Genomic DNA, 56,490 nt, shown 5'->3' on the forward strand with positions numbered 1-56,490 from the left:
CAAAACCTCACCTGCACACCACGCGGCAACCGCGCCCGAACCACCATCACAACCTCCGATCACAACCGGTGTTGCAACGACCCCATGAACCCAAGGGTCCTTCAGGGACCGCAACGCGTCTCCCCGCTCACGCCGTCTGAGTCCTTTGTGGACCGCGTTCGAGGGCGACGGCCGGACGGGACCGTTTTGTCGGTGCCCCGTGCCATGCTCGTCGGCAAGGGAAAACCAAAGGGGGAAGCCATGACTGTGCCGGGTGAGCGCGTGCCGGGTGAGACTGTGCCGGGTGAGATCGCCCTGCGCGAGATCGCCGATGCCGATCTCGATGCGTTCTTCGAGTTCCAGCGCGATCCCGAGGCGGTCCGGATGGCGGCGTTCACGGCGTCCGACCCGTCCGACCGCGCCGCGTTCGACGCGCACTGGGCGCGGATCCGCGCCGATCCCACCACGACGAACCGGACGATCACGGTCGGCGGCGCCGTCGCGGGGAACGTGGCGTGCTTCGAAATGGACGGGGAGACCGAGGTGTGCTTCTGGATCGACCGCGCGCTCTGGGGCCGCGGCGTCGCGTCGGCGGCGCTGGCGCAGTTCCTCCGCGAAGTGTCGGCGCGGCCGCTGCGCGCACGGGTCGCCGACGGCAACACCGGGTCGGCCGCCGTGCTGCGCCGGTGCGGGTTCGTCGCCGTCGGCAGGGACAGCGGGTTCGCGAACGGGCGAGGGGAGGTCGTCGGGGAGGAGGTGTTCGCGCTCCGGGGCTGAGCCCCGGGTCAGGGGAGCGGTCTGCGGCCGGCGAAGCCGATGTCGGCGCGGTGGTACCAGGTCAGGTCGTCGTCGCCTTCGAGCCAGCACAGCTGAACCGGCACGCCGTCGAGTTCGGCGGGGAAGTCGATGAGCAGCGGGGCGAAGCCCTTCAGCTCGGCACCGGTCTGCTGGACGGCGGTCATCAGGTCGTCGAGCCGGGCCTGCGCGGCCTTCAGCTCCGGCAGCCCGCCCAGCGGGCTCGGGTCGCCGTCCGGCGTCAGCGAGACGGCCAGCTCCGCCGCGTCCGCGCGCACCCGCACCAGTTCGTCGAGCGTTTCGCGCAGGTTCGCGAGTTCGGCGCGGGCTTCGGCCACCGTGAACAGTCCCATGCGCCCGAGGGTGCCAGACGCGGGCCGCCGGGCGTGACCGGTGATCTGCCGCACATCGGGCGGGTGCCAGACTTGACGCCGACCACCACCTGCCCCATCGCAGCTCGTCCAGCAGTACGCTTGTACCGCATACCACGAGAGTGCAGAGAGACGCGAAGATCCGCGAGAGGAGCACCGCTGCTCATGGCCAAGATCAAGGTCCAGGGCACCGTCGTCGAGCTCGACGGCGATGAGATGACCCGCATCATCTGGCAGTTCATCAAGGACAAGCTGGTCCACCCCTACCTCGACATCGACCTGGACTACTACGACCTGGGTATCGAGGAGCGGGACCGCACCGACGACCAGGTGACCATCGACTCCGCGAACGCCATCAAGAAGCACGGCGTCGGCGTCAAGTGCGCGACGATCACGCCCGACGAGGCGCGCGTCGAGGAGTTCGGCCTGAAGAAGATGTGGGTCTCGCCGAACGGCACGATCCGCAACATCCTCGGCGGTGTCATCTTCCGCGAGCCCATCGTGATCTCGAACATCCCGCGGCTGGTGCCCGGCTGGACCAAGCCGATCATCATCGGCAGGCACGCGCACGGCGACCAGTACAAGGCCACCAACTTCAAGGTCCCCGGCCCCGGCACGCTGACCATCAGCTACACGCCGGAGGACGGCTCCGAGCCGATGGAGCTCCAGGTCGCGAAGTTCCCCGAGGGCGGCGGCGTCGCCATGGGCATGTACAACTACCGCAAGTCCATCGAGGACTTCGCCCGCGCGTCCCTGCAGTACGGCCTCGACCGCGGCTTCCCGGTGTACATGTCCACCAAGAACACGATCCTCAAGGCCTACGACGGCATGTTCAAGGACGTGTTCCAGGAGATCTTCGACGCCGAGTTCAAGTCGGACTTCGAAGCCAAGGGCCTGACCTACGAGCACCGGCTGATCGACGACATGGTCGCCTCGGCGCTGAAGTGGGAGGGCGGCTACGTCTGGGCGTGCAAGAACTACGACGGTGACGTCCAGTCCGACACCGTGGCGCAGGGCTTCGGCTCGCTCGGCCTGATGACCTCGGTGCTGCGCACGCCGGACGGCAGGACCGTGGAGGCCGAGGCCGCGCACGGCACGGTCACCCGGCACTACCGCCAGCACCAGCAGGGCAAGCCGACCTCGACGAACCCGATCGCGTCGATCTTCGCCTGGACCCGTGGCCTCGAGCACCGCGGCAAGCTGGACTCCACGCCCGAGGTCGTCGACTTCGCGCACAAGCTGGAGCGGGTCGTCATCGAGACCGTCGAGAGCGGCAAGATGACCAAGGACCTCGCGCTGCTCATCAGCAAGGAGCAGCCGTACCAGACCACCGAGGACTTCCTCGCGACGCTGGACGAGAACCTGGCCAAGAAGATCACCCAGGGCTGATCCAGTCACGCTGAGCCCCCGCGAGCGCGTTCTCGCGGGGGCTTTCGTGTGTCACCAGACGTGCACACCGCTCTCTTCGCGGTGGAACACGCCGGTCCGCCCGTCGCGAGGGTCGCTTGGCCCGCGATGTGTGCGCCGCCCTGCTCCGCGCTCGGCGACAGCGCGTTCACCCGGATCCCCTCGTCGCGGAGCGTGTTGGCGTAGCTGAGGGTGAGCGAAGTACCGGATGCCCCGCCGGGGCCCGTCCGCGCGGCGCGGCCGGGGATTTCGCTTCTGCTCGACCGCTGCCCGCCGACTTCTCGGCCCTTCCCGTCGGGAAGCGCACCATCGCGGTGCGGTTCTTCACCGACCCCGCCGCCCGCGACCGCCACGGCACCGGCGGCCGGGCGCGTTTTGCCCGCGAAACGGTGCCGGCCTCCGCGCCGCGGCGGCACGCCACCCGCGCGATCGGGGCGGGCGGCGCCTGGTCGGCCGCCCTGCGAAGCGTTGCACGACCCGGATTCCGGCCAGTGGATCGTCTTCTCCACCGCGGTGCCCGGCACGTCGTCCCACGAGGCGTTGAAGCCGCTCAAGGTCGTCGGCACGCGGAACCTCACGACGGCGGACTGATTCCTTCCGGCCTCGTTTCCCCGAACGCGAGACATCGGCTGACGGTGTCTGCTTCACTGCTCACCGTGCGAACGAGGGACGCGGGTGGCCGGGAGTGGGAGCTTTCCCGCCGGCTCTCCCCATGGCGGCGGGTCATCCAGCCGATCAACCTGGCCTTCGGCCGGTACCGGCGGTACCAGGTCGTCCCGATCGGCGGTGCCGAGGAAACGCCCCGCGAGCGCGCGCGGCGGGAACGCGCCATCCGCGCCTCGGAACGCCGGGAAATTCGCGAAGGCATGATGGACCGCGGTGGCTGGTGGCTGCTGGCGTGGCCCGCGCTCGCGCTCTGGCAGCTCATCGCCGGGTTCTGCTCGACCGTCGCCGATCGCGCGAGCCAGTGGTTCCGCGTGGTCAGCGCCGTGGTGCTGCTGCCGTTCGCGCTCGTCGAACTGATCGCGCAGCTGCTCGCGGGTGGCGTGCTGCTGCTCGCGCGCGCCATCGGCATGGCGCGGTCCAGGGTCGACGTGCTGGCGCATCCGCAGCACTTCGAGGCCGTGCATTCGCTGACCGTGCTCAGCGTCGCCGGATTCGGCGCCGCGGGCAAGCTCGTCGAAGCGCTCCGGCAGCACCTGGCCAGGACCAATCAGCCGTTCGAGCCCGCGAAGGACCAGTACCTCGCGGGAATGCTGGCGCATTTCGGCGCCACCGTGGAGCAGCACGTCGGGATGTCGATCCCGGACTCCGGCGCCGGATGGGACGCGGCCCGCGCCGTCGACGACATGATGGACCGCAGCCGCCGCTGGTGATGCGCCAATTATGGCTCTGAGTGACCACCCGGTGACGATGTTGGCGCCTCCGGGTGGCGGGACTTCCCGCCCCGGGCCGGAAAGCCCTACCCTGGTCAGGAGCTGGCCAAGAAGCGGCCTGCCGAACGAGGAGCGCGCGTGATACTGGGCATTCCGAAACGGATGCTGCTCATCGTCGCAGTGCTGGTCGGCATCGGGTTGGTCTACGTCGTGGGGTCGGGCAAGCAGTTTTCGTCCGGCGCGTCTTCCGGTTGCCGCGTGACGGTGACGGCCGACGTCCTGAACGTTCGCGGCGCACCGGTGCCGACGGCGGAGCTGGTCGGGAAGTACAACCAGAACGCCGAAATCGATGCGCAGCCGGAAGTGCAGAACGGGTTCCGCAAGCTCGCCGACAACAAGTGGGCGTCGTCGGAGTTCCTGAAGCCGGTCGACGAGGCGAAGTGCACGGTCCAGCCGCCCGCACCGCCCTCGCCCGCGGGCTAAGGCAGCTCGACGACCATGCCCTCGGTGGCGGCGAGCACCTCGCCGCCGAACCGCTCCCGTGCCTGCGCGACGGACGCGGACCGGTCGGCACCCGGCCAGAAGTGGGTGAGCAGCAGCCGCCGCGCACCGGCCTGTGCCGCGTACGTCCCGGCCTCACCCGCCGTCATCAGGTAGCGCGGTCCGGTGGCGGGCCCGCCACCGGAAAGGGTGGCCTCGGCGATGAACAGGTCCGCGTCCCTGCCCAGTTCGGCGAGCGCGGCGCTCGGGCCGGTGTCGCCGGTGTAGGCCACGGTCAGGCCCGGCGCGGTGAGCCGGACGCCGTGGTTCGGCACGTGGTGCGGGAGTGCGAGCGCGGTCAGCTCCAGCGGGCCGACGCGCCCGCCCTCGGCGAGATCGTGGAACTCGAACACGGTTTCGGGGTCCGGACGCGGTTCGAGCGCGCGCAGGACCCGCAGTACACCCGGCGTGCCGTACAGCGGAAGCCTCGGCCGCCCGGCGTGCAGGTACTCGCGCACCCTGCCGAGCGCGCTCACGTCGACGCAGTGGTCCGGGTGTTCGTGGGTCACGATCACCGCGTCCACGTCGCCGTCGTCCACCGTTTCGAACAGCCTCGGCGCCGTGGCGTAGCCGAGGTCGAGCACGATCCGGAAGCCCGGTGGGTCAGCAGGTAGCCGCTGCACGCGCGGCCGGGTTCCGGCCAGGCGCCGCAGCTACCGAGCACGGTCAGGGTGGTGGTCACCGCGCCCAGCCTTCCGTAACGGGACCGCGGCCGTCGCGACTACCGGGAATGAAGCTGGTCAGGACCAAGGTGACGACACCGCGCCCGGTCGACGAGGTGTACGGCTTCCTCGTCGACTTCGAAAACCAGGTGCGATGGCGCTTCGACGTGCTCACCAGCGAGCTGATCGCGGGGGAGCTGGGCGAGGTCGGCGCGCGGTACCGGCAGCGCGTGAAGCCCGGCCGCCGGATCCAGCTCAGCGAGGTCGTGCTCGCCGAGGCGCGGCCGTCGTCGGAGGTCGCCTTCCGCACGCTGGACTCCGGCCCGGTGACGGTGTCCGGCGCGTGGCACATCCGCGACGGCTCGGGGCGCACCGAGGTCGTGTGCGAGGTCGCGATCGCCACGCGGGGCCCGCTCCGGCTGGTCGAGCCGCTGCTGGGCCCGTCGCTGCGCAAGATCGCGGCACGGTACGAAAAGGCGCTGGCCGAGCGGCTGAACGGGCACTGACCGCGCTGGTTGTCGGTGCCCGCGGGTACCCTCCGGCGCGTGCTGACCCTTTCCACCGTCAACGTCAACGGCCTGCGCGCCGCCGCCAAGAAGGGCTTCGTCGAGTGGCTCGGTGCCACCGATTCCGCCGTCGTCGCCCTGCAGGAGGTGCGTGCCCAGCCGGGCGAGCTGACCGCGGCGGTCCGCGAGCCGGACGGCTGGCACACCTCGCACGCCCCGTCGGAGGTCAAGGGCCGCAACGGGGTTTCGGTGTACACCAGGGCCGAGCCCGAAGCGGTCCGCGTCGGGTACGGCGAGCCCGAGTTCGACGGGAGCGGCCGCTACCTCGAGGTGCAGCTTCCCGGCCTGGTGGTGGCGAGCCTCTACCTGCCCAGCGGTGACGTCGGGACCGAACGGCAGGAGCAGAAGGAGCGCTTCATGGCGTCCTTCCTGCCCTACCTCACCGAACTCCGCGCGAAGGCCGCCGCGTCGGGTCGCGAAGTGGTGGTGATGGGCGACTGGAACATCGCGCGCGCCGAGATCGACATCAAGGCGTGGAAGACGAACCAGAAGAACTCCGGCTTCCTCCCCGAAGAGCGGGAGTGGCTCGGCCGCGTCTTCGACGAAGCCGGTTATGTCGACGTGCAGCGCAAGCTCGACCCCGAAGGCCCCGGCCCGTACACGTGGTGGTCGTACCGAGGGAAGGCGTTCGACAACGACGCCGGCTGGCGGATCGACTGCGTGCTGGCGACACCCGGCCTCGCCGGGAAGTGCACCTCGGTCGTGGTCGAACGAGCCGAAACCTACGCGCAGCGGTGGTCCGACCACGCCCCGGTCACCGCCACCTTCGACTGGGACTTTCCAGCCTGACATCGCGCTCGGCCAAGGGAACAGCTCGTCGGCACAGCCGATATTGGTCAGATCGCGGCGTGCTGCCCTGAAGGAGCCTTTGGGGAGGCGGGTGTCGTGGGCGCGGCCGTCGTGGGCTTTCCGCGTCGCGGGGTGCGTGCGCTGAAGGGGGCCTTGGGGGAATGTGATGCGGTGAAGGGGCCCTTCGGGGCATGAGCTTCGTGGTGCCGTGCGTCGTGAGGGGCGAGATTGTGGCGTCAGATTCCCTGAAGGCGTCCTTCGGGGAATCTGCTGGGAGGTTCGAGGGTCGCATTCTTCTCGTTTCCGCGTGCTGCCCCGAGATGTATTCAGGGCCCGAAAGGCTGCGAGCAGGTGTGAACGTGCAGGTCACTGAAGGGCCCGTGCGGATGCTGCTCCCGTCCTCGCGGTGCTCACGGCAGAAGGGACAGGGCAGCATGCGCAAATTCATCCGCCGCCGCCACCACCGCCGCCACAGGCGCCATCATCGCTGAAGGGGGCCTTGGGGGAATGTGACGCCGTGAAGGCGTCCTTCGGGGCATGAGCTTCGTGGTGCCGTGCGTCGTGAGGGGCGAGATTGTGGCGTCAGATTCCCTGAAGGCGTCCTTCGGGGAATCTGCTGGGAGGTTCGAGGGTCGCATTCTTCTCGTTTCCGCGTGCTGCCCCGAGATGTATTCAGGGCCCGAAAGGCTGCGAGCAGGTGTGAACGTGCAGGTCACTGAAGGGCCCGTGCGGATGCTGCTCTCGTCCTCACGGTGCTCACGGCAGAAGGGGGCAGGGCAGCATGCGCAAATTCATCCGCCGCCACCACCACCACCACCGCCGCCACAGGCGCCATCATCGCTGAAGGGGTCCTTGGGGGAATGTGATGCCGTGAAGGGGCCCTTCGGGGCATGAGCTTCGTGGTGTCGTGCGTCGTGAGGGGCGAGATTGTGGCGTCAGATTCCCTGAAGGCGTCCTTCGGGGATCACGCGAAGGGAACCGAGATCACGGCGAAGGGAACCGATTCCCCGCGAGGCGAGCTGTTCGCGGACGGAGGGTGCGAGCTGGGCCTGGAAACCGACGCCCGCCAGGCTCACGTCGTCAGCGTCCAGCAAGGCCGCGACGGTCAGTTCGGGGTTTTGCGGCCGACGAGGTGGAAGATGCGGCTGAGCTGCCGGTAGGGATCTCGCCTGCCGGCTTCGAGTTCGACCGCGGCGGCCGCGGCGAGCTGCTTCGAGTCGTCGGGGTCCAGGTCGGCCCCGCTGAGGTCGAGCCAGTCGACGAACAGCCAAACCCCGTACCAGTTCAGGGTTTCCACGCCCCGGCTCCGCACGAGTTCGCTGAGTTCCGGCACCGTGGTGGCGTGCGTCGGCAGTCCCAGCACCCCGATTTCGCTCCTGGCGTCGAACGCCGTCAGCGCGTCCTCCCACCGCTGTTCCAGTGCCGGGCGCACCGCCGCCGCGGCGGCGTTTCCCGCCATGATCGAGACCACGCCACCGGGGGCGGCACACCGGCAGAGCTGGTCGACCACCGGCTCCGGCCGTTCGAGGTACCCGAGCACGCCATGGCACAGCACCGCGTCGAAACGCCGTCCATCCACTGCCTCCTCGGCGTTCTCACCGGCGGCTCGCTTCAGCGTCACCCGCCGCTGGACGTCGGCGGGCAGGCGATCGAGTCGCTGCCGCGCCTTGTCCAGCATTCCTTGCGACGGATCGAGCAAGGTCACCTCGTAACCAGCTTGGGCGAGCGGAAACGATTGATGGCCCGCGCCGCCGCCGACGTCGAGCACGGAAACCGGCGGCGCCGGCAGGTGTTCGAGAAGCTGCTGGTGCATCACGTACGTGCGCACGCGCCCCTTCACGGCGGCGTACGCCCCATCGGCGAAGTGGTCGGCCAGCCCGGCCCAGATGTCGTCGCTCACCGCACCACCCTATAAGTTAATGGTTAGTAACTGATAACTTCGTGTCATGGCTGCGCGGATGAGCGGATCGGAACGGCGAGCCCAGGTGCTGGGGATCGCCGCGGGCGAGTTCGCGGCGCACGGGCTGCACGGTGCGTCGATCGAGGCGATCGCGCGCGAGGCGGGCATCACGCAGGCGTACGTGTTCCGGATGTTCGGGACCAAGAAGGCGCTCTTCCTGGAACTGGTCGGCACGGCCTTCGACCGGTTCAGCGACGGGATGTCGGATGCCGCCGAGGGCGTCCGGGACCTCGACGCGCTGGCGCGGATGGGGGCGCGGTACTACGAGCTGCTCGCGGATCGCACCACGCTTTTGCTGCAGCTGCAAGGCTTTGCCGCCTGCGGGGACCGCGAGGTCCGCGCGCTCGTGCGGACGCGGCTCGCCCGCATGTGGGACACGGTCGCCGATACGACGGGTCTGGACCCGGTGACGGTGAAATCGTTCCTCGCCTTCGGGATGCTGCTGAACAACGTCGCCGCCCTCGACGCCGACGAATCGGACGAGCCGTGGGCGAAGGGAGTGCGCACGCGCATCCACGCGGGCCTGTTCGAACACATCACCGCCGAAACCAACCGGTGACGGTCGGCGCGCCGAAGCGGCAACGATTCGGCTGAGATGGGCATCGATCGGCGCGAAAGCGGCTTCGGGCTGCGTACTCTTGGTCGGCTGAGGAAACGGCGGTTCCGTCCCGCTCGGCAGGCACGATGGTGCGCTGCGGTCCGAGGACACGATCCGAGGACGTGACATGTCCGAAGTTGCCGGCTGTCCGATCGTGCTCGATCCCCTGGTGCGCGACCTCGACGGGGAGACCCGCAGGTTGCGCGAGACCGGCGCGCTGGTGCGCGTCGACCTGCTCGGTGTGCCCGCCTGGTCGGTCACCCGGCACGCCGACGCCCGGCGGCTGCTCACCGATCGGCGGCTGGTGAAGGACCTCGGCCGGTGGAAGCTGTGGCGTGGCGGGGAAGTCACCCGCGAATGGCCGCTGATCGGCATGGTCGATCCCGGCCGTTCGATGTTCACAGTGGACGGTGCCGAACATCGGCGGCTGCGGGCGAAGACCGCGCAGGCGGTCACCCCGCGGCGGCTGGAGAACCTGCGCCCCGCGATCGAACACGCGACCCGGCGGTTGCTGGACGACGTGGGCGAGCGAGGGGCGCGCGGACCGGTCGATCTCAAGCCCGTCTTCGCGCGGCCGCTGCCGATGACGGTGATCAGCGTGCTGATGGGGGTGGATCCGGCACTGCACCCCCGGCTGCACGTCCTCTACCGGGCGTTCTTCTCGATGGTCACCCCGCAGGACGAGCGGCTGGCCGTCATCGGCGAACTCGACCGCATCTTCACCGACATGGTCAGGGCGCGGACCGTGCGGCCTGCCGACGATCTGACCAGCGCCCTGATCCTCGCCGGGGAGGGCGGGGAACCGCTCACGGAGGCGGAGGTCGTCGGCAACCTGCAGGCGATGGTCGGGGCGGGGCACGAAACGACGGTCGGGCTGATCCTCAACGCCGTGCGCGCGCTGCTCACCCATCCGGACCAGCTCCGCGCCGTGCTCGCGGGCGCGGCGGGCTGGGAGGCGGTCATCGAGGAAACCCTGCGCTGGGACACCCCGGTCAGCCATCTCCTGATGCGGTTCGCCACCGAGGACATCGAGGTGGCAGGCGGGGTCATTCGCGAAGGCGAAGGCGTGGTGATCTCCTACCGCGCGATCGGCAGGGACCGCGAACACCACGGTCCGGACGCCGACGAATTCGACCTCACCCGTGACCCGGCGGCAAGGCACCTGACCTTCGGCCACGGCCCGCACATCTGCCCCGGTGCCGCGTTGTCCAGGCTGGAGGCGGGAATCGCGCTCCCGGCCCTCTTCGCGCGCTTCCCGCACCTGCGGCTCGCCGTGCCCGCCGAAGAGATCCGGAACGAGCCCGTGCTCACCCAGAACGACATCCGGTCGCTCCCCGTCCACGTGCACGGGTGACCACGATCTTCATCCCCGTGCCGGAGTCCCGGCGGCCGTCCGGGCGAGGTGCGCGTCGATCGCGGCGAAGGTGGCTTCGGGGCGTTCGATGTGCGGCAGGTGGCCCGCTTCGGGGATGACCTGGAACCGGCCGTCGCCGAAGGCGCTCGCGTAGGCCTTGCCATAGGCGGGGGTGACGATGCGGTCGCTTTCGCCCCAGAGCAGGAGGGCGGGCACGCCGACCTGGCGAAGGCGGCGCAGCAGCGTGGCGTCGTGCATGTACGGGTCGCCGGCCAGTATCCGCATCGTGGCGGCGTTGGCCTCCTGCGCGGCCCGTTGTGCGGCCGGGATCTTCGCGGGGTCCCGGTAGTAGCGGGCCGAGTCGTGCCAGGCGTATTCGGCGAGGCCGCGGGCGTCGAGGGCGAAGAAGTCCCGGATCGGTTCGGCTTTGACGCGCACGCCGACGGCGTCGATCAGCACGAGGTCGGTGATGACGCCCGTCGTGTCGCGCGCGGCCATCTCCGCGGCCGTCCAGCCGCCGAGCGACGAGCCCACGACCAGTACGTCCCGCAGCCCGAGTTCGCGCAGGTGGTGGAGGTAGGCCACGGCGAGGTCGTCGACGCCGGTCAGCCAGGCAGGGCGATCGGTGCCGTTCCAGCCGGGGTGGGTGGGCGTGCTGACGTGGTGGGTGCGTGCGAGGTGGCCGGCGAGCCCGGCGACCGTCGCGGGGCCGCCACCGCCGTGCAGCACCAGCGCCGGGCGGCCGGAGCCCGCCTCGGACATGGTGAGGGAAAGGTCGGGGTGCAGGGAGATTCGGTGGTCCGCGAGCATGCGGCCACCATAACTAAACATGTTTATATAAGCTAGTTTAGTTTTGCCCTACACTGCTGCCATGCCCCACGAGCTGCAGCCTCTCGGAAAAGCGGTCAAGCGCGCGCAGTACCGGCAGCACCGGGCGCTCGACAGCGGGCTCGCCACGGTCGGCACCACGTTGGCGCAGTGGGACGCCCTGCGGGCGATCGGCGCTTCGCCCGGTGCGTCGGCTCGCGCGTTGTCCGCGGCCACCTTCCAGAGCGAGCAGGCGTTCGGCACGCTCGCCGGCCGGTTGGTGGCGCTGGACCTGATCGAGCGCCGGCCCGGTGCCGGACGGCGGATCGAGCACCACCTGACCGCTTCCGGTGAACGGGTCCTCGCGGCAGGGCACCGGGTCGCCGACGAAGTGCTGGCCGCCTGCTTCGCCCCCCTGTCCGCGGCCGACCGCGCGACCCTGCTGGATCTGTTGCACCGCATGGCGGGGAGCGCGGACACTTGACCTCCAGCAATGTGGAGGTAGCAGGCTGGCCGCATGACCACGCCACGTCCGTCCTTAGTGGACGAAGGAACCGATGAGGACCGCGCCGCGATCGCCAAGATCATCGAGGACACCGAAATCGCTTACAACACCAACGATCCCGATCTGATGACCGAGCACTTCGCGCTGGACGCCACGGTGGTGAACGCGGTCGGCGGGCGCGCTTCGGGCTGGGCGGCGCTGTACGACGCGAACAAGCGCGGTCTCGCCGGGTTCCTCCACGACGAGTACGTGCGGTACCAGGTGACCGGGATCGACTTCCTCGGCCAGGACACCGCGCTCGCCTACAAGGCCGCCCGCGCCACGAAACCGGACGGCGACCTGATCGACGCCGACCCCGCGATGGTCGCGCTCTACGTCATGGTCAAACGGGACGGCCGGTGGTGGGTCGCGGCGAGGCAGAACACCCTCGTCCCCGCCTAGCGCCTCGTCGTCCCATCGGGGCGAGCGGCCGAGGTGAGGCCCCGCGCATGCCCTGAAGGACGCTCCGATAGGGGCAAGGCCAGCTCCGCTCCGGAGTGCACGCCCCGAAGGCGTCCTTGAGGGAATCTGACGCCGCGAAGGCGCCCTTCAGGGCATGCACGCCGCTGTGTCGCGAGGGCCGAGAACGCGGCGTCAGATTCCCCGAAAGTCACCTTCGGGGCCCCGGCGGCTCCACGCCCCCAGCCGCCCCATCGCAGATGCCCTTCGGGGCGCCCAGCCCGCGCTGGGCGGTCGCCGCGGCCGTGGCTGAACACGCGGCGAACGTCACGAAACGCCTGCCCGCCTTGACCGGTGACGAGCGGGTGGCCGAGGACGGCGGCCGCTTGACTCGTTCGGCTGACCCGCTGCGGAGCGCGCCCGGTCGCTCACGGGCCGTTGACCTCTGGTGATGCCGGGGGTCCGACCCCGGCGTTTTCGGTACTGGAACAGCCGCTAGCCTCGTGCCCCGTGTTGATCACACCTGGCTCGCCCCGCCGGGCGGGGTTGACACGCTCGGTAGCTTTTGGATCATCAACACGCCTTGGCATCCTCCTTTCGGGTGCAGATTTGGTGCGGGAGGCACTCCGGTGCGCAACCGAGTACGGCCGTTAGCGCGGACGAAGCGCGGTGTCGTCGTGCTGTTCACGACGGGAGCCGCCGTCGTGAGCGGCGCGGGTGCCGCGTCGGCGGACACGCTCGCCCAGGGCGAGCCGGACGTCCTGTCGTTCGGGATCCTGGGGCCGGTCGGCCTCGTGGCCGTGGTGATCGGGGTGCTCGGCATGACCGCGGGCGTCATCCGCCAGCGGAAGAAGGTGGCGGCCGAAGCCGCCAAGGCCGCCGAGGTCCTGGAGCCGGTCACCGGCAGCGCGCCGCCGAAGAAGGCCGCGTCGACCGAACACGTGCTCGTCGAGGCGAAGGCCAAGACCTGCATCGCGGGTGATCTCCGCGCCGATCTTCCCGCCGACTTCCGGCCGGGTGTGCGCGCCGAGGACGACGCGACCCGCCCGGTGCTGAGCCCGATCGCGAAGCGGCGCGTGCGATCCGCCGTTTATTCCCGATCCGGCGAGTAATCCCTCACAGCGAAAGCCCTTACCGGCGCGGTGACGACGTCCGTAGGCTCGGGTGATGGCTGAAAGCGTGTCGATCACCCCGCCCGAGCCGAAGCCTTCCCCGTCCGCGATGCGCAGGGCTCTGCGCCGCGCCGCGGACGGTGTCGCGCTCGACGTCACGGAATCCGCGGTCCTGCTGCATGCTCGCGGCGAAGATCTCGACCAGCTGCTCGCCGCGGCGAGCAGGGTGCGGGACGCCCATCTCGCCGATCAGGGGCGCAGCGGGGTGGTCAGCTATTCGAGCAGCGTGTTCATCCCGCTGACCAGGCTGTGCCGCGACCGGTGCCACTACTGCACCTTCGTGACCGTGCCGGGCAAGCTGCACTCGATGTACCTCGAACGCGACGAGGTGCTGGAGATCGCGCGCGCCGGCGCGGCGGCGGGCTGCAAGGAGGCCCTGTTCACCCTCGGCGACCGGCCGGAGGACCGGTGGCCGCAGGCCCGCGAGTGGCTCGACGCCCGCGGCTACGACTCCACTGTGGACTACGTTCGCTCGTGCGCGATCGCGGTGCTGGAGGAGACCGGCCTGCTGCCGCACCTCAACCCCGGCGTGCTGAGCTGGGAGGAACTGCACCGGCTCCGCCCGGTCGCGGCGAGCATGGGCATGATGCTGGAGACCACCGCGGAGCGGCTCTGGTCGGAGAAGGGCGGCCCGCACTACGGCAGCCCCGACAAGGAGCCCGCGGTGCGGCTGCGCGTGCTCGACGACGCCGGCCGCGTCGGCGTCCCGTTCACCACCGGGATCCTCGTCGGGATCGGGGAAAACCGGACCGAACGGGCGGAATCGCTGCACGCGATCCGCACGCGCGCGCGGCAGTACCGCAACATCCAGGAGATCATCGTCCAGAACTTCCGGGCCAAGCCGGACACCGCGATGCGGCAGGCCCCGGACGCGGACATCGAGGACCTCGCCGCGACCGTCGCCGTCGGCAGGCTCCTGATGCCGCCGGGGGTGAGCGTGCAGGCGCCGCCGAACCTCGTCGGCGAAGAGTTCGCGCTGCTGCTGCGCGCCGGGATCGACGACTGGGGCGGCGTCTCGCCGGTGACCCCGGACCACGTGAACCCCGAGCGCCCGTGGCCCGCCGTCGACGCGCTCGCCGAGTGGACCCGGCAGGCGGGTTACGAGCTGCGCGAGCGGCTCGCGGTGTACCCGAAGTACGTTGCCGCGTCGGAAAAGTGGCTCGATGTCCGGCTGCACCCGCACGTCAACGGGCTCGCGACGCCCGACGGCATGGCGGATCAGGACGCGCCGATCGTCGGCAGGCAGTGGCAGGAGCCCGACGGCGGGCTGGAGACCGTCGGCCGCGCGGACCTGAACTCCTCGATCGACACCGACGGCCGCACCTCGGACCGCCGCGGCGACTTCGACAGCGTCTACGGCGACTGGGACATCCTGAAGACGCAGGTGTCCGGCAGTACCGCGCCGGAACGCCTCGACGCGGACGTGCGCGCGGGGCTGGCGCTGGCCGCCGACTACCCCGGCGCGCTGCTCGAACCGATCCACACCGACGCGGCGATGGCGCTGCTGACCGCGGACGGCGAAGCGCTCGAAACGATGGCGCGCCTTGCCGACGAACTGCGCGCGGACGTGGTCGGCGACGACATCACCTACGTCGTCAACCGCAACATCAACTTCTCGAACGTCTGCTACGTCGGGTGCCGGTTCTGCGCCTTCGCCCAGCGCGAGCGGGACGCCGACGCGTTCCGGCTCTCGGTGGACGAGGTCGCCGCGCGCGCCGTCGAAGCGTCGCGGGCGGGCGCGACCGAGGTGTGCATGCAGGGCGGCATCGACCCGAAGCTGCCGGTCAGCTACTACGCCGACATCGTGCGCGCGATCAAGGCCGCGGTACCGGACATGCACGTCCACGCGTTCTCGCCGATGGAGATCGTGTCGGCGGCGTCGAAGGCGGGCGTCAGCGTCGAGGAGTGGCTCACCGAGCTGCGCGACGCCGGGCTCGGCTCGATTCCGGGCACCGCGGCGGAAATCCTCGACGACGACGTGCGCTGGGTGCTGACGAAGGGCAAGCTGCCCGCGCAGACCTGGATCGACGTGGTGTCCACCGCGCACCGGCTCGGCATCCCGTCGTCGAGCACGATGATGTACGGGCACGTCGACCACCCGGAGCACTGGCTCGGCCACCTGCGGGTGCTGGCCAGGATCGCCGACGACACCCGGGGTTTCACCGAGTTCGTCGGCCTGCCGTTCGTGCACCACAACGCGCCGATCTACCTGGCGGGCGTGGCGCGGCCGGGCCCGACCATGCGGGACAACCGCGCGATCCACGCGTTCGCGCGGCTCGCGCTCAACGGCCGCATCGACAACGTGCAGTGCTCGTGGGTGAAGCTCGGTGACGAGGGCACCGCGCAGGTGCTTCGCGGTGGCGCCAACGACATCGGCGGCACGCTGATGGAGGAGACCATCTCGCGGATGGCGGGTTCGGAGCACGGCTCGTCGCGGACCACCGCCGAGCTGGACCACCTCGCCGCGCTCGCGGGCAGGCCGTCTCGCCAGCGCACGACCACCTACGCGCACCAGCGCCTCGCGGTGCTGAGCTGACTTCGAGGGCACCGGGGCGGCTACTCGCCCGCCCCGGTGCCCTGGGAGAATCGCGCCCGTGGCCGAAGAACAAGAGAAGACCGCCACGCGGCTTCGCGTGCTGTCCGGGATCCAGCCCACCGCCGACTCGTTCCACCTCGGCAACTACCTCGGCGCGCTGCGCCAGTGGGTGCGCCTGCAGGACACGCACGAGCCGTTCTACTGCGTCGTCGACCTGCACGCGATCACCGTCGAGCAGGACCCGAAGGTGCTGCGCGAGCGCACCCGCCGCTCGGCGGCCCAGCTCCTCGCGCTCGGCGTCGACCCCGAGCGCAGCGCGCTGTTCGTGCAGAGCCACGTGCCAGAGCACGCGCAGCTGAGCTGGGTGCTGGAGTGCCTCACCGGGTTCGGCGAGGCGAGCCGGATGACGCAGTTCAAGGACAAGGCCAGCAAGCAGGGCACCGACCGCGCCAGCGTCGGGCTGTTCACCTACCCGGTGCTGCAGGCCGCGGACATCCTGCTGTACCAGGCGCACGCGGTCCCGGTCGGTGAGGACCAGCGCCAGCACCTCGAACTTTCGCGCAATCTCGCGCAGCGGTTCAACAACCGGTTCGGCAGGACCTTCGTGGTTCCGGAGCCGCATATCGTCAAGGACACGGCGAAGATCTTCGACCTGCAGGACCCGGCGTCGAAGATGAGCAAGTCGGCGTCCACCGTGAACGGGCTGGTCGAACTGCTCGAAGACCCCAAGCGCTCGGCGAAGAAGGTGCGCTCCGCGGTCACCGACACCGGCCGGGACATCATCTTCGATCCCGAGCACAAGGCGGGCGTGTCGAACCTGCTGACCATCTACTCCGCGCTCACCGGGCGGAGCGTCGACGACCTGGTCACGGCCTACGACGGCAAGGGCTACGGCGACCTGAAGAAGGACGTCGCCGAGGTGCTCGTCGAGTTCGTGACACCGTTCCAGTCCCGCGTCCAGTCCTATCTGGACGATCCGGCCGAGCTGGACAAGGTGCTCGCGCGCGGCGCCGAGCAGGCCCGCGCGGTCGCGTCGAAGACGCTGGCGGCGGCGTACGACAAGGTGGGCTTCCTGCCGCCGCTGCGGTGAATGGGCTGTCCAGGTTTGCCCGGATTCCCTGAAGGGGCCTTCAGGGACCAGGCAAGGGAGCTCGCACCCTGAGCCACCCGCGACGGCGACGCCACCGACGACGTTTAGCCCGCGAACTGCACCCCGCCGCCCCAGTCCCACTCGCCCGCCTATTCCGAACCACGAGAGCCGCGTCCCCGGCAGCGCAAGTTTCGACGCCCGATAAAAACACACCGCTCGCGTTGCGACGGGTACGGACCGTGGTTAACGTCCAGTCGTGGCGAACGACGAGAAAGAGAAGCTGCTTCCGCGCCTGCGCCGGAAGTACCCGTGGCTCGATCACGTGATCAGGGCCAACGAAGCCTTCACCGAGCGCTACGGCAACCACTACGCCGCCGCGATCACCTACTTCAGCGTGCTGTCGGTGATCCCGGTGCTGATGGTCGGGTTCGCCGTGGTCGGCTTCGTCGTCGCCGGTGACCAGTCGGTGATCGCCCAGATCACCGACGGCATCAAGAAATCGGTGCCGCAGGGCCTCAACGACATCGTCAGCCAGGTCGTGACGGCCGCGCTGAACTCGCGTGGCGGCGTCGGCGTGTTCGGGCTGCTGATCGCGCTGTACTCCGGCATCGGCTGGATGAGCAACCTCCGTGACGCGCTGACCGCGCAGTGGGGCCAGGAAAAGCAGCAGCTCCCGCTCGTTTCGACCACGCTGAAGGACCTCGTCGCACTGGTCGGGCTCGGCCTGGCGATGATCGTGTCGTTCGGCCTGACCGCGGTCGGCGGCGGCGTCGGGAAGTTCCTGCTCGACGCGGTCGGGCTCGCCGACCAGGGCTGGGCGGTGTTCCTGCTGCGCGTGGCCACGATCGTCCTCGGCCTGCTCGCGAACACGCTGGTGTTCCTCTGGGTGCTTTCCCGGCTGCCGCGCGAACGCGTGCAGACGCGCAGCGCGGTGAAGGGCGCGATCCTCGCCGCCGTCGGGTTCGTCATCCTGCAGCAGGTGGCCACGACCTACCTCGCGAGCGTCACGAAGTCGCCGAGCTTCGCGGTGTTCGGGCCGGTGCTGGGGCTGTTGGTGTTCGCGAACCTGGTGGCCCGCTTCGTGCTGTTCGTCACCGCGTGGACGGCGACGGCGAAGGAAAACCAGGTGCGCAAGGTGGTTCCGCCGCCACCCGCGGTGATTCGCCCGGAGATCCGGATGCAGCAGGGCCCGGGGTTCGGCGCCGCCGCGGGTGCGTTCGGCGTCGGCGCGCTGCTCGGCTGGTTCGGAAGGCGCCGTCGATAGCCGGTCGACCGCTACGGTGTGGTTCGTGTACCACGTGGAAGCGTCCTCACTGGCGGAGTACTTCGCGTACGACCCGGCGCGCGAGCACGATCTTCGCGCCGTCGACGAAGTCGTCCGCGCGGCGGCACCGGGGCTCGAACGCCACTTCTTCACCGGCACCGGAACCGGCAAGCCGGGCATGTCGATCAAGATGATCGGGTACGGCACCTTCCGGTACCGGGTCAAGGCCAGCCCGGAACCGATCGACTGGCCGGTGGTCGCGCTCGCGTTGCAGAAGAACTACCTCAGCCTGTACGTCGCCGCGGTCGAAGGCGGCGAGTACCTGCTGAACCAGTACGCGGGGCGGCTGGGGAAGGTCGGCGTCGGCCAGAACTGCGCGCGGTTCGAGAAGGCCGCCGATCTGGACACCGGTGTGCTCACCGAACTGGCCCGCCGGATCGAAACCGGGCTGGCGGCGGGCGAGCTGGAACTCCGGTACGGGCGGGTCGGGAAGTGATCGGCCGGGGCGGAAAAGGCCGTCGATAGTAGGTCCCCGCGCTGGCTAAGCTGATCAGTGCGATGACGGGCAAAGTGCGCTACCCGCGCGAAATCTGGGTACTGGTGGGGGCGAGCTTCCTGATCGCCGTCGGCTTCGGGCTGGTCGCGCCCGCGCTGCCGAACTACGCGACCAGCTTCGACGTCGGTATCACCGCGGCCTCGGTGGTGATCAGCGCGTTCGCCGCGATGCGCCTGCTGTTCGCGCCGCTGAGCGGGCGGCTCGTCACCTCGTTCGGGGAGCGCCCGGTCTACCTGTGGGGCATTTCGATCGTCGCGGCGGGCAGCCTCGCCTGCGCCGCCGCCCAGGAGTACTGGCAGCTCCTGCTGTTCCGGTCGCTGTCCGGGATCGGCTCGACGATGTTCACCGTGTCCGCGGTCGGCCTGCTGATCCGGATCTCGCCGCCGGAGCTGCGCGGCCGCGTCAACGGCTTGTGGGGCACCAGTTTCCTGCTCGGCAGCGTGACCGGCCCGGTGCTCGGCGGCGGGCTCGTGGCGCTGTCCCTTCGCGCGCCGTTCCTGTTCTACGGCGGCGCGCTCGTCGCGGTGACCGTGCTGGTGTGGGCGCAGCTGCGGAACTCCACGCTCGCCGCCCGCCCCGCCGACGAGCACGCACCCACCATGACGTTCCGGCAGGCGCTCGGCGAGCCGGCCTACCGGGCCGCGCTCACCTCGAACTTCGCGAGCGGCTGGGTGGTCAACGGCGTGCGGACCTCGCTCGTGCCGCTGTTCGTGGTGGCGGTGCTGCACGAGCCGTCGTCGTTCGCGGCGATCGCACTCGCGGTGTTCGCCGCGGCCAACGCGGTCGTGCTGCCCGCGGCCGGATCGCTGGCGGACCGGTTGGGGCGCAAGCCACTCGCGCTCGGCGGCCTCGCGCTGCTGACCGCGGGCACCGTCGGGGTCGGGGTCACCGGCCAGCTCTGGGTGTTCCTCGTCGCGTCGGCGGTGTCGGGTGTCGGCTCGGGTGCGCTGAACCCGGCGCACAGCGCGGCGGTCGCGGACGTGCTCGGGGTGAAAGCGCGCGGTGGGACGGTGCTGGCGGGTTTCCAGATGGCGTCCGACGTCGGGGGCGTGGTGGGGCCGCTGGCCGCGGGCGCGATCGCGGACGGCGGGTCGTACGCGTGGGCGTTCGCGCTGAGCGCGGGCGTGGTCGCCGTCGCGCTCGGCCTGTGGATCCGGGCGAAAGAAACCCTGCCCGCGCGGGTTGTCACCGTCCCGGCATGACATTCGTCGTGCCCCGATGACGACGAATCATCCGGGAGCGCGGGGCCGTCGTGAGAGAACCTCGATGTAGCCAAGAAATCGAGGAGACGAGATGACCACCGTGACCGCTCCCGCCCCCGCCGCCCGGTCGCCGCGCGAGGCGCTGCGCCCGCTGCTGATCGACATCGGCGCGCCGCTGGCCCTCTACTACGGGCTGCACTCCGGGTTCGGCGTCTCCGACGTGTGGGCGCTCGGTGCCGGCGCGGTCGTCGTCGCGGCCAGGACCCTCTACAGCCTGGCGCGCTACCGCCGTTTCGAGCTGATCGCGACGCTCGTGCTGGTCACCAGCATCGCCGGGATCGCGCTGTCGTTCTTCTCCGGCGACGCGCACTTCATGATCGCCAAGGACGCGTTCGGCAGCGGGGTGGTCGGCATCGGCATCCTGTTCGCCTCGCTCGGCGGGAAGCCGGTGATGTCCGAGGCCATGCGGCCGTTCATGGCCAAGACCGAGGCCGCGCGCGCGACGTGGCTGCGGCTCTCCGCCACCGACGCCGCGTTCCACCGCACCGAAATGCGCATCACGCGGATGTGGGGTGTGGCGCTGTTCGCCGAATGCCTGGTGCGGGTCGCGCTCGCCTTCACGCTGCCGGTGCCGACGATGGTGTGGCTCTCGACGGTGATGATGATCGGCACGATGGCCGGGGCCGTGGTGCTGAGCGGGGCGCTGGCGCAGCCGCTGGAGGCGGCCGTCGAGCGCGAGGTCAGTCCTGCGGCGCGCTGAGCTGCTTGCGCCGGTGGCCCACGATGAAGCCCACCACGATGAGCACCGCGACGACGAGGGTCAGCACCCAGCCGGTCACGCCGAACGGGTCGTCCTTCGCCGCCGCGGCGTTCGTCGATCCGTTGGCCGATCCGGCGGGCTGCCCGGTGTCCGGGTCGATGGCCTGCGCCGGGCCGGTCAGCTGGCCGACCGGCCGCGCGTCCGCCTTCAGCAGCCCGAACCCGTAGTCGAGCAGCAGCGCGGCCTGGTCGACGACCTTGGCCGGGCGCTGCTCGGCCCGCATCATCACCACGGCGAGGCGCTTTCCGCCCTGCGCGGCGCCGCCGACGTAGGTGTGGCGGGCGTCGTCGGTGAACCCGGTCTTCCCGCCGAGGAAGCCGATGTAGTGGCCGAGGAGCTTGTTGTCGTTGTAGATCGGGAACGGGGGCTTGCCGCCCGCGCCGGGGAACTGGAACTCCTTGGTGCCCACCGCCTTGGCGAACTCGGGGTGCTGCATCGCCTGGTTGAAGATCACGCTCAGGTCGAAGGCCGAAGTGGACATCCCCGGACCGTCCAAACCGGACGGGGTGGCGGCGTGCGTGTCCGTCGCGCCGATCGACGCGGCGAGCGCGTTCATCTTCCTGGTGGCCGCGTCGACCCCGCCGAGCGCGGTGGCGAAGGTGTGCGCGACGTCGTTGCCGGAGTGCATCAGGAGCCCGTGGAGGAGCTGGTCGACGGTGTACGGCGCGCCCGCGGTGATGCCGACGCAGGTGCACTCCTGGCTGGCGTCCTCCTTGGTCGGCGCGATCACCTGCTCCGGCTTCATCTCGCTGACCACCACGAGCGCGAGCAGCGTCTTGATCAGCGACGCGGGCCGTTCGCGGGCGTGCGGGTCCTTCGCCGCGACCACCGCGCCGGTGTCGAGGTCCTGCACCAGCCAGGACGCGGCGGTGGTCTCCGGCGGGTTCAGCGCGCCGTCGGGGGTGACGATCCCGCAGTCGGCCATGCGCGGCCCGCCCGCTGGCTGCTCCGGCACCGGCAGCGGGCGCGGGGCGGCCTGGCCGGGCGCCGGCTTCTCGGAGGTGTCGACCGGGGGCGGCGGTGTCTCCCTGTTCGCGCACGCGGCCGGCGGCGCGGGCACCTTCGGCGTCGGCTTCGAGGCCGCGGCCGGTCCCGTGGTCAAGGCGAGCAAACCGGACAACAGGGCCAGAACGAGAACCGGGAGCGACCGGCGGGAAGCGCTGTGCACCCGAGCAGGCTAACTGAAGCACGCGCGCGATAATCGAGGCATGTCGCGACGCACCTCTCTCTTTCTGCTGGCCTTCGGGGTCTGGTCCTGGATCATCTGGATCACCTTCGCCAAGAACCTGTGGGAAAGCGACCGCGCCTGGGCCGCCGACGGCTCGCCAACCGCGTACTTCACCGTGCACGCCGTGCTGACCGTCGTCTCCTTCGTGCTGGGCACCGTCATCGGCGTGCTCGGCCTGCGGGGCCTGCGCGGTTCGCGGGCTAACCGTCGCGAAGAGGTCCCAGCCGGGGACTAGGCCCGGTAGCGCGTTTCGAGCATCACGCAGCCGGTTTCCGTGCGGTACGGGCCGTGCCGCATGCCCGGCCGCCGCATCGCGAACTCGCCCGCGCGGAACGTGCGGCCCAGCGTCAGGTCGTGCAGCTCGCCGTCGAGGAGGTACACCTCTTCGACGTAGTCGTGCGTGATCACTCCATCGAATGAAGTGTCGAGACCCGGTGCCCACCGGGCGAGTCGCGTCAGGATCGCCGGGTCATCGGGGTCGCTGCTGAGGATCCGCTCGGTCACGCCGTCCTGCGCGGTCGCCCGCCACGGCCCGGCGTCCGCGGCGAAGAACTCGTACTCGGCTTTCACGGTTTCACTGTATACAACACGTATGCGGCTGGGTTGGTCCTTTTGCCGGGCGCGCGGGCGCGAAGGAGCGGTTACCGTCCGAACTTCGCGAACGAACTGGGGCTGGGGAATGTTTCGGAAAACTGTCGTGCCGCTTGCCGTGCTCACCGCCGTCGCGGGTATGGCCGTCGCGCCGGCGACCGCCGCGGCAGCCGCGCCGACCTGCGGTACGGGTCCGTCCTATCCGTACATCGTGCTCTACGCGCCGCACACGCCACCGGCGCTCGTCGACGCCGAGCTGGCCGCGAAATGCGGCTCGCGCACCGGCTACTACCCGGAGATCGGGGTCGCGGTCGCCGCCTCGGCCGATCCCGGCTTCGCGGGGAAGATCGGCGTCCACCGCGCCTACTCGGGCAAGAAGGAGATCACGGACGCGGGCGGTCCCGACCCGGCCGTCGCGCGGGCGGGCGTCACCGCGCAGCAGTGGGACATGCGCGCGATCAAGGCACCCGAGGCGAACCGGATCTACCAGGGCAGTGCCGCGGTGACCGTCGGCGTGCTCGACTCCGGCGTCGACGCGACGCATCCCGCGCTGAAGAACGCGGTCGACCCGGACGCGTCCGCGGGCTGCGGCACCGGCGTCCCGGACCCGTCGGCGTGGGGTCCCGTCGGCGACGTCTTCCACGGCACGCACGTCGCGGGCACGATCGCGGCGAAGGACCCGGCGAACGGGTTCACCGGCATCGCGCCCGGTGTGCGGATCGCGTCGGTGCGGCTTTCGGACAGCCCGCAGGGCTGGGTCTACCCGGAGGCGGCGGTGTGCGGGCTCGTCTGGGCGGCGGACCACCACTTCCCGGTCGTGAACGCGAGCTGGTCGGTGGACCCCGGGCTGTTCTACTGCGCGGATCAGCCTGGCGAGGCCGCCGTGTTCGAGGCCGTGCGCCGCGCGGCGGCCTACGCGCGGCGCAACGGCGTGCTGGTCGTCGCGGCCGCGGGCAACAACGGCTTCGACCTGACCAAGCAGACCGAGGACCCGATCCCGGTGCCGCAGTACCCGGTGACCCCGGCGTGCAAGTCGTTGCCGCAGGGGCTGCCCGGCGTGGTGACGGTCTCGTCCGTCGGCTACTCCGGGACGAAGGCGGCGACGAGCAACTACGGCGCGGGCGCCGTCCGGCTGACCGCGCCGGGTGGCGCGAACGGCGACTCGCCGCCGGACGGCCAAGGCGTCGACTGTCCACTTTCGACAGCCCTGGACGGCGGGTACCGGGCGATCTGCGGCACGTCCATGGCGGCGCCGCACGTCGCCGGTGTCGCCGCGCTGCTGGCGAGCCGCCACCCGCACGCCTCACCCGCGCGGCTCGCGGCACTGCTCGAAGCGCAGGCGGATCCGGTGCCGTGTCCCGCGGGCACCGACTGCACCGGCACCGATCGCGACAACTCGTACTACGGCCGCGGCCGGGTCAACGCGCTGCGCGCTGTCCGGTAGCCCACCGCAGGATCGTGCTGGTGCGGTGCACCGGAAGGCGGTGCTGACAACCGTGAGGCGGGTGGCGGAGGCTTGCCCCGAGGTCCCTGAAGGTCACAGCGGTGATGCACGGGGGTTGATTCTGGTGAGGTGGCGGAAGGGTGGAGCCTCCGGGGGAGTTCCCCGGGGCCGGTCCCTGAAGGGCGCCTTCGCGGCGTCAGATTCCCCGAAGGCCACTTTCAGGGACTGCGCAGCGGACCTCACCTTGGCCCCGATTCCCGTCCGCGCTCGGCCATCGTGGACATGGCGAACGTGTCCAGCCGGCGAGCAGGGCGCGCTACGTCCTCCCTCAACGGTCTGCGCCGCCCGTCGGTTCGTCGACGAACTGATGGTAGCGACGTGGGTACTTTCGTCAGGGGTGAACAGGGGAAGGGGGAAGGAAGGGGCGCCGCCACAGCAGGATGGTGCTCAGGGTGAAGGTCAGCAGGTGGCCGATGCTGAGCGCGGCGCCCTGGAATACGGTGCCCGCGAGGAGAGCCGCGACGGCGAAGCCGATGAGCAGGCCGATTCCCGGTGACGCGGGCACTGCCCAGCGGGGGTACGCGGTGCGCCCGCGGACGATCAGCACCACGATCCACAGCGACGCGAGCCCGACGAGGATGCCGTAAACCCAGTAGGCGACGGAGATCGCCGCGCTGAAGTCGTCGGCCATGGCGAGCAGGCGGTCGACGCCCGCGCGGTCGTCGCCGAGTGATTCGGCGGCGCGGTAGGCCTCGCCCCAGTAGTAGAACGAGCCGTGGATGAACGGCGCGATCGCCCAGCTCGCGGCCAGCGCGACGGCGGGCGGCACGGCGAGCGCGCGGCCGGCGGGGCGGATCCCGCGGTAGAGGTGCCAGACGGCGGCCAGGTACAGCGGCGCGGTCAGCACCCCGGCGAGCGCGCCCCACATGAGCTGATCCGTCGACGGTGCGAGCAGCGAGCCGACGGTGTCCGCGAGCCCGGGGTTGCCCCGCAGCAGCGGATGCGCGGCGCGGTCGGTCGAGCCGCCGAGCAGGAGCGCGTCCCCGAGTATCCAGAACAGGGACGCGACGACACCGGCGATTCCGGTTAGACGCACGAAAACGGCCATGAAGTTAGGTTAGCCTAACTTCATGGCCGTCGGAAGGAAGACGAGCGATCAGACGCGCTTGAACAGCAGCGCGCGCTTCACTTCCTGGATCGCCTTCGTCACCTGGATGCCGCGCGGGCAGGCGTCGGTGCAGTTGAAGGTGGTGCGGCAGCGCCACACGCCCTCGGCGTCGTTGAGGATGTCCAGCCGCTCCTCGGCGCCTTCGTCACGCGAGTCGAAGATGAACCGGTGCGCGTTGACGATCGCGGCCGGGCCGAAGTACGAGCCGTCGTTCCAGTACACCGGGCACGAGGTGGTGCAGCACGCGCACAGGATGCACTTCGTGGTGTCGTCGAACCGCTCGCGGTCCGCCGCCGACTGGATCCGCTCGCGCGTCGGCTCGTTGCCGTAGGCGATGAGGTACGGCTTCACCGCGCGGTACGCCTCGAAGAACGGCTCCATGTCGACGTAGAGGTCCTTCAGCACCGGCAGGCCCTTGATCGGCGCGATGGTGATGGTGGTCTGCTTGCCGTCTTTGGCGAACAGGTCCTTCATCAGCACCTTGCAGGCGAGCCGGTTGATGCCGTTGATCTGCATCGCGTCCGAGCCGCACACGCCGTGCGCGCACGAGCGGCGGAACGAGAACGTGCCGTCGAGGTAGTCCTTGACGTAGAAGAGCAGGTTCAGCAACCGGTCGGTGCGCTGCGCGGGGACGTCGTAGGACTCCCAGTGCGCCTCTTCGTCGACTTCCGGGTTGAACCGGAGGATCTTCAGCGTGACGGTGACCGGCTTGTGCTCGTCCGAAGTGGACTCCGTCGCGGTCTCGGTGGTTGCCGTGCTCATCAGTACTTCCGCTCCATCGGTTCGTAGCGGGTGAACGTCACCGGCTTGTAGTCGAGGCGGATCTCGGACCGCAGGCCCTCGCCCTCCTTGTAGGCCATGGTGTGCCGCATGAAGTTCGTGTCGTCGCGGTTCGGGTAGTCCTCGCGCGCGTGCCCGCCGCGGGATTCCTTGCGCGCCAGCGCGCCGACGACGAGAACCTCGGCCAGTTCCAGCAGGAAGCCGAGCTCGGCGGCTTCGAGCAGGTCGGTGTTGTACCGCTTTCCCTTGTCCGCCACGGTGATCCGCTGGTAGCGGTCCTTCAGCGCCTGCACGTCGGTGAGCGCCTGCTTGAGCGTCTCCTCGGTGCGGTACACCGACGCGTGCGAGTCCATTGTGGCCTGCAGCTCGGTGCGGATGTCGGCGACGCGTTCGTTTCCGTGCTCCGACAAAAGAAGCGCGAGCTGCTCCTCGACGACCGTCGTCGGGTTCTCCGGCATCTCGACGAATTCGTGGCCCAGCGCGTACTCCGCGGCGGCGATCCCGGCACGGCGGCCGAACACGTTGATGTCGAGCAGCGAGTTGGTGCCCAGCCGGTTCGAACCGTGCACCGACACGCAGGCGACCTCGCCCGCGGCGTACAGCCCGGGGATCACGTTCTCGTTGTCCCGCAACGCTTCGCCGTGGATGTTGGTCGGGATTCCGCCCATCACGTAGTGGCAGGTCGGGAACACCGGCACCGGCTCGGTCACCGGGTCGACGCCGAGGTAGGTGCGCGAGAACTCCATGATGTCCGGGAGCTTCGCGTTCAGCGTCTCCTCGGGGATGTGCGTGACGTCGAGGACGACGTAGTCCTTGTTCGGCCCGCATCCGCGGCCCTGCAGCACTTCCTGCACCATCGACCTGGCGACGATGTCGCGCGGCGCGAGGTCCTTGATGGTCGGCGCGTAGCGCTCCATGAACCGCTCGCCGTCGGCGTTGCGCAGGATCCCGCCCTCGCCGCGGACGGCCTCGGAGATCAGGATCCCGAGCCCGGCGAGGCCGGTCGGGTGGAACTGGAAGAACTCCATGTCCTCCAGCGGCAGGCCCTTGCGGAAGATGATGCCGAGGCCGTCACCGGTGAGGGTGTGCGCGTTCGAGGTGGTCTTGAAGATCTTGCCTGCGCCGCCGGAGGCGAACACGATGGCCTTGGCGTGGAACACGTGCAGTTCACCGGTGGCCAGCTCGTAGGCGACCACGCCGGTGGCGACCGGGTTGCCGTTCTCGTCCGGCGTCAGGTTCACGTCGAGCACGTAGAACTCGTTGAAGAACTCGGTGCCGTGCTTGACGCAGTTCTGGTACAGCGTCTGCAGGATCATGTGGCCGGTGCGGTCCGCGGCGTAGCAGGCGCGGCGCACCGCGGCCTTGCCGTGGTCGCGGGTGTGCCCGCCGAACCGGCGCTGGTCGATCTTGCCCTCCGGTGTCCGGTTGAAGGGCAGCCCCATCTTCTCCAGGTCGAGTACCGCGTCGATCGCTTCCTTCGCCATGATCTCGGCGGCGTCCTGGTCGACCAGGTAGTCACCGCCCTTGATCGTGTCGAAGGTGTGCCACTCCCAGTTGTCCTCTTCGACGTTCGCGAGCGCGGCGCACATGCCGCCCTGCGCGGCGCCCGTGTGCGAGCGCGTCGGGTACAGCTTGGTGAGCACCGCGGTGCGGGCGCGCTGGCCCGACTCGATCGCGGCGCGCATGCCGGCGCCACCGGCACCGACGATCACCACGTCGTACTTGTGGAACTGCATTGCTAGGTCTCCCGCAGCGTGGGTGGTGGGATGTCAGTCGGCAGGCATGCCGGGGTCGAAGGTGAAGATCACCATCGTGCCGACGGCCAGGATGAGCGCCATCGAGACGTAGAGCAGGATCTTCAGCCAGAACCGCGTGCTGTCCTTGCGGGCGTAGTCGTCGATGATCGTGCGGACGCCGTTGCCGCCGTGGAGCTGCGCGAGCCAGAGCATCGACAGGTCCCAGAACTGCCAGAACGGCGACGCCCAGCGGCCTGCGACGAAGCCCCAGTTGATGCGGTGCACACCGCCGTCGAGGATGTTCATGATCAGCAGGTGGCCGAGCACGAGGATGACCAGCGCCATCCCCGACAGGCGCATGAACAGCCAGCTGTAGAGCTCGAAGTTGCTGCGCCGCGCCGCGGGGCGGCGGGGGGAGCGGGGCTTGTCGAGCGCGAGAGCCCCGGAAGCCTCGGATGTCATGGTCAGTTACCCCCGAACAGCACGCTTGCGGTGCGCCACAGCATGGCGATCGCACCCGGAATCATGACGACGACCCAGAGCACCACGATCGTCCACAGCATCGGCTTCTGGTACTTCGGGCCCTTGGACCAGAAGTCCACGAGCATCACCCTGATGCCGTTGAGCGCGTGGAAGAGGACCGCGCCGACCAGTCCGACCTCGATGAGGTTGACGATCGGGGTCTTGTAGGTCTCGATGACCTCGTTGTAGGTGTTGGGCGAGACCCTGACCAGTGCGGTGTCGAGGACGTGCACGAACAGGAAGAAGAACGTGAGCACGCCGGTGATGCGGTGCAGTACCCAGGACCACATGCCGGGGTCGCCCCGGTAGAAGGTCCCGGCCCTGCGCGAGGCACCCCGATCGCCGCCCGCCGCGGTGGTCTCGGCGGTGCTAGCCGTGGTGGACATCGGTGTACGGCCTCCAACGTCATGGCTGGAACGTGTGCCCGGGTGACCGAATGCCCCGTACCCCACCGCGCGTATGTCCACTCGGGACATACCCGGCGACGGTGCCGAGATCAGGGTCATCGAGCGTGGATAAAGGGATGCTAGACCCGACCCGCTGACCGGGCTCAACGTCGGGCACCTTGGTGTGATCAGCGAGACACGCGCCCGTGCGCAGGGTGAACACCGGTGCGTCGGACGCGCACAGTGTCACACCTGGTCATCAGATCTCTGAGCAGTCTCGTGACCGCATGACGTGGTCGTCGCTGGATCGTCATGTGGCCAAATGGCTGATCTGATTGGGTGGTTCCTGACGAGCGTGGTGGCGCATCCTATCTCCACTGCCGGAGTAGACATCCGATCAATAGTGGGTTCTGTCCGTCGCCGCCGGAGTCCGTCCGCCGCACCGGCGCGGAGAGGACAGCAGGGGACGGAAGACATCCACGGCCGGGGCCGCCGGGCCGCCGTGGTGGGGAGCGGCGGGGAATCGGCTTGGTGACGGCCGCCACTCCCGCTCCCCGATGTGGTGAAGAAGACTTCTCGCCCGATCGTGTTCTCGATCTGCGAATGGGGCCGGGACAAACCGCGGGAATGGGCGGCGAACGGGGCGCCGTTGGTGAGCGAAGGTGCTGTCCAAAGCGGACGGGCGGCGGGTCCCGCCGAGTCGGTCGACCGTCCGAAGTCGACAGTCCGGTGGCCGGGCCGCCCCGGAATTCACCTGCTCCTGAAGCTCCATCCGGATTCGGCGGACGTGCCATGGCCGGGGTCATCGGGCTCGCCGCCGCAAGCCGACGTGGCGCTTTCCCCGGAGGGCGGGCTCACCCGGTCCGTCCGGCGGGGCGGCACGATGGTGCTCGAACCGTCCGCGCTGGGTGCCGTGACCGCCCACGGCGACTTCACCGCCCACCTGCGGTTAGCGGGCATAACGTCGCGGCGGGTGCGGGAGTCGTACGAGACCGCGACGGGCAGGCGCAGGCACCACGAGGTGGACGCCGCCGAGACGGCGCTGCACCTGCGCGGCGCGGGCGGCAGCCCGATGGACGTCGTCGTGCGGGGGCGTCGCCTACCGGTACGTCCGCACCGGGCCGAGCCTCTGCCAAGCCCCGGCGGGCGCGACCCCCTGCGGCTGAGGGGGCCTCTTTTACTGCCTCGAAGGATGCCGTGATGTGTGCGGGGCGATTCCGGTGAGGCGGGGTGGCCGGGTCGCGGGTCCCGTCGGGGCTTGCTCGCGTGCTCCCTGAAGGGCGCCTTCGGGGAATCTGAGGCCGCGATCTCGCCCCTCGCGGCGCGGGGCGGGGCGGGGCTGATGTCCTGCAAGGTGCCTTCACGGCGTCGAGGTCCCCGAAGGTCACAGTGATGATGCGCGGTGATGATGCGCGCGTCGATTCCGGCGGGTTGAGTGACGGATGCGCGGAGCCGCCCGGGGGAGCCGCCGGGGCCTTGGTCCCTGAAGGGCGCCTTCGGGGAATCTGACGCCGCGATCTCGCCCCTCGCGGCGGGCGGCATGGTGCTGGTGAGGCCCTGAAGGACGCCTTCGCGGCGTCAGATTCCCTCAAGGGCACCTTCAGGGCATGAGCGCGGGAAAGGAGCGGCCCACGAAGGCCGCATCCGCGACATTCACGGCTATGAAGGCCCCTCTCGGGGCATGTGCGCGAGAAGGGGCGCGAGCCGTGAAACCCAGGGCGCACAAGGTGCCCTTCAGGGCTTCTGACGTCGCGTTCCCGGCGGTCCCAGCACAGTGCACGGCGCCGCTGATGCCCCGAAGGGCACCTTCACGGCACCGGATTCCCCGAGGGCCACCTTCGGGGACTGCGCAGCGGACCTCACCTCGGCCTCCACGGGAGCATCCTTCAGGGCATCCGGAGTACCGGTAATGGAGTGCGCGCGAGTAGGGATGAGCTGGGGAAAGAAAGGCCCGATCTGGTGAAAATGCCGGAATCGAGCCGGTCCTCTTGGTCACCGAACGTGGTTTTGCGCACGCTGGGTATCCAGTCGACTCCGGTCGCGCACTATGAGCAAACATTTAGGTTACGTGCGGTGCCTTGTGTATGGCGGTTTCGTTGCGGACGGGTACGGTTCGCCAGTCGAGTCCGGCACTGGGGCCGGACCGATCCGATTCGTCCGCTGCGACAGCGGGGAGGGAGAGGCACCTTGCATCGCACGCGTGGAACAGCGCTGGCCGCGGTTGTCATGGCGGGGGCGCTGGCACTGGCCGGTTGCGCGAAGGACTCCAAGAGCGGCAGCGGCGACAACAACAACGCCTCCGGCGGCCAGCAGGGCAGCTGCGTCACGGCCCAGCCCCCGGCGGCGGCGCCCGCCGCCGCGTCCAGCTCGTCCAGCGCGGGCGCCAAGGTCGACGGCAGCGCGCTGAAGGTCGGGCTCGCGTTCGATGTCGGCGGCCGCGGCGACGCCTCGTTCAACGACGCCGCCGCCGCGGGTGCCGACAAGGCCAAGCAGGACATGGGCGTCAAGGACGTCAGCGAGAGCACGGCGACCGCGAGCGAGTCCGAGGACGCCAAGCAGCAGCGCCTGAACCAGATGGCGAGCCAGGGCTTCAACCCGATCGTCGCGGTCGGGTTCGCCTACGCCAAGTCCGTGCAGGCCGTGGCGCCGAAGTTCCCGAACACGAAGTTCGCGATCATCGACGACGACTCGGTCAAGGCGCCGAACGTGACCCCGCTGGTGTTCGCCGAGGAGCAGGGCTCCTTCCTCGCCGGTGTCGCGGCGGTCTACAAGAGCAAGTCGTGCCACGTCGGGTTCGTCGGCGGCGTCAACACCCCGCTGATCCAGAAGTTCGAGGCCGGGTACCTCGCCGGTGCGAAGGCCGCGTCGACCAAGGTCCAGATCGACCACGACTACCTCACCCCGGCGGGCGACATCTCCGGCTTCAACGCGCCGGAGAAGGGCAACGTCAAGGCCAAGTCCCAGATCGACAAGGGCGCCGACGTGATCTACCACGCGGCGGGCGCCTCCGGTAAGGGCGTGTTCGAGGCGGCCAAGGCGGGCAACGCGATGGCCATCGGCGTCGACTCCGACCAGTACAACCAGAAGACGGTCGAGACGGTCAAGGACGTCATCATGACCTCGATGATCAAGCGCGTCGACGTGGCGGTGTTCGACTACATCCAGGCCGTCGCGAAGAACGACCTGACGACGCTGCCGAAGCGCTTCGACCTGAAGGTCGACGGGGTCGGCTACTCGACGTCGGGCGGCAAGGTCGACGACATCAAGGACAAGCTCGACGCGTACAAGGCCGCGATCGTGGCGGGACAGATCCAGGTCCCGGACAAGCCGTAGTAACCAGTTCCGCAATTCTGCTCACGGCGTGGGGCTCGGGAGGGCGACACCTTCCCGGGCCCCATCGCGTGATTTTGGAGATCTCACTGCGATGAGCAATCCCGAGCGCGGTGCACCGGTCGTAGAACTGTCCGGGATCACCAAGCGATTTCCCGGCGTGGTGGCCAATTCCGACGTCAACCTCACCGTGCGCGCAGGCGAAGTGCACGCGGTCTGCGGGGAGAACGGCGCGGGCAAGTCCACGCTGATGAAGATCCTCTACGGCATGCAGCAGCCCGACGAGGGCAGCATCGCCGTCAACGGCGAGACGGTGCGCCTGCGCAACCCGCAGGACGCGATCAGGGCCGGGATCGGCATGGTGCACCAGCACTTCATGCTGGCCGACAACCTGACCGTGCAGGAGAACGTGCTGCTCGGCGCGGAGCGTCTGCACGGCATCGGCCGCAAGGCGCGCGAACGCCTCGCCGAGCTGGCGAAGCAGACCGGGCTCCGTGCTCGCCCCGACGTCCTGCTGGAGCGCCTCGGCGTCGCCGACCGCCAGCGCGTCGAGATCATCAAGGTGCTCTACCGGGGCGCCCGGATCGTGATCCTCGACGAGCCGACCGCGGTACTGGTGCCGCAGGAGGTCGACGCGCTGTTCGAGACCGTGCGGTCGATGCAGGAAGAGGGCTTCACCTTCATCTTCATCTCGCACAAGCTCGACGAGGTGCGCGCGATCGCCGACACCGTGACGGTGATCCGGCGCGGCACCACGGTGGGCACCGCGGACCCGAAGACGATCAGCTCGCACGAACTGGCCGAGATGATGGTGGGCAGTGAGCTGCCCAGCCCGGAAACCCGCGAATCGACGGTGACCACGCGCGACGTCCTGCGCGTCGTGGAGCTGCGGCTCGACGCCGAAGGCAGCGATCGCGCCGTGCTCGACCACATCTCCTTCGAGGTGCGGGCGGGCGAGGTGCTCGGCATCGCAGGCGTCGAAGGCAACGGGCAGACCGAACTGGTCGAGACCATCATGGGCATGCGGAAGGCGGCTGGCGGGCACCTCGAACTCGTCGACGCCGACGGCGCCGCGCGCGATCTGACCAAGCTGGGCACGCTCGCGCGCCGCGAGGCCGGGATCGGCTACGTGCCGGAAGACCGCACGCGCCATGGCCTTCTGCTCACGCAGCCACTGTGGACGAACCGGATACTCGGGTACCAGACCCGGCGCCCGGTCGCGAAAGGACAGTTGCTCGACATCGCGGGCGCCCGCAAGGACACCGAGCGGATCGTCGCCGACTACGACGTGCGGACGCCGGGCATCGACGTGCCCGCGGCGGCGCTGTCCGGCGGGAACCAGCAGAAACTGGTGGTGGGGCGGGAACTCTCCGGTGATCCGGTGCTGCTCATCGCCTCGCACCCGACGCGCGGTGTCGACGTCGGCGCGCAGGCGCTGATCTGGGAGCAGATCCGCCGGGCGCGCGCGGCGGGACTGGCGGTGCTGCTGATTTCCGCGGACCTCGACGAGCTGATCGGGCTGTCCGACACGATCAGGGTGATGCTGCGGGGCAGGCTGGTCAGCGAGGCCGATCCCGCGACCGTCACCCCGCAGGAACTGGGGTCCGCGATGACCGGGGCGGAGGAAGGCGCATGACGGGCTGGCGTACGAAGATCCTGCCGCCGCTGCTGGCGATCATCTTCTCGCTCATCATCTCGGCGATCGCGCTGGTGATCTCCGGCTCCGATCCGTTCGAGGCCTACGGCACGATGGTCAAGCAGCTCTTCGTGGGCAGCACGGCCGTCGACACGGTGAACCTGGCGTCGGTGTACTACCTGTCCGGGCTCGCGGTCGCCATCGGCTTCCAGATGAACCTGTTCAACATCGGGGTCGAGGGCCAGTACCGGTTCGCCGCGGTGATCGCCGCGATCGTCGGCGGCGCGCTGCAACTGCCGCCGGTCATCCACACCGTGGTGATCATCCTGGTCGCCGCGATCGCGGGCGCCGCCTACGCCGCGATCCCCGCCGTGCTGAAGGTGACGCGCGGGGTCAGCGAGGTCATTTCGACGATCATGCTGAACTCGATCGTCGGCGGCATCGTGGCGTTCCTGATCAACCCCAAGCAGTTCGGCGTGCAGACCGGCAACGACGTGAGCACCAAGCCGATCCCCGAATCCGGGCACGTGCCCGGTGTTCCGCTCGGCGCGGGCACGCTGTTCGGCTTCGTGCTCATCGCCGCGCTGATCGGGTTCGCCTACTGGTTCATGCTCACCAGGACCCGGTTCGGGTTCGAGCTGAAGGCGAGCGGCGAGTCGGGCACGGCCGCCGCGGCCGGTGGCGTCAACGCGCAGAAGATGACGCTGATCGCGATGCTGCTCTCCGGCGCGGTCGCGGGCATGGTCGCGCTGCCCGAGCTGCTCGGCCGCGACTACAGCTACGGCATCACCTCGACCCAGATGTACGGGTTCACCGGGATCGCGGTCGCGCTGCTCGGCCGCAACCACCCGGCGGGGATCGGGCTCGGTGCGCTGCTGTGGGCGTTCCTCGACAAGTCCGCGGTCTCGCTGGAGCAGATCCAGGTGCCGAAGGAGATCGCGACGATCATGCAGGGAGCGATCGTGCTGTCGGTCGTCGTGGCCTACGAGATCGTGAAGCGCGCCGACCTCGCCGCCGAACAGCGGCGCGTCGGCAAAGCGCTCGCGGGGAACGGCAAGCGCAAGCCTGCCGACGTGAGCGAAGGGGGTGCGGTGTGAGCGCCGACGACGTGTTTTTCCCCGCGGAGGAGTCATGAGCACTGCGTCTGATCTGACCGACCAGAACCCGTCTTCGGCTCCCGTCACGGTTTCCGCGACGCCGCCGAAGCGCGGCCTTCCCGGCTGGCTGCGCGGCGTGATCTGGGCCGTGGTGGCGATCGGCGTGCTGGCCACGGCCTCGTACCTGACCGGGGTCAACACGCTCACTTCGACGAACACCGCGCAGACCGCGCTGCGGCTCGCGCTGCCGATCCTGTTCTGCGCGCTCGGCGGGCTGTGGGCCGAACGCGCCGGCGTGATCAACATCGGGCTCGAGGGCATGATGATCCTCGGGACCTGGGGCGCCGCTTGGGGTTCGTTCTACGGCGGCGTGTGGGCCGGGCTGCTCGCCGCGATCGCGTTCGGCGCGCTCGGCGGGCTCCTGCACGCGATCGCGACGGTCACCTTCAACGTCAACCACATCGTCTCCGGTGTGGCGATCAACCTGCTCGGCCTCGGGGTCACGAAGTTCTTGGCCAGCCTCATCTTCACGCCCATCTCGGGTAATCCGAAGCAGTCACCGCCGGTGCCGAAGTTCGACACCTACTCGGCGACCTTCCTCTCGGACTGGTTGGGGGACCTGGAAAAGCAGCAGCGCGTCGGGATTTCGGACGCGGCAGGCATCATCCGCGGCCTGATCACCGAGGTGTCGCCGCTGGCGATGATCGCGCTGCTGCTGGTGCCGCTGAGCTACCTGGTGCTGTGGCGGACCCGGTTCGGCCTGCGCCTGCGCTCGTGCGGCGAGAACCCGGTGGCGGCCGAATCGCTCGGCGTCAACGTGTACGCGCACAAGTACGTCGCGGTGCTGATCTCCGGCGGGCTCGCCGGGATGGGCGGCGCGTCGCTGGTGCTCCTCGCGAACGGCGCGGACTACCTGGAGAACCAGACCTCGGGCCGCGGGTACATCGGCCTCGCCGCGATGATCTTCGGCAACTGGCGGCCGGGCGGGCTGCTCGGTGGCGCCGCGTTGTTCGGCTACGCCGACGGTTTGCAGCTTTCCGGTGGTGGCACGGCGGTGCTCGCGCTGCTCTACGGCGCGGTGATCCTGCTGGGCGTGATCGTGATCGTGCAGCTGGTCCGGCGCCGCTGGTTCGCCGCGGGTGCCGGGGTCGTCGGTGCCGCGGTGCTGTACTGGATCTACTGGGCCAACGACGACCTGCCGAGCGACCTGATCCCGTACACCGCGCACTTCGTGACGCTGATCGTGCTCGCGGTCGCGTCGCAGCGGCTGCGCGCGCCGAAGGCCGACGGCGCACGGTACCGGCGAGGTGAAGGTGACTAGCGCGATCGACTGGGACGCGCTGCGCGCGGCGGCGGTCGGCGCGGCTCGCAGCGCCTATGCGCCCTACTCGGGCCTGCACGTGGGTGTCGCGGCCATTGTGGACGATGGCAGGGTCGTGCTCGGCTGCAACGTGGAGAACGCGTCGTACGGGCTCGGGCTCTGCGCGGAATGCACGATGGCGGGCCAGCTCCGGCTCTCCGGCGGCGGTCGGCTGGTCGCGGTCGCCTGCCGTAGCGGCGAGGGCGAGCTGCTGATGCCGTGTGGCCGGTGCCGCCAGATCCTGTTCGAACTCGGCGGCGGACCGTGCCTTGTGGACACTCCACAAGGGATTCTGCCGATGACCGACGTGCTGCCGGACGCCTTCGGCCCAGCCGACCTGCCGGAGGCCCCGCGGTGAACGAGCACAGGACCGAGCCGTTCGCCGCGGTGGACGTGATCAGGGCCAAGCGGGACGGCGGAACGCTGACCGACGAGCAGATCGACTGGGTGATCGGCGCCTACACCCGCGGCGCCGTTGCCGAGGAGCAGATGTCGGCGCTGGCGATGGCGATCTTCCTGCGCGGGATGACCGCCGTGGAAACCGCGCGCTGGACCGGCGCGATGATCGACTCCGGCGAGCGCCTTGCGCTGAAGGTGTCGAGGCCGACCGTGGACAAGCACTCCACCGGCGGGGTCGGCGACAAGATCACGCTCCCGCTGGCGCCGCTGGTCGCCACCTGCGGTGCCGCGGTGCCGCAGCTTTCGGGGCGCGGGCTCGGGCACACCGGGGGCACGCTCGACAAGCTGGAGTCGATCCCCGGCTGGCGCGCCGAGCTGTCCACCGGGGAGATCACCCGCCAGCTCGACGAGATCGGCGCGGTGGTGTGCGCCGCGACCGAGGGGCTCGCACCGGCCGATCGCAAGCTCTACGCGCTGCGGGACGTGACCGCGACCGTGGAGTCGATCCCGCTCATCGCCAGCTCGATCATGAGCAAGAAGATCGCCGAGGGCGCCGGGGGGCTCGTGCTCGACGTCAAGACCGGGTCCGGCGCGTTCATGAAAACCCCCGAGCAGGCAAGGGAACTGGCGCACGCGCTGGTGGAAATCGGCTCGGCGCACGGTGTCGCGACGACGGCGTTGCTCACCGACATGGGCACCCCGCTGGGTTCGGCGGTCGGCAATGCCGTCGAGGTCGCCGAATCGGTCGAGGTGCTCAAGGGCGGCGGCCCGCGCGACGTCGTCGAACTGACCGTGGCGCTGGCCCGCGAGATGCTCGCACTGGCCGGTCTGTCCGATGTGGACCCGGCTGAGGTGCTGGCGTCGGGACTCGCCTACGAGACGTGGTGCCGCATGATCAGCGCACAGGGCGGCGATCCGGATGCCGCGTTGCCGGCGCCGAAGCACATCCACGTCGTCGAGGCCGATCGCGCCGGTATAGTGTCCACTATGGACGCCTACGCGGTCGGGGTCGCGGCGTGGCGGCTGGGCGCCGGGCGCGCACGACGGGGTGACGCCGTGCAGTACGCGGCCGGGATCCGGTGCCTGGCGAAGCCGGGGGACCGGGTGGCGGCCGGGCAGCCGGTGCTCGAACTGCACACCGACACCCCGGAGAAGGTGCCCGCCGCGCTGGCGGCGCTGGAAGGCGGGATCGTGGTGTCCGAAAAGGACTCCACGTCGCGGAAGATCGTGCTGGACACGATCCGCGGTTAGGAGCCGTCCCCGCATGAAGCTCCTGCAGGGGCCAAGGTGCGGTCCGCCGCTCAATGCCCTGAAGGCGTCCTTCGGGGCATCTGATGCCGCGAAGGACGCCTTCGGGGCATGTGCTGGGATTTCGCCGCTCGCGACTCCTTATCGTGTCCGCGCTCATACCCGGCAGGGGGCTTCAGGGGCGTGCAAGTCGCGGATGTGGCCTCGTGGGCCTGCTCTGCTCCGGGGCGCATGCCCTGAAGGCGCCCTTGAGGGAATCCGACGCCGCGAAGGCGTCCTTCAGGGCATCACCACCACCATGCCGCCCGCCGCGAGGGGCGAGATTGTGGCGTCAGATTCCCCGAAGGCGACCTTCAGGGACGCGCTTCCGCCACCCACCTCGCCATGATCGATACGCACACATCACCACTCGTCTCCGTGCAGCGCGGTCCAGTACTCGAGGACGTCCTCGGTGTCGCAAGTGACCAACCCGAGGTAGCCGTCGGGGCGGATCAGCACCACTGTGCCGTCGGCCGCGTCATAGCCGGCCCGCAGGTGCCCGTCGTGGTCGAGCAGCGCGTGCTCGTCGGCCGGTTCTCCTGGCCGGATCACGGTGCGAGCGCGTAACCGGTTGCTCAGCGCGGCGGTGGCTTTCCCTTGTGCCGCGCCGAAGACGAGCATCGTCCACTGCGGACCTCGGAGCAGGTCGAACAGCCGGATCGCGTCTCCGCCTGCCGTGGTCGCGGGTGCGTCCGGTGCGCGGTCGCCCGCACTGAGCGTGCCGGGTGCGGCGCGGTCGTCGCGGGAAAGCGGGCTGTCGCGGTAGTTCAGCGTGAGCCCGTGCACTTCCTGGCCGCGCACGTGGGCGTCTTCGTCTCCTCGCCGGTGCTTTTCCAGCAGTGCCGTGCTGATCTCCAGTGCGGTGCGCGCGGCCGCCATCCGTTCCGGTTCGTAGCTGTCCAGCAGCAGATCCGGCGCACCGTCCACTGTGGCCGCGAGCTTCCAGCCGAGGTTGTAGGCGTCCTGGATACCGGTGTTCATCCCTTGGCCGCCGGTCGGCGGGTGCACGTGCCCGGCGTCGCCTGCCAGGAACACCCGGCCGTCCCGGAACCGGTCGGCCAGCCGGGTGTTGGACCGCCAGGTGGTGTGCCAGGTGACCTCGCGCACCAGGATGTCGTCTCGGCCGGACGCCTCGGTGACCTGTCGTTGCAGGTACTCGCGGATCGGCTCGTCCGTGGCAGGTGGTGGCGCGGCCACGGTGAACAGCGCGCTGCCCGCCAGCGGCATGAGCGAGACCCCGGCGTCGCCGACCGGCCAGATCCGGCCGTGGTCGTGCCCGATCCCGTCCACCCGCGCGTCGGCGAACAGCATCGTGGTGCGCTCGTCGGTCTCGCCGGGAAAAGCGATGCCGAGCCGTTTTCGCACGGTGCTGCGCCCGCCGTCCGCGCCGACCAGGTACCGGGCGCGCACCGTCTCGGTCGATCCGCGAGAGGTCAGCGTGGCGGTCACGCCGTCGTCGTCCTGGGCGAAGCCGGTCAGCTCGGTCGACAGCTCCACGTGCGCGCCCAATTCGGCGAGCCGCGCGCGGAGGATCTCTTCGGTGCGGAACTGCGGTACGAACCAGGTGTTCGGGTACGGCACGGACGGTGCCGGTTCGGCGGGCTCGCTCATCCGGCCTTCCCAGACGACCTCATCGCCCTGATAGGCGCGCACCACGGTGCCGAGGTCGCCACCGGCCACTATCGCGTCGAGGATGCCGAGATCGGCGAAGACCTCCATGGTCCGCGGCTGGATGCCGTCGGCTCGCGAGCCGCCGAAGAAGGTTTCCGCCCGGTCGACGATGCGGAACCGGACGCCGCGCACCGCCAGTTCGCAGGCAAGGGTGAGCCCGGTGGGACCGGCTCCGGCGATCAGCACCTCGATCTCGGCCATGGGCTCCCCCTGTTGTTCGTACGCTGTACCAACAACGCTAGCGGTACGGTGTACGAATGGCAAGCGCCGACGACTCGGCCCTGATCTGGACCCGCGCGGAGCCGGGCACCCGCAGGCCGAAGTTCACCCGCGACCAGATCGCGTCCACCGCACTGTCCATTGCGGACACCGAGGGGTTCGCCGCGGTTTCCATGCGCCGCATCGCGAGCGAGCTGGGCGCGGGCACGATGACCCTCTACTACTACGTCCGCACCAAGGACGAGCTGATCGTGCTGATGGACGACGCGATCATGCGCGAGGTCCTGATCCCCGCCGACGAGTTCCCCGCCCACTGGTACGACGCGCTCACCGCGGTCGCCGAACGCACCTGGGACGTGCTGATGCGCCATCCGTGGGCGCTGCGGTCCCTCCAGAACGCCCCGACCGGCCCGAACGCGATGCGGCACTTCGAACAGTCGCTCGCCGCGCTGGCCGCGACCCGGCTGGCCGCGACCGCCAAGTTCGCCCTGCTCGCCGTGGTCGACGACTACGTGCACGGCAACGTGCTCCGTGCGGCCGAATTCCGCGCGGCAAAGACGTCCACTGTGGATGAAGAGGTGATCGAGGCCGCCGTTCACTTCGCCGAGAGCCAGTATGCGACCGGGGAGTTCCCGCACACCCAGGAACTGTTCGGTGGCAAGGATCCTCGCGAGGTGTTCCCCCGGCTCATCGGTGCGGAGTCCGAACGCGACCGGTTCCGCCACGGCCTGGCCATGGTGCTGGGCGGCGCGGCGCGCAGGCTGGACCTTCCCCTGCGGTGACCTTTGTCCATAAAGGACTACCGGTCGAGTGCCGCGGCCACCGTGTCCGCGAAAGCGACCGCGATCGGGCTCAGCGCCTTCCAGCTCCGGCAGGCCCAGCCTGCGGACAACGGCGGCAAGGCGGGGATCGGGACCAGGCGCAGCGCCGGATGGCGGGCGGTGGTCCACGCGGGCATCACGGGCACCACCATCCGCCCGGCGCCGAGTTCGGCGAGCAGGACCGCGGTGTCCCAGTCGGCGACACTGGTGTTCGCCCGGTTCGCCGTGCCGACGGCGGCGTCGAGCTGCGCCCGCGCGGTCGAGTTGCCGGGCAGCCCGATGTCGGCGAGGTCCGCCAGTTCGCCGGGCTCGATCGTGGCGCGCGCGGCGACGGGGTCCTCGGCCGAGACGGCCAGCGCCCACGGCAGCGTCAGCAGCGGGCGCCGCTCGATACCGGGCACCGGGTCGCCGAAGGTGACGAGCGCGAGTTCCGACTCGTCGGCCAGCACCGCGGCGAGGCAGTCCCGGCTGGAGGTGCGCGTCCGGAATTCCAGCCGCACACGGGGAAAGCGCTCCCGGAACGCCACGATGCCCGCGCCCATGAAGTGCCGCACCGAGGTCGCGCCGGTGGTGATCCTGACTTCGCCGGTGTCACCCGTGGCGAGTTCGCGAAGGCGCCGCGTCGCGGCGTCGATCCCCGCGATCCCGGTCGTGGCCGCCTCCCACAGGACGCGGCCCGCGTGGGTCGGGACGACTCCCCGCGACCCGCGGGTGACCAGTGGCAGGCCCAGTTCCCGTTCCAGTCGTTTCACGTGCTGGCTCACCGCCGACTGGCTGCACGACTGCTCGCGGGCGACCGCGCTGAGGCTGCCCGTCGCGCACACGGCCGCGAAGACGCGGAGATCCTCCAAGGTCACGGACGCCAAGCTATACCTCGGATATACCCAAGGAAACCCGAGAATTGACTTGGGGATCGCGGGCGCACGACGATTGGTACGCGGGCGGCAACCGGGCTTCCGCGTCCGAGCCGGTGCCGACCCGGCGAGATGGGGGAGGCGGTATGGCACAGCACCGGAACGCCGTCGAGGGGGCCGCGGAGCTGCTGGCCCGGCTGGGTGCGGCGAGGATCGAGCATCCCGGCGGGACACTGCTGGCGCATCTCGAGCGCGTCCACGACCGCCTCGGCCGGTGGGGCGCGCCACCGGTGCTGCGGATCGCCGGGCTGTGCCATGCCGCTTACGGCACCGACGGGTTCGCCACGGCGCTCCTGCCCGTCGAGCGGCGCGGTGAGCTGGCCGAGGTGATCGGCGCCGAGGCCGAGTCGCTCGTGTACTTCTACGCGAGCTGCGACCGCGCGCGGTCCTATCGCGATCTCGCCGCGTTCACCGACCGGTTCACCGGCCGCGCCTGCACGCCGAGTTCGCGGCAGCAGCGGGATTTCGCCGAACTGACCGCCGCGAACGAACTCGACCTCGTCGCCGAAAGCCCGGCGTTCGCCGAGGAGTACGGCGAGCGGATCGGCGCGCTGCTGACGTCGTTCCGCCCGCTGCTGAGCGAGGCCGCGTGGCGCGACTGCCGCGCGTTGACGGGTTCGTGAAGGCGACCACGGCGCGGCCCGGCTTCCGGCAGGATGTCCGCCATGCGTGCGCGCCTGTTCGTCCTGGCCTCGGTTCTCGTCGTCGCGGGCTGCGGTGGTGATCGGGCGCCCGCTCCCGCGCCGCCGCCGGCCCCGCCCGCGCTGACGCTGGACCAGCAGGCGGCGTGGGCCATTTCCGCGGTCGACCCGTGCGCCTTCGCCGAGGGCACGCCGGAACCGAGGACCCCGCACTACTGCGTGGTGCATACGCCGGGCGGTGACGTGGCCGTCGCGGTCGGCGGCTGGTTCGAGCACCCACAGCGCACGGCGGGCAAGGCGGTGACCGTTGGCGGGTTACTCGCCTACCAGCGGGCCGAGGAGCCCGGCTGCGAGAGTGCTTTCCCGTTGTCGTTCACGAGGGCCGTCACGCTGACGACGCCGGGTGCGTGCGCCCCGGCGGAACCCGCGGTGGTGGCCGCCGCCGGAAAGCTGCGCGGCGGGCTGGACACCGTGACCCGCCGCGCGCCGGTGAACCCGCTGACCCGGTGGGACCTGTGCGAGCTGCCCGCCGCCGCGCTGGGGATCAAGGCGGACGCCCCGCGGTGGAACACCCGGAACGGGTGCGTGAACCAGTTCGGCCTCGAGGGCCCGAACCTGCAGGTGCTGGTCCGGCCGAAGGCCGACCCGTCCCCGCCGGGGCCGCCGAAGCAGGGGGAGGTGTCCCTCGGCGAGGTCAACGCGCGTTCGGACGAGGACACCTCGCGACCGGGAGTGGATCTGCCGCCGTCGTGCGGGCTGCGCTGGGAGGAAGGCTCCGTCGCGGGGCCGGGTTCGGGGGTGTACGAGGTGAGCTTCTCGACGCAGACCCGGTGCGACGTGGGCGTGGCCCAGGCCAAGGCGCTGCGCGCGCTGATGTCGAAGCCGCCGGAGCTGCCCCGTCCCGCTTCGCTCGGGATCACCCCGGACCAGCCCGACGAGGCGTTGCCCGCGGCCTGCCGGGTCGTCCAGGACCCGCTGCCCGGATGCCGCGCCGCCGCGCCGGCCGACGTGCCGCGCGGGGCCGAGGCCGTCATGGCCGCCGGTGCCAAGAACGCCGACGTGCTGTGCGCGATGCTGGCGAGCGGTATCCGGCAGGCGACCGGCGGCGAGGCGAGGGTGGCGAACAACGTCAGCAGCTGCGTCGGCACCTACGGCGACGCGTCGATGACCATCGAGCTCAAGCTCGCCGACTACGCCCCGAGCCACGACGAGGGGGACCAGCCGGTGACGTTGGGCGGGCTGCCCGGTTTCGCGAGCACCTCCGGCACGACCAGGTTCGTGGACCTCTCGCCGTACCGGGACCTCCAGCGGCCCGCGGGCGTGCGGCTGTCGGTGGCGTCGCCGCAGCAGCACCCGCCACCGGAAGTCCTCACCGCCGCCGACCGGATCGCCGCCGCGATCGCCACCACCTACTACCCCTGACCCCGGGCTCCGGACGACGTTTAGCCCGCTAAACGCAGGTGGGGTCGGATTGCCGGGCTGGGGCGCTGGCGACGTTTAGCCCGCTAAACGCACGCGGCGGCGGGCGAGGTGGGGGCGGCCGGGTGGCCGGGTACCGGAGGGCCGCCGACGACGTTTAGCCCGCTAAACGCAGGTGGGGCCGGATCGCCGGGCTGGGGCGCTGGCGACGTTTAGCCCGCTAAACGCAGGCCGGAGGGGGTCCAAACGAAACGGGGCCCTGCCGCTGGTGCGGAAGGGCCCCGGATCGGGAAAGGGTCAGGAGTCGGTCGAGTCGTCGGTCGAGTCGGCCTTGGTCTTCGTGTCGGTGCTCTTCGGGGCCCGGCCGTTGCGCGCGCGGCGCGGCTGGCGCGGCGCGGGCGGCGGCGGGGCGATCTGCTGGACGGCGGGGCCGCCGCCGAGCATCAGCTCCGCGAAGGTGGCCATCGCCTCGTCGAGCTGGCCGCCGATGCGCCGCTCGGACTCCTCGTTGCTCTTGCGCACCAGCGAGTTCACCGAGTCGGTGTCGGGCTGCTTCGACAGCGTGCCCTCGACCTTCGACAGCCCGCTCTTGAGCGTGCCGTCGAGATCGCCGAGCTGCGCGGTGAAACCGTCTTCGACCTTGTCGAGCCTGCCCGCGAGCTCGTCGAGCCGCGAGGTCACCTGTTCGAGGCGGCCACTGAGGTTCTCGAGCCGGTCGGACGCGTCGATCATCTCGCCGGTCTCGGTCAGCGCGGTCTTGAGCGCCTCGGTGTTGGCGCCGATGCGCTCCTTCGTGGCGGCGTCGAGGTCGTCGATCTTGGCGCGCAGATCGGCGTCGCCGGTGTCGACGCGCTCGCGCAGCGCGGCCTCGGCGGCGTCGATCTTCTCGCGGACCGGGCCGTGCACGGCGGCGGGCAGCGCGTCGAGCTTGCCGTCCTGCTTGTCGAGGTGGCCGCCGAGCTCGTCGAGCCTGCGGTGGATGTTCTGCAGCTTGTCCTCGAGCCCGTCCATCCGGCCGCCGACGCCCTCGAGCCTGGCCGCCATCCCGTCGAGCCTGCCGTCGAGCTGGGCGAAGGGCTTCGCGAGCTTGTCGACGATGCTGTCCACCGCGCGCGCCACGTCGGCCAGCGCGTTGTCCTGCGCTTCGAGCCGCGTCATCGCCTCGTCGAGCCGCTCGGCCAGCACCCCGACCTCGGTGCGGTCGGGCAGTTCGGACAGCCGCTTGCGCACGGCGCCGAGCGAGTCGACCGGGGCGAGCCGCGCGTAGATGTCATCCAGCGCGTCGAAGATCTGCTGCTGCTCGCTCTCTCGGACTTCGGCCGCGCGCACCAGCATGTTGCGCATCCGGTCGAAGGACGGGGCGGCAATGTGGTTGTCTGTGGTCACTGCGTGTCCTTCGTCGGCGGGGCATTTGGGGACGGAGTGGTGTAGCGCAGCTTATCGATTGAGGAATTGCTCTCCGTATGGCCCCCGTGAACTGTCGGAAAGACAAGGTCGACCCTCTGGCCGATTCGGCACAAGATCGACAGAGCTGAGGGTTAGGTCGAGCGTGAGAGTTTCCGTTCACGGGACCATGTAGGTGATACCTCGTGGGTACCGTTGGCCTATGGCTTCTGACACATCCGGCCCCGCCGGTGCGACCCCCGACCCCGAAAAGTTCCGGCGCGTGCCGAAGGTCCTCCTGCACGATCACCTCGACGGCGGGCTGCGGCCCGGCACGGTGATCGAGCTCGCGGAGGCGACCGGGTACCAGGCCTTGCCCACCACCGACACCGCTGAGCTGGGGCGATGGTTTCGCGACGCGGCCGATTCCGGCTCGCTGGAGTCCTACCTCGAAACCTTCGCGCACACCTGCGGCGTGATGCAGACCGAGGAGGCCCTGGTCAGGGTCGCCGCCGAGTGCGCGGAGGACCTCGCCGACGACGGCGTGGTGTACGCCGAAGTGCGTTACGCACCGGAGTTGTTCGTCGAACGCGGACTGTCACTGGAGACGGTCGTCGAGGCCGTCCAAGCCGGGTTCGCGGAGGGTGAGCGACGGGCCGCGGCGCGCGGCAAAGTCATCCGAACGGGCACTCTTCTGTGTGCGATGCGTCAACACGCGCGGGCGCTCGAAATTGCCGATCTCGCCGTTCGATACCGCGACGCCGGCGTGGTCGGATTCGATATCGCGGGCCCTGAAGACGGTTTTCCGCCGACCAGGAACCTGGACGCGTTCGAATTCCTGCGGACGAGCAACGCGCATTTCACCATTCACGCGGGCGAGGCGTTCGGGCTGGCCTCGATCTGGGAGGCCATCCAGCACTGCGGCGCGGAACGGCTCGGCCACGGCGTCCGGATCATCGACGACATCAAGATCGGTGACGACGGCACGCCGCATCTCGGCCGCCTCGCCGCCTACGTCCGCGATCGGCGGATCCCCCTCGAGATCTGCCCCTCGTCGAACGTGCAGACGGGGGCCGCGCAGTCGATCGGCACTCACCCGATAGGGTTACTCCACCAGCTACGCTTCCGGGTGACGGTCAACACCGACAACCGGCTGATGAGCGGCTGCACCATGTCCAGCGAGTTCGCCGCGCTCCATGCGGCCTTCGGTTACGGTCTCGCCGACTTCCAGTGGTTCACGATCAACGCGATGAAATCGGCATTCCTCGATTTCGACCGGCGGCTCGACGTGATCAACAATGTCATCAAGCCGGGGTATGCCGCCGTGCTCTGACCGCTGACGTGCGGGTTTTCCGCGATGCCTTGCCAAGGGGCGCCTCCGAATCCGGAGGCGCCCCTTGTGCATGGTTAGCCATCGCAACTAATGTTCATCATGTAAGAACATTGTCTCAATATATGGGATCACTGATGGTGCAGATCGCGACGGAACGCACGGTGGGCAAGCGACGCTGGGTGATCCTCGGCCTCGGGCTCGCGGCGCAGACCGCGAGTTGCACGTTCCTCTACGGCATCCCGTTCGTGGTGCCGCAGATGCGCGCTTCGGAGGGCCTCACCCTCGCGGAGGCGGGCACGGTCGTTTCCGCGCCGAGCATCGGCCTGCTGTGCACCCTCATCGCATGGGGCGCGGCCGCGGACCGGTTCGGCGAGCGGCTGATCATGGCGCTCGGCCTCGGCGCCTCGGGACTGCTCCTGCTCACCGCGAGCGTCGGCGACCATTCGCTCACCACGCTGTTCGTGCTGTTCCTGCTCGCGGGCGCGTGCACGGCGTCGGTCAACGTGTCGAGCGGGCGCGTGGTGATGGGCTGGTTCAGCGCGGCCGAACGGGGCGTCGCGATGGGCATCCGCCAGACCGCGCAGCCGCTCGGGGTCGGGCTCGCGGCACTGGGCCTGCCCCCGCTGGCCGAGCACTACGGGTTCCGGGTCGCCATGCTGATGCCGGCCTGCCTGGCGATCGTCGTCGCGCTGCTGGCGGCGTGGCTGGTGCTGGACCCGCCACGGCCCAAGAAGGCCGACGGTGCCGCGAAACCCGCGTCGCCCTACCGCGGGCCGGTGCTGTGGCGCCTGCACGGCGCGAGCGCGCTGCTCGTCGTGCCGCAGTTCGCGGTCTCCGCGTTCGCGCCGGTGTACCTGGTGACAGCGCACCATTGGAGCCCGCTCGCCGCGGGCTGGTTCCTCGCCGGGGTGCAGGCGCTCGGCGCGCTCGGACGGCTGGCGTCGGGCTACTGGTCGGACCGGGTGGGCAGCAGGCTGCGGCCGATGCGCCAGCTCGCGCTCGCCAGCGGCGCGGTGATGCTGCTGGTGGCACTCGGCGACGCCACCTGGCCGTGGCTCGCCGCGCTGGCGCTGGTGCTCGCCGCGGTGATCACGGTGGCGGACAACGGGCTCGGGTTCACCGCATCGGCGGAGCTGGCCGGCATCGCGTGGGCGGGACGCGCGATGGGCGCGCAGAACACCGCGCAGAACCTGGCCGCCGCGCTGACCCCGCCCCTGCTGGGCCTGGCGATCGGCGACTCGCGGTACGCACTGGCGTTCTGCATCGCCGCCGTCTTCCCCGTGCTGGCGATCGGCCTCACCCCGGTCCGCGCGGAACACCCGCGCATCCCGGGGTCGTGACCGCCGCCGCCCCGCCCTGGCTCGAAAATCGGGGGCGGGGCGGCGGGCGGCGGGCGGCCCAGCATGCCCTGAAGGTGCCCTTGGGGGAATCTGATGCCGCGAAGGTGCCCTTGGGGGCATGTGCCGGGCTCGCGCCCCGTTCTCGCGTTCATGCCGCGAAAGAGCCTTCACGGGCTTGTTCTGCTCCGGGCCGTATGCCCTGAAGGGCGCCTTCGGGGCATCTGATGCCGCGAAGGACGCCTTCGGGGCATGTGCGGGGATTTCGCCGCTCGCGACTCCTTATCGTGTCCGCGCTCATACCCGGCAGGGGGCTTCAGGGGCGTGCATGTCACGGATGTGGCCTCGTGGGCCTGCTCTGCTCCGGGGCGCATGCCCTGAAGGCGCCCTTGAGGGAATCCGACGCCGCGAATGGAGCCTTCAGGGCATGAGCGTTGCCATGCCGCGCGCCACGAGGGGCGAGATTGTGGCGTCGGATTCCCCGAAGGCGACCTTGGGGGCATGTGCGGGCATCGCGGCTCTTTGTCGTTTCCGGCTGGTGCCCCGAAGGTGACCTTCACGGCATCCATGTCCCTCAAGGCGTCCTTCAGGGCATCAGCGCCGCCACCCCGCGCGCCGTGAGGGGCGGGATCGCGGCGTCAGATTCCCCGAAGGGCACCTTCAGGGCGTGAAATCCGGGGACGTGGCGGTGATCGCGTCGGCGGGGGCGGTGCGCGCGGCGTCCAGGTCCGAAGCGCGGCGGTCGAGTTCGGCCAGCCGCGCGCGCATCAGGTCGAGCATGCCGGGGCACGGCCGGACGTCGCCGGTTTCGCCGGTGCACGGCAGCATGCCGCGGATGAGCCGGGCCGGCAGCCCCGCCGCCAGCAGCGCGCGACCACGGGCACCGCGTCTTCGCCGTAGTCCGGTACCCGTTGGCCAGCCGCGCCGAACGGAGCAGGCCGACGCGGTCGTAGTACCGCAACGGCCGTTCGCGGACGCGCCCTACGGCGACCCGGTGCTCGCCCGGCTCGCGGTGGAGCACGCGACGAAACAGGGCGAGGTCCGCGAGCGGGACTCTCGCCCTGTTTCTCGGCCTGGTCTGAACCAACTGGTCCAGACCAGTCTCAGTTGACGTTCAGGCGCGCTTCGAAGGACTCGACCAGCTTGCGCCACGCGGACTGCTCCGCGTCGAACGGCTCGCTCGGCGCGAGCCTGGTCGGGTCCGGCCGCAGCACGAACGAGACCAGCCAGCCCAGACTCTCCGAAGTGGACAGTGCGTCGGCGACGGTGTCGTCGTCGGCCCAGTCCGCGGCGTCGCTGATCAGTTCGACGGCCAGTTCGAGCTGGGTGGCGTCGATCGAGTCGACCCCGTCGGCGATGTCGGTGTCGAGCCCGGCGAGCACGTAGGTGTTCGCGTCGTCGACCTCGACCTCCAGCTCGCCCGCGGTCGCCTTGGTCAGCACCTCGTCCCAGGTGGACACTTCGGCGAGATCGGTCTCGGCGAACTGCTTGCCGTCGGCGAGCTGGCGCGCGAGCGCCTTCTCCGAGGTGAACACCTCGATCTCGCCGTCGGTGCCGAGGAAGATCGGCTCGTCGTCGAGGAAGCAGCGCAGCGTGAAGTAGGAACGCTCGGCGGAGACGATCTTGATCGGGTCGATGCCGACCTCGGCCCAGAAGCCGACGGGGCCCTCTTCGACCTCGTCTTCGTCATCGTCGGACTCGTCGTCGCTGTCGACGGCTTCGAGGTCCTCGTTGTCGGCGTTCACGCCCGCTTCGGCCTCGGCGGACTCCTCGTGGAACGCGGCCAGCTCCTCCGCGGTCTGCTCCAGCGTCGCGGCGTCGACGTCCGGCACGGTGACCAGCGAGTCGATCGCGTCGAGCACGGTGTCCCACTTCTCGGACACCGCCTCGGACAGATCGGTCCACAGCCGCTCGCCCTCGCGGCCGGTGAACGGCAGCCTGCCCTGCTCCAGCAGCGAGAAGCCCTCGGTCGCGTCGAGCACCTCGTGCACCTCGTCGAGCTCGCACACGTCGGCGAGCGAACGCACGATGCCGACGATCTCGCTCAGCTCGCCGATCGTCCACGAGTCCGGCTCCTCGGCGACCAGCTCGGGCACGCCGACCAGGTCGTAGGAGTGGTCGTCGTCGGGGATCAGCTCCGGCACGTTCAGCGCGGGCACCACGTGCCACGCCGGGTGGTCGACCAGGTCGTGCTGCTCGGCCGTGCGGACGAACGCGGCGAGGTGCGCGGCGTCGGGGAAGGCGTACAGGTCCTCTTCGTCGCCGAGGAATGCCTCCCACTCCTCGCCGTCCTCCCGCCAGCGCGGGGCCCACAGGGTCACCAGATCGCCCTGTGGCAGCCCGAGTTCGATCGGGATGATGTCCTGTGCCATTCCTGCCCTCCGGATAACCACCTGTGTGCGCGCGGGTCCGCCGGTGGGGTGCCCGGAGACGGTGCGCGGTACGCGCAGCCTACGGGTTTCGCTCGCGCCACGCGATTGCCCCCGCGTAAGTCGCGACGTTCGAATGGCACGATTGGCACCCTGATGACACTCGCAGCCGCGGTACCAGCCGATCCCGACCCCGATTCGCTGTTCGACGCCTTCGCCACCTGGGCCGCCGGACGCGGCCTTGAGCTGTACCCGGCGCAGGAGGAGGCGCTGATCGAGGTGGTCTCCGGGGCGAACGTCATCCTGTCCACGCCGACCGGCTCCGGCAAGAGCCTCGTCGCGGTCGGGGCGCACTTCACCGCGCTCGCGCACGGCAGGCGCAGCTACTACACGGCGCCGATCAAGGCGCTGGTCTCGGAGAAGTTCTTCCAGCTCATCGAGATCTTCGGCGCGGAGAACGTCGGCATGATGACCGGCGACTCCAGCGTCAACGCGGACGCCCCGATCATCTGCTGCACCGCGGAAATCCTGGCGAACATCGCGTTGCGCTTCGGCGGCTCGGCCGATCTCGGCCAGGTCGTCGCCGACGAGTTCCACTTCTATTCGGAGCCGGATCGCGGCTGGGCATGGCAGGTGCCGCTGCTGGAGCTGCCGCAGGCCCAGTTCGTGCTGATGTCGGCGACGCTGGGCGACGTCTCGTTCTTCGAGAAGGACCTCGCGCGCCGCACCGGGCGCCCGACGTCGGTGGTCACCTCGGCGCAGCGCCCGGTTCCGCTGACCTACCGGTACGCGCTCACCCCGTTGCACGAAACCATGTCGGAGTTGTTGAACGGCGGCCAGGCGCCGGTGTACGTGGTGCACTTCGCGCAGGCGGCCGCGGTCGAACGCGCGCAGGCGCTGATGAGCATCAACGTGACCAGCCGCGCCGAAAAGGACGCGATCGCCGAGATGATCGGCGACTTCCGCTTCTCCGCGGGGTTCGGCAAGACGCTGTCCAGGCTGGTGCGGCACGGGATCGGCGTGCACCACGCCGGGATGCTGCCGAAGTACCGCCGCCTCGTCGAGCAGCTCGCGCAGGCAGGGCTGCTGAAGGTGATCTGCGGGACCGACACGCTCGGCGTCGGGATCAACGTGCCGATCCGCACGGTGGTGTTCTCCGCGCTGACCAAGTACGACGGCGTGCGCCAGCGGCACCTCAAGGCGCGCGAGTTCCACCAGATCGCCGGTCGCGCCGGTCGCGCGGGCTTCGACACCGACGGCTACGTGGTGGTCGAGGCCCCTGATCACGTGATCGAAAACGCGAAGGCGCTGGAAAAAGCGGGCGACGACCCGAAGAAGAAGCGCAAGATCACGCGGAAGAAGGCGCCGGAAGGGTTCGTCAACTGGACGGACAGCACGTTCGACCGGCTCGTCGCCGCCGAACCGGAGCCGCTCACGTCGAGCTTCCGGGTGAGCCACTCGATGCTGCTGAACGTGGTTTCGCGGCCTGGCAACGCTTTCGAGCACATGCGGCACCTGCTGGAGGACAACCACGAGGACCGGCCCGCGCAGCGCAAGCACATTCTTCGCGCGATCGCGATCTACCGCGCGCTGCTCGCCGCCGGGGTGGTGGAGCGGCTCGACGAGCCCGACGAGCAGGGCCGGATCGTGCGGCTCACCGTCGACCTGCAGTTCGACTTCGCCCTGAACCAGCCGCTTTCCCCGCTCGCGCTCGCCGCGATGGAACTGCTCGACTTCGAGTCGCCGTCCTACGCGCTCGATGTCGTGTCCATTGTGGAATCCATTGTGGATGATCCGCGTCCGGTGCTGTCGCAGCAGAAGTTCAAGGCGCGCGGCGAGGCGGTGCAGGCGATGAAGGCCGACGGGATCGAGTACGAGGAGCGGATGGAGCTGCTCGAAAACGTCGAGCACCCGAAGCCGCTGGAGGAACTGCTCGGCGTCGCGTACGCGTCCTACCGGCAGGGGCACCCGTGGGTCGACGACTACCGGCTGTCGCCGAAGTCGGTGGTGCGCGATATGTACGAGCGCGCGATGAACTTCGTCGAATACGTGGGCTACTACCAGCTCGCGCGCTCGGAAGGGCTCGTGCTGCGCTACCTCGCGGACTGCTACGACACCCTGCGCCACACCGTGCCGGACGAGGCGAAGACCGAACCGCTGCAGGACCTCATCGAGTGGCTCGGCGAGCTGGTGCGGCAGGTCGACTCCAGCCTGCTCGACGAATGGGAGGCGCTGCGCCATCCCGGCGATTCCGACACAGCCCACGCGGCACCCGCCCTGCCCGAGGGGCCGCCGCCGGTCACGCGCAACGAGCGCGCGTTCCGGGTGCTGGTGCGCAACCAGCTCTTCCGCCGGGTGGAACTGGCCGCGCGCCGGGCGTACCACGAACTCGGCGAGCTGGACGCGTCGTCGGGATGGGACGCCGTCGCGTGGGAGGACGCCATGGAGGACTACTTCGACGAGCACTCGTCGCTCGGCACCGGCCCCGACGCGCGCGGCCCGGCGCTGTTCATGATCGAGAAGGAGCAGGGCGCCTGGCGCGTGCGGCAGATCTTCGACGACCCGGCGGGCGACCACGACTGGGGGATCAGCGCCGAGGTCGATCTCGCCGCCTCGGACGAAGCGGGCGTCGCTGTGGTGCGCGTTACCGCCGTCGACCAACTCTGACCAGCCCTGACCTGCGATCGAGGTCACTTACGACTCTCCGGTAGCCTTCGGCTATGGGCTCTCTCCGCTCCCGCGTCACGGCATGGCTCGGCCGCAAGTACCTCGCCCGGAAGCAGAAGGACGGCTTCGACCTGGCGAACATGTCGTTCCTGCCCGACGAGGTGCTGATGCCGCTGAAGCGGACCGGTCTCGATCCGGTCAGCGAGCTGGCCGAGCTGCGGGAAAGCGAACCGGTGCAGCGGATCAAGCTGCCGTTCGGCATGACGGCCTGGGTGATCACCGGGTACGAAGAGGCCAAGTCGGTGCTGAGCGCGACGAACGAGTTCAGCAACGACTTCACGAACCTGGTCGGCAACGCGGGGGTCACCGCGGAGCAGAACCCCGGCGGGCTCGGGTTCGCCGACCCGCCGGTGCACACCCGGCTGCGCAAGCTCCTCACGCCCGAGTTCACCGTGCGGCGGCTGTCCAGGCTCACCCCGCAGATCGACGACATCATCACCGAACAGCTCGACGCGATGGCCGCGACCGAAGGCCCGGTCGACCTGATGTCGCAGTTCGCGCTGCCCATCCCGTCGCTGACGATCTGCCAGCTACTCGGCGTGCCGTACGAGGACAGGGCCGAGTTCCAGCGGCTGAGCACCGCGCGGTTCGACCTGTTCGGCGGCGCCGGCGCGTCGCTCGGCGCGATCTCGGAATCGTTGTCCTACCTCAAGGACGTGGTGAAGAAGCAGCGCGAGAACCCGGGAGACGGGCTGCTCGGCATGCTGGTGAAGGAGCACGGGGACGAGATCTCCGACGACGAGCTGGCCGGGCTCGCGGACGGCCTGCTCACCGGCGGCCTCGAAACCACCGCGAGCATGCTGGCGCTCGGCGCGATCGTGCTGCTGAGGAACCCCGAGTACTTCGAGCTGATCCGCGACAGCGATTCCGGCGACAAGGCGGTCACCACCTTCGTCGACGAGCTGCTGCGGTACCTCACCGTGGTGCAGGTGGCGTTCCCGCGGTTCGCGAAGCAGGACATCGAGATCGCCGGTAACCAGATCGGCGAAGGCGACATCGTGATCGTGTCGCTCTCCGGTGCCAACCGCGACACCGCGTTCGGCACCCAGACCGAGGAGTTCGACCCGCACCGCTCGGGACCGGCGCACCTCGCCTTCGGCTGGGGCGCGCACCGGTGCGTCGGCGCCGAACTGGGCCGGATGGAACTGCGCGCCGCCTATCCCGCACTGGTACGGCGTTTCCCGAACCTCCGGCTCGCCGTGGATCCGTCGGAGCTGCCATATCGGGAACTGTCCATTGTGTACGGCGTGGACAAGCTCCCGGTGACGCTTTCCTGATTTTCCCGCGGTTCTTCGCGTCCCTGAAGGGCGCCTTCGGGGAATCTGACGCCGCGGACTCGTCCTTCGCTCGGCGGGTGGGTGGGCGTGGAGGTTCCTGATGGCCGTCATGATGGCATTCTCCTTCGACCCCGGTCGGCTGCGATGGTCCCGCTGATCGGCGACCCGATGAGCGGTTGGCCGAGTGCGTTTAGCCCGCTTACTGCACTCGGCGAGGCTGGCTCGCTTGACTGCGCGGCGAGCCCGGTCCGTCGCGCGCTCCGAAGTCTCTGAAGGGCGCCTTCGGGGAATCTGACGCCGCGAACTCGCCCTTCGCCGGAGTGTGCGGTCAGGTGGGTATGCCCTGAAGGGCGCCTTCAGGGCATCCAGCGCCGCGAACTCGCCCCTCACAAGCAAAGGGGCGCGCCCGGCCAGCAAAATCCGGGCCCGTCGGGCCAAAGTGCCCGCCAAGCAAAAGCCGCCGCCAAGCGAAAGTCCCCGCCAAACGAAAGCCCCCGCCAAGCAATGGGCGTCAGGCCAGCGGCCGGGCCTCGGCCAGTTTCAGCAGGGGTTCGGCGGCCGCGGCGTCGGTGATCAGGGTCGACACCATGCCCGAGCGCAGCACCGCGTCGATGCCTTCGGCCTTGGGGGCGGTGTAGCCGAGCGCGATCACCTCGGGCACGCGGATCAGGTCGTCGGCGTCGATCGCGAGCACGTGGTGCGCCAGCCCGGTGTTCATCGCGTTGCCGTCGGCGTCGAACAGGCGGGCCGCGACCTCGCCCACCGCGCCGCGTTTGCGGATGGCTTCGCGTTCGGCCGGTTCGAGCGCGTCGTACACAGTGGACTCGCCAGGCAGCCAGGCGCCGATGCTCACCACGGCCTTGGTCAGGTGCGGGAACTGGCTGAACGTCTCCGCGATACCCGGCTGGCGCCGCAGGATCTCGGTGGTCCGGCGGTCGGGCAGCACGAGCGGGCCGAAGATCGGGTAGGCGTCGCCGCCGGACACCGCGGCGACCCGGCGGACCGTCTCGACCGAGCGGTCGTGCATGTCCATCCCGGCCTGCACGCCGCAGAGCTGCACGATCGGGCAGCGCGGCAGCCGGTGGATCGCTTCGGTCATCACGTTCACCGAGCGCGCCCAGGACAGCCCGAGCACGTCGTCCTTGGTCACGACCTCCGAGAGCAGCCTGGCCGCGAGCGCTCCGATGTGCCTTCTGACCTCCGGGCGCTCGCCTTCGCTGAACGCGCGTTCGAGCACGAACGCCCGCTCCAGGCGGTAGGCGGAGCGGACCTGCTCCGATAGCGTGAGGTCGATCGGGCCCGGCACGTCGAACTCGATGCGCACCAGACCGCTCTCCCTCGCGGTGTCGAGGATCCTGGCCACCTTGAACCGCGAGATGCCGAACTCCTCGGCGATCTCCAACTTGGACTGGCCGAGCAAATAGAAGCGGTGTGCCACCGAAACCGCGGTCATAGTGTCCGCGAGGCTGAGTGGACGCGATCGAGTGCTCACTTGAGCACTATAGCTCGAAATCCGCTCGAAAGGTTGACGTAACACCACGGAAAGTTTTCAATTCCCAGGCATGCCGCAGCGTGCAAGGATGCATGGCCGCTCAGATGAGCGACGGAAGAAGGTGGGGCCGGATGCGAGCCGCGATCATTGACCAGCCGGGCACGATCAGGGTCGGTGAGGTGCCAGACCCGAAGCCCAGAGAGCGTCAAGTCGTGCTCGAGGTGGGTGCCTGCGGGATCTGCGGGACGGACCTGCACATCGCGGACGGCCATTTCCCCCCGACCCCCTACCCGATCGTGCCTGGTCACGAGTTCTCGGGCCGGATCGTCGAGCTGGGCGCCGACGTGCCTGGCGGCTGGAAGGTCGGCGACCGCGTCGCCGTCGACCCGTCGCTGTTCTGCGGGTACTGCACGCCGTGCCGCACCGGGCGCGGAAACCTGTGCGAGAACTGGAACGCCACCGGTGACACGGTGAACGGCGCGTTCGCCGAGTACGTCGCGGTGCCGTCGGCGAACTGCTACCGGATGCCGGACTCCATGAGCTGGGAGGAAGGCGCGCTGGTCGAGCCGGTTTCGTGCGCCGTGCACGGGGTCCGCAAGATCGGCGTCGAGGTCGGCGAGCGGTTCCTGGTGATCGGCGCGGGCACGATGGGCCTGATCATGCAGCAGCTCCTGCAGCGCGGCGGCGCGCGCGTCACCATGGTCGACCGCAACACCGCGCGGCTCGCGAGATCCACCGCGCTCGGCGCGCACGCCGTCGCGGGCGACGTTTCCGAGCTGGACGGCGAGAAGTTCGACGCCGCCGCCGACTGCACCGGTGCCGCGCCCGCGATCGAAGCCGCCTTCGACTCGCTTCGCCGGGGTGGCAGGCTGCTCGTCTTCGGTGTGGCGCCCGCCGAGGCCAGGATCGCGCTGTCGCCGTTCCGCATCTACAACGACGAGATCACCGTGGTCGGCTCCATGGCCGTGCTCGACAGCTACGGCCCCGCGCTCGACCTGGTGGCCGCGGGCGTGATCGACACGAAGGCGTTGCTCACGGACAAGCTGCCGCTCGAAGAGTTCCCCGGCGCGCTGGATCTCATGCGCAGCGGCGCCGGCCTGAAGGTGCAGGTACTACCGGGAGGTGGGCATGCGTAG

Annotated in this window: 52 protein-coding genes and 1 pseudogene (1 of these 53 only partly in view); 36 read left to right on the plus strand and 17 right to left on the minus strand. The window is 69.9% G+C overall.

From position 1 onward, the window contains the following. Positions 1-240: 240 nt before the first annotated feature. Positions 241-756 (plus strand): GNAT family N-acetyltransferase, encoded by a 516-nt coding sequence (locus tag ABD256_RS28595; protein WP_344425633.1) that lies wholly within the window; start codon positions 241-243, stop codon positions 754-756. 8 nt (positions 757-764) lie between these two features. On the opposite strand, the gene ABD256_RS28600 is transcribed toward ABD256_RS28595, so the two are convergent. After that, entirely contained in the window at positions 765-1,127 is a 363-nt protein-coding gene (locus ABD256_RS28600; RefSeq protein WP_344425635.1) for a DUF2203 domain-containing protein, read from the minus strand. Positions 1,128-1,310: 183 nt separating this feature from the next. Here ABD256_RS28600 and ABD256_RS28605 point away from each other — a divergent pair, with 183 nt between their 5' ends. The 4 genes from ABD256_RS28605 (at position 1,311) to ABD256_RS28620 (ending at position 4,411) form a co-directional block, all read left to right on the plus strand. Beyond that, positions 1,311-2,534 carry an NADP-dependent isocitrate dehydrogenase gene (locus ABD256_RS28605; RefSeq protein ID WP_344425637.1) on the plus strand — a complete coding sequence of 408 codons (1,224 nt, stop codon included), beginning with the start codon at positions 1,311-1,313 and terminating at the stop codon, positions 2,532-2,534. Between the two features lie 486 nt (positions 2,535-3,020). Next, positions 3,021-3,143 (plus strand): hypothetical protein, encoded by a 123-nt coding sequence (locus ABD256_RS28610; protein WP_344425639.1) that lies wholly within the window; start codon positions 3,021-3,023, stop codon positions 3,141-3,143. 65 nt (positions 3,144-3,208) lie between these two features. Next, positions 3,209-3,928: a hypothetical protein gene (locus ABD256_RS28615; protein WP_344425641.1), complete on the plus strand. Its 720-nt coding sequence runs from the start codon at positions 3,209-3,211 to the stop codon at positions 3,926-3,928. A gap of 138 nt (positions 3,929-4,066) precedes the next feature. Beyond that, entirely contained in the window at positions 4,067-4,411 is a 345-nt protein-coding gene (locus tag ABD256_RS28620; RefSeq protein WP_344425645.1) for an SH3 domain-containing protein, read from the plus strand. Here ABD256_RS28620 and ABD256_RS28625 read toward each other — a convergent pair. After that, a pseudogene (locus ABD256_RS28625) lies at positions 4,408-5,159 on the minus strand (MBL fold metallo-hydrolase). The gene ABD256_RS28620 and the pseudogene ABD256_RS28625 sit on opposite strands and share 4 nt — an antisense overlap. Positions 5,160-5,198: 39 nt before the next feature. Between ABD256_RS28625 and ABD256_RS28630 the strand changes: the two are divergent. Together ABD256_RS28630 and ABD256_RS28635 are read left to right on the plus strand one after the other, a co-directional pair. Continuing rightward, positions 5,199-5,636: an SRPBCC family protein gene (locus ABD256_RS28630; RefSeq protein WP_344425648.1), complete on the plus strand. Its 438-nt coding sequence runs from the start codon at positions 5,199-5,201 to the stop codon at positions 5,634-5,636. 39 nt (positions 5,637-5,675) lie between these two features. Continuing rightward, entirely contained in the window at positions 5,676-6,485 is an 810-nt protein-coding gene (locus ABD256_RS28635) for an exodeoxyribonuclease III (protein ID WP_344425651.1), read from the plus strand. 1,105 nt (positions 6,486-7,590) lie between these two features. Here the strand turns inward: ABD256_RS28635 and ABD256_RS28640 are convergent. Continuing rightward, the gene (locus ABD256_RS28640) at positions 7,591-8,385 is read right to left on the minus strand and encodes a class I SAM-dependent methyltransferase (protein WP_344425654.1); all 795 of its coding nucleotides are present in this window, start codon (positions 8,383-8,385) and stop codon (positions 7,591-7,593) included. A 46-nt stretch (positions 8,386-8,431) separates the two neighbouring features. On the opposite strand from ABD256_RS28640, the gene ABD256_RS28645 reads away from it, so the two are divergent. After that, positions 8,432-9,004, plus strand: a complete 573-nt coding sequence (locus tag ABD256_RS28645; protein WP_344425656.1) for a TetR/AcrR family transcriptional regulator — start codon at positions 8,432-8,434, stop codon at positions 9,002-9,004. A 166-nt stretch (positions 9,005-9,170) separates the two neighbouring features. Further along, the gene (locus ABD256_RS28650; protein ID WP_344425658.1) at positions 9,171-10,397 is read left to right on the plus strand and encodes a cytochrome P450 family protein; all 1,227 of its coding nucleotides are present in this window, start codon (positions 9,171-9,173) and stop codon (positions 10,395-10,397) included. A 9-nt stretch (positions 10,398-10,406) separates the two neighbouring features. Here ABD256_RS28650 and ABD256_RS28655 read toward each other — a convergent pair whose 3' ends face one another. Then, positions 10,407-11,207 carry an alpha/beta fold hydrolase gene (locus ABD256_RS28655; RefSeq protein WP_344425660.1) on the minus strand — a complete coding sequence of 267 codons (801 nt, stop codon included), beginning with the start codon at positions 11,205-11,207 and terminating at the stop codon, positions 10,407-10,409. A gap of 61 nt (positions 11,208-11,268) precedes the next feature. Here ABD256_RS28655 and ABD256_RS28660 point away from each other — a divergent pair, with 61 nt between their 5' ends. From ABD256_RS28660 to ABD256_RS28700, 9 genes are all read left to right on the plus strand, one after another. Next, positions 11,269-11,688: a MarR family winged helix-turn-helix transcriptional regulator gene (locus ABD256_RS28660; RefSeq protein WP_344425662.1), complete on the plus strand. Its 420-nt coding sequence runs from the start codon at positions 11,269-11,271 to the stop codon at positions 11,686-11,688. A gap of 33 nt (positions 11,689-11,721) precedes the next feature. Continuing rightward, complete coding sequence (locus tag ABD256_RS28665) at positions 11,722-12,150, plus strand: SgcJ/EcaC family oxidoreductase (protein WP_344425664.1); 429 nt, start codon at positions 11,722-11,724, stop codon at positions 12,148-12,150. Positions 12,151-12,776: 626 nt separating this feature from the next. Next, entirely contained in the window at positions 12,777-13,259 is a 483-nt protein-coding gene (locus ABD256_RS28670) for a hypothetical protein (RefSeq protein ID WP_344425666.1), read from the plus strand. Between the two features lie 55 nt (positions 13,260-13,314). Beyond that, positions 13,315-15,855, plus strand: coding sequence for a bifunctional FO biosynthesis protein CofGH (locus tag ABD256_RS28675; protein WP_344425668.1), 2,541 nt, complete (start codon positions 13,315-13,317; stop codon positions 15,853-15,855). A gap of 58 nt (positions 15,856-15,913) precedes the next feature. Further along, positions 15,914-16,945: a tryptophan--tRNA ligase gene (trpS, locus tag ABD256_RS28680; RefSeq protein WP_344425671.1), complete on the plus strand. Its 1,032-nt coding sequence runs from the start codon at positions 15,914-15,916 to the stop codon at positions 16,943-16,945. Positions 16,946-17,201: 256 nt separating this feature from the next. Beyond that, the gene (gene yhjD, locus ABD256_RS28685) at positions 17,202-18,209 is read left to right on the plus strand and encodes an inner membrane protein YhjD (RefSeq protein WP_344425674.1); all 1,008 of its coding nucleotides are present in this window, start codon (positions 17,202-17,204) and stop codon (positions 18,207-18,209) included. Positions 18,210-18,234: 25 nt separating this feature from the next. Continuing rightward, positions 18,235-18,705, plus strand: a complete 471-nt coding sequence (locus tag ABD256_RS28690) for a DUF1801 domain-containing protein (RefSeq protein WP_344425677.1) — start codon at positions 18,235-18,237, stop codon at positions 18,703-18,705. A 62-nt stretch (positions 18,706-18,767) separates the two neighbouring features. Continuing rightward, positions 18,768-19,967, plus strand: a complete 1,200-nt coding sequence (locus tag ABD256_RS28695) for an MFS transporter (RefSeq protein ID WP_344425680.1) — start codon at positions 18,768-18,770, stop codon at positions 19,965-19,967. A gap of 91 nt (positions 19,968-20,058) precedes the next feature. Then, positions 20,059-20,727 (plus strand): VC0807 family protein, encoded by a 669-nt coding sequence (locus ABD256_RS28700; RefSeq protein WP_344425683.1) that lies wholly within the window; start codon positions 20,059-20,061, stop codon positions 20,725-20,727. On the opposite strand, the gene ABD256_RS28705 is transcribed toward ABD256_RS28700, so the two are convergent. After that, positions 20,708-21,955, minus strand: coding sequence for a D-alanyl-D-alanine carboxypeptidase family protein (locus tag ABD256_RS28705; RefSeq protein WP_344425686.1), 1,248 nt, complete (start codon positions 21,953-21,955; stop codon positions 20,708-20,710). The two genes, ABD256_RS28700 and ABD256_RS28705, sit on opposite strands and share 20 nt — an antisense overlap. Before the next feature lie 40 nt (positions 21,956-21,995). Between ABD256_RS28705 and ABD256_RS28710 the strand changes: the two genes are divergently transcribed. Beyond that, positions 21,996-22,250, plus strand: a complete 255-nt coding sequence (locus ABD256_RS28710; RefSeq protein ID WP_344425689.1) for an SCO4848 family membrane protein — start codon at positions 21,996-21,998, stop codon at positions 22,248-22,250. On the opposite strand, the gene ABD256_RS28715 is transcribed toward ABD256_RS28710, so the two are convergent. Then, a complete protein-coding gene (locus ABD256_RS28715; RefSeq protein WP_344425692.1) occupies positions 22,247-22,585 on the minus strand; it encodes a cupin domain-containing protein in 339 nt (112 codons plus the stop codon). The two genes, ABD256_RS28710 and ABD256_RS28715, sit on opposite strands and share 4 nt — an antisense overlap. Before the next feature lie 109 nt (positions 22,586-22,694). On the opposite strand from ABD256_RS28715, the gene ABD256_RS28720 reads away from it, so the two are divergent. Then, positions 22,695-24,050 carry a S8 family peptidase gene (locus ABD256_RS28720; RefSeq protein WP_425546537.1) on the plus strand — a complete coding sequence of 452 codons (1,356 nt, stop codon included), beginning with the start codon at positions 22,695-22,697 and terminating at the stop codon, positions 24,048-24,050. A 391-nt stretch (positions 24,051-24,441) separates the two neighbouring features. Here ABD256_RS28720 and ABD256_RS28725 read toward each other — a convergent pair whose 3' ends face one another. Genes ABD256_RS28725 through sdhC form a run of 5 tightly spaced genes read right to left on the minus strand, consistent with a single transcriptional unit; the run spans position 24,442 to position 28,642 of the window. After that, entirely contained in the window at positions 24,442-25,158 is a 717-nt protein-coding gene (locus tag ABD256_RS28725) for a DUF6796 family protein (protein ID WP_344425694.1), read from the minus strand. A 48-nt stretch (positions 25,159-25,206) separates the two neighbouring features. Next, the gene (locus ABD256_RS28730; RefSeq protein WP_344425697.1) at positions 25,207-25,980 is read right to left on the minus strand and encodes a succinate dehydrogenase iron-sulfur subunit; all 774 of its coding nucleotides are present in this window, start codon (positions 25,978-25,980) and stop codon (positions 25,207-25,209) included. Continuing rightward, the gene (gene sdhA / locus ABD256_RS28735; RefSeq protein ID WP_344425700.1) at positions 25,980-27,734 is read right to left on the minus strand and encodes a succinate dehydrogenase flavoprotein subunit; all 1,755 of its coding nucleotides are present in this window, start codon (positions 27,732-27,734) and stop codon (positions 25,980-25,982) included. The genes ABD256_RS28730 and sdhA overlap by 1 nt, the downstream gene beginning before the upstream one ends. Positions 27,735-27,767: 33 nt before the next feature. Then, positions 27,768-28,196: a succinate dehydrogenase hydrophobic membrane anchor subunit gene (locus ABD256_RS28740; protein WP_344425703.1), complete on the minus strand. Its 429-nt coding sequence runs from the start codon at positions 28,194-28,196 to the stop codon at positions 27,768-27,770. 2 nt (positions 28,197-28,198) lie between these two features. Beyond that, a complete protein-coding gene (sdhC, locus tag ABD256_RS28745) occupies positions 28,199-28,642 on the minus strand; it encodes a succinate dehydrogenase, cytochrome b556 subunit (RefSeq protein WP_344425706.1) in 444 nt (147 codons plus the stop codon). Positions 28,643-29,204: 562 nt separating this feature from the next. Here sdhC and ABD256_RS28750 point away from each other — a divergent pair. The 7 genes from ABD256_RS28750 (at position 29,205) to ABD256_RS28780 (ending at position 37,715) form a co-directional block, all read left to right on the plus strand. Further along, entirely contained in the window at positions 29,205-29,843 is a 639-nt protein-coding gene (locus ABD256_RS28750; RefSeq protein ID WP_344425709.1) for a glycoside hydrolase family 97 N-terminal domain-containing protein, read from the plus strand. A gap of 1,025 nt (positions 29,844-30,868) precedes the next feature. After that, positions 30,869-31,975, plus strand: coding sequence for a BMP family lipoprotein (locus ABD256_RS28755; protein WP_344425962.1), 1,107 nt, complete (start codon positions 30,869-30,871; stop codon positions 31,973-31,975). A 91-nt stretch (positions 31,976-32,066) separates the two neighbouring features. Further along, a complete protein-coding gene (locus tag ABD256_RS28760; RefSeq protein ID WP_344425712.1) occupies positions 32,067-33,608 on the plus strand; it encodes an ABC transporter ATP-binding protein in 1,542 nt (513 codons plus the stop codon). Continuing rightward, complete coding sequence (locus tag ABD256_RS28765; protein ID WP_344425715.1) at positions 33,605-34,705, plus strand: ABC transporter permease; 1,101 nt, start codon at positions 33,605-33,607, stop codon at positions 34,703-34,705. The genes ABD256_RS28760 and ABD256_RS28765 overlap by 4 nt, the downstream gene beginning before the upstream one ends. Before the next feature lie 34 nt (positions 34,706-34,739). Next, positions 34,740-36,026: an ABC transporter permease gene (locus tag ABD256_RS28770; RefSeq protein WP_344425718.1), complete on the plus strand. Its 1,287-nt coding sequence runs from the start codon at positions 34,740-34,742 to the stop codon at positions 36,024-36,026. After that, positions 36,019-36,423: a cytidine deaminase gene (locus ABD256_RS28775; protein ID WP_344425720.1), complete on the plus strand. Its 405-nt coding sequence runs from the start codon at positions 36,019-36,021 to the stop codon at positions 36,421-36,423. Before ABD256_RS28770 ends, ABD256_RS28775 begins: the two co-directional genes overlap by 8 nt. Further along, the gene (locus ABD256_RS28780) at positions 36,420-37,715 is read left to right on the plus strand and encodes a thymidine phosphorylase (protein ID WP_344425723.1); all 1,296 of its coding nucleotides are present in this window, start codon (positions 36,420-36,422) and stop codon (positions 37,713-37,715) included. Before ABD256_RS28775 ends, ABD256_RS28780 begins: the two co-directional genes overlap by 4 nt. A 399-nt stretch (positions 37,716-38,114) precedes the next feature. Here ABD256_RS28780 and ABD256_RS28785 read toward each other — a convergent pair whose 3' ends face one another. Then, on the minus strand, positions 38,115-39,623 hold the full coding sequence (locus tag ABD256_RS28785) for an FAD-dependent monooxygenase (protein ID WP_344425726.1): 1,509 nt from the start codon (positions 39,621-39,623) through the stop codon (positions 38,115-38,117). A gap of 56 nt (positions 39,624-39,679) precedes the next feature. Between ABD256_RS28785 and ABD256_RS28790 the strand changes: the two genes are divergently transcribed. Next, positions 39,680-40,423, plus strand: coding sequence for a TetR/AcrR family transcriptional regulator (locus tag ABD256_RS28790; RefSeq protein ID WP_344425729.1), 744 nt, complete (start codon positions 39,680-39,682; stop codon positions 40,421-40,423). A 17-nt stretch (positions 40,424-40,440) separates the two neighbouring features. Here ABD256_RS28790 and ABD256_RS28795 read toward each other — a convergent pair whose 3' ends face one another. Continuing rightward, entirely contained in the window at positions 40,441-41,319 is an 879-nt protein-coding gene (locus ABD256_RS28795) for a LysR family transcriptional regulator (RefSeq protein WP_344425732.1), read from the minus strand. A 143-nt stretch (positions 41,320-41,462) separates the two neighbouring features. Here ABD256_RS28795 and ABD256_RS28800 point away from each other — a divergent pair, with 143 nt between their 5' ends. Together ABD256_RS28800 and ABD256_RS28805 are read left to right on the plus strand one after the other, a co-directional pair. Further along, positions 41,463-41,999 carry a DUF6817 domain-containing protein gene (locus tag ABD256_RS28800; protein ID WP_344425735.1) on the plus strand — a complete coding sequence of 179 codons (537 nt, stop codon included), beginning with the start codon at positions 41,463-41,465 and terminating at the stop codon, positions 41,997-41,999. A gap of 42 nt (positions 42,000-42,041) precedes the next feature. Beyond that, positions 42,042-43,439 (plus strand): hypothetical protein, encoded by a 1,398-nt coding sequence (locus ABD256_RS28805; protein WP_344425738.1) that lies wholly within the window; start codon positions 42,042-42,044, stop codon positions 43,437-43,439. A gap of 294 nt (positions 43,440-43,733) precedes the next feature. On the opposite strand, the gene ABD256_RS28810 is transcribed toward ABD256_RS28805, so the two are convergent. After that, on the minus strand, positions 43,734-44,822 hold the full coding sequence (locus ABD256_RS28810; protein ID WP_344425741.1) for a PA containing protein: 1,089 nt from the start codon (positions 44,820-44,822) through the stop codon (positions 43,734-43,736). Between the two features lie 220 nt (positions 44,823-45,042). On the opposite strand from ABD256_RS28810, the gene ABD256_RS28815 reads away from it, so the two are divergent. After that, positions 45,043-46,152 (plus strand): adenosine deaminase, encoded by a 1,110-nt coding sequence (locus ABD256_RS28815; RefSeq protein ID WP_344425744.1) that lies wholly within the window; start codon positions 45,043-45,045, stop codon positions 46,150-46,152. Between the two features lie 134 nt (positions 46,153-46,286). After that, entirely contained in the window at positions 46,287-47,492 is a 1,206-nt protein-coding gene (locus ABD256_RS28820; protein WP_425546538.1) for an MFS transporter, read from the plus strand. 657 nt (positions 47,493-48,149) lie between these two features. On the opposite strand, the gene ABD256_RS28825 is transcribed toward ABD256_RS28820, so the two are convergent. Together ABD256_RS28825 and ABD256_RS28830 are read right to left on the minus strand one after the other, a co-directional pair. Further along, on the minus strand, positions 48,150-48,317 hold the full coding sequence (locus tag ABD256_RS28825) for a MerR family transcriptional regulator (protein ID WP_344425750.1): 168 nt from the start codon (positions 48,315-48,317) through the stop codon (positions 48,150-48,152). 275 nt (positions 48,318-48,592) lie between these two features. Beyond that, positions 48,593-49,861 (minus strand): primosomal protein, encoded by a 1,269-nt coding sequence (locus tag ABD256_RS28830; protein WP_344425753.1) that lies wholly within the window; start codon positions 49,859-49,861, stop codon positions 48,593-48,595. Between the two features lie 153 nt (positions 49,862-50,014). Between ABD256_RS28830 and ABD256_RS28835 the strand changes: the two genes are divergently transcribed. Together ABD256_RS28835 and ABD256_RS28840 are read left to right on the plus strand one after the other, a co-directional pair. Beyond that, positions 50,015-52,525 carry a DEAD/DEAH box helicase gene (locus ABD256_RS28835; protein WP_344425755.1) on the plus strand — a complete coding sequence of 837 codons (2,511 nt, stop codon included), beginning with the start codon at positions 50,015-50,017 and terminating at the stop codon, positions 52,523-52,525. A gap of 53 nt (positions 52,526-52,578) precedes the next feature. Next, positions 52,579-53,862 (plus strand): cytochrome P450, encoded by a 1,284-nt coding sequence (locus ABD256_RS28840; RefSeq protein WP_344425758.1) that lies wholly within the window; start codon positions 52,579-52,581, stop codon positions 53,860-53,862. A 511-nt stretch (positions 53,863-54,373) separates the two neighbouring features. Here ABD256_RS28840 and ABD256_RS28845 read toward each other — a convergent pair. Then, entirely contained in the window at positions 54,374-55,315 is a 942-nt protein-coding gene (locus tag ABD256_RS28845) for a sugar-binding transcriptional regulator (protein ID WP_344425965.1), read from the minus strand. A 170-nt stretch (positions 55,316-55,485) separates the two neighbouring features. On the opposite strand from ABD256_RS28845, the gene ABD256_RS28850 reads away from it, so the two are divergent. Continuing rightward, positions 55,486-56,490, plus strand: a complete 1,005-nt coding sequence (locus tag ABD256_RS28850) for a zinc-dependent alcohol dehydrogenase family protein (RefSeq protein WP_344425760.1) — start codon at positions 55,486-55,488, stop codon at positions 56,488-56,490. Then, on the plus strand, positions 56,483-56,490 hold the beginning of the coding sequence (locus ABD256_RS28855) for an ABC transporter substrate-binding protein (RefSeq protein WP_344425763.1). 1,330 nt of this gene lie beyond the right edge of the window; only the first 8 of its 1,338 coding nucleotides appear in the window; the start codon lies at positions 56,483-56,485; its stop codon lies off the right edge, out of view. The genes ABD256_RS28850 and ABD256_RS28855 overlap by 8 nt, the downstream gene beginning before the upstream one ends.

It is taken from the genome of Amycolatopsis minnesotensis, from assembly GCF_039529815.1.
Lineage (GTDB): Bacteria > Actinomycetota > Actinomycetes > Mycobacteriales > Pseudonocardiaceae > Amycolatopsis > Amycolatopsis minnesotensis.

Excerpts from the sequence above, each read along its gene's own strand:
- ABD256_RS28665 (WP_344425664.1), top strand. The coding sequence starts at position 11,722 with ATGACCACGCCACGTCCGTCCTTAGTGGACGAAGGAACCGATGAGGAC.
- ABD256_RS28815 (WP_344425744.1), top strand. The coding sequence starts at position 45,043 with ATGGCTTCTGACACATCCGGCCCCGCCGGTGCGACCCCCGACCCCGAA.
- ABD256_RS28695 (WP_344425680.1), top strand. The coding sequence starts at position 18,768 with ATGACGGGCAAAGTGCGCTACCCGCGCGAAATCTGGGTACTGGTGGGG.
- ABD256_RS28790 (WP_344425729.1), top strand. The coding sequence starts at position 39,680 with ATGGCAAGCGCCGACGACTCGGCCCTGATCTGGACCCGCGCGGAGCCG.
- ABD256_RS28785 (WP_344425726.1), bottom strand. The coding sequence starts at position 39,623 with ATGGCCGAGATCGAGGTGCTGATCGCCGGAGCCGGTCCCACCGGGCTC.
- ABD256_RS28645 (WP_344425656.1), top strand. The coding sequence starts at position 8,432 with ATGGCTGCGCGGATGAGCGGATCGGAACGGCGAGCCCAGGTGCTGGGG.
- ABD256_RS28660 (WP_344425662.1), top strand. The coding sequence starts at position 11,269 with ATGCCCCACGAGCTGCAGCCTCTCGGAAAAGCGGTCAAGCGCGCGCAG.
- ABD256_RS28650 (WP_344425658.1), top strand. The coding sequence starts at position 9,171 with ATGTCCGAAGTTGCCGGCTGTCCGATCGTGCTCGATCCCCTGGTGCGC.
- ABD256_RS28655 (WP_344425660.1), bottom strand. The coding sequence starts at position 11,207 with ATGCTCGCGGACCACCGAATCTCCCTGCACCCCGACCTTTCCCTCACC.
- ABD256_RS28605 (WP_344425637.1), top strand. The coding sequence starts at position 1,311 with ATGGCCAAGATCAAGGTCCAGGGCACCGTCGTCGAGCTCGACGGCGAT.
- ABD256_RS28740 (WP_344425703.1), bottom strand. The coding sequence starts at position 28,196 with ATGACATCCGAGGCTTCCGGGGCTCTCGCGCTCGACAAGCCCCGCTCC.
- sdhA (WP_344425700.1), bottom strand. The coding sequence starts at position 27,734 with ATGCAGTTCCACAAGTACGACGTGGTGATCGTCGGTGCCGGTGGCGCC.
- ABD256_RS28825 (WP_344425750.1), bottom strand. The coding sequence starts at position 48,317 with ATGCTGCCGTGCACCGGCGAAACCGGCGACGTCCGGCCGTGCCCCGGC.
- ABD256_RS28800 (WP_344425735.1), top strand. The coding sequence starts at position 41,463 with ATGGCACAGCACCGGAACGCCGTCGAGGGGGCCGCGGAGCTGCTGGCC.
- ABD256_RS28675 (WP_344425668.1), top strand. The coding sequence starts at position 13,315 with ATGGCTGAAAGCGTGTCGATCACCCCGCCCGAGCCGAAGCCTTCCCCG.
- ABD256_RS28765 (WP_344425715.1), top strand. The coding sequence starts at position 33,605 with ATGACGGGCTGGCGTACGAAGATCCTGCCGCCGCTGCTGGCGATCATC.
- ABD256_RS28710 (WP_344425689.1), top strand. The coding sequence starts at position 21,996 with ATGTCGCGACGCACCTCTCTCTTTCTGCTGGCCTTCGGGGTCTGGTCC.
- ABD256_RS28595 (WP_344425633.1), top strand. The coding sequence starts at position 241 with ATGACTGTGCCGGGTGAGCGCGTGCCGGGTGAGACTGTGCCGGGTGAG.
- ABD256_RS28720 (WP_425546537.1), top strand. The coding sequence starts at position 22,695 with ATGTTTCGGAAAACTGTCGTGCCGCTTGCCGTGCTCACCGCCGTCGCG.
- ABD256_RS28755 (WP_344425962.1), top strand. The coding sequence starts at position 30,869 with ATGGCGGGGGCGCTGGCACTGGCCGGTTGCGCGAAGGACTCCAAGAGC.
- ABD256_RS28830 (WP_344425753.1), bottom strand. The coding sequence starts at position 49,861 with ATGGCACAGGACATCATCCCGATCGAACTCGGGCTGCCACAGGGCGAT.
- ABD256_RS28805 (WP_344425738.1), top strand. The coding sequence starts at position 42,042 with ATGCGTGCGCGCCTGTTCGTCCTGGCCTCGGTTCTCGTCGTCGCGGGC.
- ABD256_RS28820 (WP_425546538.1), top strand. The coding sequence starts at position 46,287 with ATGGTGCAGATCGCGACGGAACGCACGGTGGGCAAGCGACGCTGGGTG.
- ABD256_RS28845 (WP_344425965.1), bottom strand. The coding sequence starts at position 55,315 with ATGACCGCGGTTTCGGTGGCACACCGCTTCTATTTGCTCGGCCAGTCC.
- ABD256_RS28600 (WP_344425635.1), bottom strand. The coding sequence starts at position 1,127 with ATGGGACTGTTCACGGTGGCCGAAGCCCGCGCCGAACTCGCGAACCTG.
- ABD256_RS28840 (WP_344425758.1), top strand. The coding sequence starts at position 52,579 with ATGGGCTCTCTCCGCTCCCGCGTCACGGCATGGCTCGGCCGCAAGTAC.
- ABD256_RS28850 (WP_344425760.1), top strand. The coding sequence starts at position 55,486 with ATGCGAGCCGCGATCATTGACCAGCCGGGCACGATCAGGGTCGGTGAG.
- ABD256_RS28835 (WP_344425755.1), top strand. The coding sequence starts at position 50,015 with ATGACACTCGCAGCCGCGGTACCAGCCGATCCCGACCCCGATTCGCTG.
- ABD256_RS28760 (WP_344425712.1), top strand. The coding sequence starts at position 32,067 with ATGAGCAATCCCGAGCGCGGTGCACCGGTCGTAGAACTGTCCGGGATC.
- ABD256_RS28770 (WP_344425718.1), top strand. The coding sequence starts at position 34,740 with ATGAGCACTGCGTCTGATCTGACCGACCAGAACCCGTCTTCGGCTCCC.
- ABD256_RS28700 (WP_344425683.1), top strand. The coding sequence starts at position 20,059 with ATGACCACCGTGACCGCTCCCGCCCCCGCCGCCCGGTCGCCGCGCGAG.
- sdhC (WP_344425706.1), bottom strand. The coding sequence starts at position 28,642 with ATGTCCACCACGGCTAGCACCGCCGAGACCACCGCGGCGGGCGGCGAT.
- ABD256_RS28630 (WP_344425648.1), top strand. The coding sequence starts at position 5,199 with ATGAAGCTGGTCAGGACCAAGGTGACGACACCGCGCCCGGTCGACGAG.
- ABD256_RS28730 (WP_344425697.1), bottom strand. The coding sequence starts at position 25,980 with ATGAGCACGGCAACCACCGAGACCGCGACGGAGTCCACTTCGGACGAG.
- ABD256_RS28725 (WP_344425694.1), bottom strand. The coding sequence starts at position 25,158 with ATGGCCGTTTTCGTGCGTCTAACCGGAATCGCCGGTGTCGTCGCGTCC.